This window comes from Brachybacterium sp. GPGPB12 (assembly GCF_038396325.1).
GTDB classification, from domain to species: Bacteria; Actinomycetota; Actinomycetes; order Actinomycetales; family Dermabacteraceae; genus Brachybacterium; species Brachybacterium conglomeratum.
In genome coordinates, this window is sequence record NZ_CP149573.1 from 3421508 (window position 1) to 3479178 (window position 57671).

At 73.3% G+C, this 57671-nt stretch carries 38 protein-coding genes, 1 tRNA gene and 22 pseudogenes (2 of these 61 running past the window's edge); 43 read left to right on the forward strand and 18 right to left on the reverse strand.

Translation table 11 applies throughout. The features are described 5' to 3' along the window. Positions 1 to 251: the 5' end (the start) of a selenide, water dikinase SelD gene (gene selD, locus WKH84_RS19975; RefSeq protein WP_341854871.1), read on the reverse strand. It extends 769 nt beyond the left edge of the window; only the first 251 of its 1020 coding nucleotides appear in the window; it begins with the start codon at positions 249 to 251; the stop codon falls past the left edge of the window. A gap of 73 nt (positions 252 to 324) precedes the next feature. Here selD and WKH84_RS19980 point away from each other — a divergent pair. From WKH84_RS19980 to WKH84_RS20000, 5 genes and pseudogenes are all read left to right on the forward strand, one after another. Further along, positions 325 to 419: transfer RNA gene (locus tag WKH84_RS19980), tRNA-Sec, on the forward strand. 209 nt (positions 420 to 628) lie between these two features. Further along, positions 629 to 2058 (forward strand): annotated as a pseudogene (locus WKH84_RS19985) (L-seryl-tRNA(Sec) selenium transferase). Next, positions 2055 to 3869, forward strand: a pseudogene (locus tag WKH84_RS19990) (SelB C-terminal domain-containing protein). The pseudogenes WKH84_RS19985 and WKH84_RS19990 overlap by 4 nt, the downstream one beginning before the upstream one ends. 344 nt (positions 3870 to 4213) lie before the next feature. Further along, positions 4214 to 4612, forward strand: a complete 399-nt coding sequence (locus WKH84_RS19995) for a hypothetical protein (protein ID WP_341857050.1) — start codon at positions 4214 to 4216, stop codon at positions 4610 to 4612. Positions 4613 to 4838: 226 nt separating this feature from the next. Next, on the forward strand, positions 4839 to 6020 hold the full coding sequence (locus WKH84_RS20000; RefSeq protein WP_341854872.1) for a hypothetical protein: 1182 nt from the start codon (positions 4839 to 4841) through the stop codon (positions 6018 to 6020). Between the two features lie 67 nt (positions 6021 to 6087). Here WKH84_RS20000 and WKH84_RS20005 read toward each other — a convergent pair whose 3' ends face one another. The 9 genes and pseudogenes from WKH84_RS20005 to WKH84_RS20045 form a co-directional block, all read right to left on the reverse strand. Continuing rightward, a complete protein-coding gene (locus WKH84_RS20005) occupies positions 6088 to 6600 on the reverse strand; it encodes a hypothetical protein (RefSeq protein ID WP_341854873.1) in 513 nt (170 codons plus the stop codon). A gap of 28 nt (positions 6601 to 6628) precedes the next feature. Continuing rightward, positions 6629 to 9300: pseudogene (valS, locus tag WKH84_RS20010) on the reverse strand (valine--tRNA ligase). Between the two features lie 186 nt (positions 9301 to 9486). Further along, positions 9487 to 10544, reverse strand: a pseudogene (locus tag WKH84_RS20015) (biotin/lipoate A/B protein ligase family protein). Between the two features lie 73 nt (positions 10545 to 10617). Next, a complete protein-coding gene (locus WKH84_RS20020; RefSeq protein WP_341854874.1) occupies positions 10618 to 11427 on the reverse strand; it encodes a hypothetical protein in 810 nt (269 codons plus the stop codon). Next, positions 11394 to 11990: a hypothetical protein gene (locus WKH84_RS20025; protein ID WP_341854875.1), complete on the reverse strand. Its 597-nt coding sequence runs from the start codon at positions 11988 to 11990 to the stop codon at positions 11394 to 11396. The genes WKH84_RS20020 and WKH84_RS20025 overlap by 34 nt, the downstream gene beginning before the upstream one ends. A 710-nt stretch (positions 11991 to 12700) precedes the next feature. Continuing rightward, positions 12701 to 13246 (reverse strand): annotated as a pseudogene (locus WKH84_RS20030) (ATP-binding cassette domain-containing protein); the annotation flags it as partial. After that, the gene (locus WKH84_RS20035) at positions 13243 to 13602 is read right to left on the reverse strand and encodes an ABC-2 family transporter protein (protein ID WP_341856983.1); all 360 of its coding nucleotides are present in this window, start codon (positions 13600 to 13602) and stop codon (positions 13243 to 13245) included. The gene WKH84_RS20035 and the pseudogene WKH84_RS20030, both read right to left, overlap by 4 nt. A gap of 67 nt (positions 13603 to 13669) precedes the next feature. Further along, positions 13670 to 14029 (reverse strand): annotated as a pseudogene (locus tag WKH84_RS20040) (ABC-2 family transporter protein); the annotation flags it as partial. Between the two features lie 73 nt (positions 14030 to 14102). Beyond that, positions 14103 to 14900 (reverse strand): ABC transporter permease, encoded by a 798-nt coding sequence (locus WKH84_RS20045; protein WP_341854876.1) that lies wholly within the window; start codon positions 14898 to 14900, stop codon positions 14103 to 14105. 356 nt (positions 14901 to 15256) lie between these two features. Between WKH84_RS20045 and WKH84_RS20050 the strand changes: the two are divergent. The 6 genes and pseudogenes from WKH84_RS20050 to WKH84_RS20075 form a co-directional block, all read left to right on the forward strand. Further along, a pseudogene (locus WKH84_RS20050) lies at positions 15257 to 15577 on the forward strand (cation:dicarboxylase symporter family transporter); the annotation flags it as partial. Between the two features lie 124 nt (positions 15578 to 15701). After that, positions 15702 to 15818 (forward strand): annotated as a pseudogene (locus WKH84_RS20055) (hypothetical protein); the annotation flags it as partial. Positions 15819 to 15894: 76 nt separating this feature from the next. Next, entirely contained in the window at positions 15895 to 16395 is a 501-nt protein-coding gene (locus tag WKH84_RS20060; RefSeq protein ID WP_341856984.1) for a cation:dicarboxylase symporter family transporter, read from the forward strand. A gap of 191 nt (positions 16396 to 16586) precedes the next feature. Beyond that, the gene (locus WKH84_RS20065) at positions 16587 to 17366 is read left to right on the forward strand and encodes an SDR family oxidoreductase (RefSeq protein WP_341856985.1); all 780 of its coding nucleotides are present in this window, start codon (positions 16587 to 16589) and stop codon (positions 17364 to 17366) included. A gap of 243 nt (positions 17367 to 17609) precedes the next feature. Beyond that, positions 17610 to 19286, forward strand: a complete 1677-nt coding sequence (locus WKH84_RS20070) for an ABC transporter ATP-binding protein (RefSeq protein WP_341854877.1) — start codon at positions 17610 to 17612, stop codon at positions 19284 to 19286. Between the two features lie 159 nt (positions 19287 to 19445). Then, complete coding sequence (locus WKH84_RS20075) at positions 19446 to 19721, forward strand: hypothetical protein (protein ID WP_341854878.1); 276 nt, start codon at positions 19446 to 19448, stop codon at positions 19719 to 19721. A 22-nt stretch (positions 19722 to 19743) separates the two neighbouring features. Here the strand turns inward: WKH84_RS20075 and WKH84_RS20080 are convergent, their stop codons facing one another. Continuing rightward, positions 19744 to 20016 (reverse strand): 2Fe-2S iron-sulfur cluster binding domain-containing protein, encoded by a 273-nt coding sequence (locus tag WKH84_RS20080; protein ID WP_308740275.1) that lies wholly within the window; start codon positions 20014 to 20016, stop codon positions 19744 to 19746. A gap of 90 nt (positions 20017 to 20106) precedes the next feature. Continuing rightward, positions 20107 to 20367 (reverse strand): hypothetical protein, encoded by a 261-nt coding sequence (locus WKH84_RS20085; RefSeq protein ID WP_341854879.1) that lies wholly within the window; start codon positions 20365 to 20367, stop codon positions 20107 to 20109. A 480-nt stretch (positions 20368 to 20847) separates the two neighbouring features. Here WKH84_RS20085 and ileS point away from each other — a divergent pair. From ileS to WKH84_RS20100, 3 genes and pseudogenes are all read left to right on the forward strand, one after another. Beyond that, positions 20848 to 24144 (forward strand): annotated as a pseudogene (gene ileS / locus WKH84_RS20090) (isoleucine--tRNA ligase). Positions 24145 to 24939: 795 nt separating this feature from the next. Further along, a complete protein-coding gene (locus WKH84_RS20095; RefSeq protein ID WP_341854880.1) occupies positions 24940 to 25929 on the forward strand; it encodes an S-layer homology domain-containing protein in 990 nt (329 codons plus the stop codon). A gap of 161 nt (positions 25930 to 26090) precedes the next feature. After that, complete coding sequence (locus tag WKH84_RS20100; RefSeq protein WP_341854881.1) at positions 26091 to 26531, forward strand: hypothetical protein; 441 nt, start codon at positions 26091 to 26093, stop codon at positions 26529 to 26531. A gap of 73 nt (positions 26532 to 26604) precedes the next feature. Here the strand turns inward: WKH84_RS20100 and WKH84_RS20105 are convergent, their stop codons facing one another. Beyond that, a complete protein-coding gene (locus tag WKH84_RS20105; protein ID WP_341854882.1) occupies positions 26605 to 26766 on the reverse strand; it encodes a hypothetical protein in 162 nt (53 codons plus the stop codon). Further along, a complete protein-coding gene (locus WKH84_RS20110) occupies positions 26757 to 27755 on the reverse strand; it encodes a hypothetical protein (protein ID WP_341854883.1) in 999 nt (332 codons plus the stop codon). Before WKH84_RS20110 ends, WKH84_RS20105 begins: the two co-directional genes overlap by 10 nt. A 756-nt stretch (positions 27756 to 28511) precedes the next feature. Between WKH84_RS20110 and WKH84_RS20115 the strand changes: the two genes are divergently transcribed. From WKH84_RS20115 to ftsY, 5 genes and pseudogenes are all read left to right on the forward strand, one after another. Continuing rightward, positions 28512 to 29900 (forward strand): folylpolyglutamate synthase/dihydrofolate synthase family protein, encoded by a 1389-nt coding sequence (locus WKH84_RS20115; protein WP_341854884.1) that lies wholly within the window; start codon positions 28512 to 28514, stop codon positions 29898 to 29900. A 5-nt stretch (positions 29901 to 29905) separates the two neighbouring features. Continuing rightward, positions 29906 to 30310, forward strand: a complete 405-nt coding sequence (locus WKH84_RS20120; protein ID WP_341854885.1) for a DUF4233 domain-containing protein — start codon at positions 29906 to 29908, stop codon at positions 30308 to 30310. Positions 30311 to 30345: 35 nt separating this feature from the next. Beyond that, positions 30346 to 30770, forward strand: a pseudogene (gene ndk, locus WKH84_RS20125) (nucleoside-diphosphate kinase). 108 nt (positions 30771 to 30878) lie between these two features. Further along, positions 30879 to 31043, forward strand: coding sequence for a hypothetical protein (locus WKH84_RS20130; protein ID WP_341854886.1), 165 nt, complete (start codon positions 30879 to 30881; stop codon positions 31041 to 31043). Between the two features lie 683 nt (positions 31044 to 31726). Beyond that, a pseudogene (gene ftsY / locus WKH84_RS20135) lies at positions 31727 to 32702 on the forward strand (signal recognition particle-docking protein FtsY); the annotation flags it as partial. A gap of 68 nt (positions 32703 to 32770) precedes the next feature. On the opposite strand, the gene WKH84_RS20140 reads toward ftsY, so the two are convergent. Continuing rightward, positions 32771 to 34102 (reverse strand): acetamidase/formamidase family protein, encoded by a 1332-nt coding sequence (locus WKH84_RS20140; protein ID WP_341854887.1) that lies wholly within the window; start codon positions 34100 to 34102, stop codon positions 32771 to 32773. A gap of 349 nt (positions 34103 to 34451) precedes the next feature. Here WKH84_RS20140 and WKH84_RS20145 point away from each other — a divergent pair. The 4 genes and pseudogenes from WKH84_RS20145 to WKH84_RS20160 form a co-directional block, all read left to right on the forward strand. After that, a pseudogene (locus tag WKH84_RS20145) lies at positions 34452 to 35868 on the forward strand (ammonium transporter). After that, the gene (locus tag WKH84_RS20150) at positions 35865 to 36203 is read left to right on the forward strand and encodes a P-II family nitrogen regulator (protein ID WP_341854888.1); all 339 of its coding nucleotides are present in this window, start codon (positions 35865 to 35867) and stop codon (positions 36201 to 36203) included. Before WKH84_RS20145 ends, WKH84_RS20150 begins: the two are co-directional and overlap by 4 nt. Beyond that, the gene (locus WKH84_RS20155) at positions 36193 to 36801 is read left to right on the forward strand and encodes a hypothetical protein (RefSeq protein ID WP_341854889.1); all 609 of its coding nucleotides are present in this window, start codon (positions 36193 to 36195) and stop codon (positions 36799 to 36801) included. Before WKH84_RS20150 ends, WKH84_RS20155 begins: the two co-directional genes overlap by 11 nt. After that, positions 36699 to 37742, forward strand: a pseudogene (locus WKH84_RS20160) (HD domain-containing protein); the annotation flags it as partial. The gene WKH84_RS20155 and the pseudogene WKH84_RS20160, both read left to right, overlap by 103 nt. 969 nt (positions 37743 to 38711) lie before the next feature. Here the strand turns inward: WKH84_RS20160 and WKH84_RS20165 are convergent. The 3 genes and pseudogenes from WKH84_RS20165 to WKH84_RS20175 all read right to left on the reverse strand — a co-directional run. Then, positions 38712 to 39715: pseudogene (locus WKH84_RS20165) on the reverse strand (methionine synthase); the annotation flags it as partial. Further along, positions 39712 to 40710, reverse strand: a complete 999-nt coding sequence (locus WKH84_RS20170) for a putative oxygenase MesX (RefSeq protein ID WP_341856986.1) — start codon at positions 40708 to 40710, stop codon at positions 39712 to 39714. The pseudogene WKH84_RS20165 and the gene WKH84_RS20170, both read right to left, overlap by 4 nt. 178 nt (positions 40711 to 40888) lie before the next feature. Then, a pseudogene (locus WKH84_RS20175) lies at positions 40889 to 41843 on the reverse strand (LysR family transcriptional regulator). Positions 41844 to 41941: 98 nt separating this feature from the next. On the opposite strand from WKH84_RS20175, the pseudogene ffh reads away from it, so the two are divergent. From ffh to WKH84_RS20275, 20 genes and pseudogenes are all read left to right on the forward strand, one after another. Further along, positions 41942 to 43542, forward strand: a pseudogene (ffh, locus tag WKH84_RS20180) (signal recognition particle protein). A gap of 666 nt (positions 43543 to 44208) precedes the next feature. Beyond that, positions 44209 to 45480: a DUF559 domain-containing protein gene (locus WKH84_RS20185; RefSeq protein WP_341854890.1), complete on the forward strand. Its 1272-nt coding sequence runs from the start codon at positions 44209 to 44211 to the stop codon at positions 45478 to 45480. A 298-nt stretch (positions 45481 to 45778) separates the two neighbouring features. Further along, on the forward strand, positions 45779 to 46396 hold the full coding sequence (locus tag WKH84_RS20190) for an amidohydrolase family protein (RefSeq protein ID WP_341856987.1): 618 nt from the start codon (positions 45779 to 45781) through the stop codon (positions 46394 to 46396). Between the two features lie 30 nt (positions 46397 to 46426). Beyond that, on the forward strand, positions 46427 to 47857 hold the full coding sequence (locus WKH84_RS20195; RefSeq protein ID WP_341854891.1) for an Nramp family divalent metal transporter: 1431 nt from the start codon (positions 46427 to 46429) through the stop codon (positions 47855 to 47857). Between the two features lie 242 nt (positions 47858 to 48099). Continuing rightward, positions 48100 to 48578, forward strand: a pseudogene (gene rpsP / locus WKH84_RS20200) (30S ribosomal protein S16). A 1-nt stretch (position 48579) separates the two neighbouring features. After that, positions 48580 to 48822, forward strand: a complete 243-nt coding sequence (locus tag WKH84_RS20205) for an RNA-binding protein (protein WP_308740293.1) — start codon at positions 48580 to 48582, stop codon at positions 48820 to 48822. Positions 48823 to 49172: 350 nt separating this feature from the next. After that, the gene (locus WKH84_RS20210; RefSeq protein ID WP_341854892.1) at positions 49173 to 49868 is read left to right on the forward strand and encodes a hypothetical protein; all 696 of its coding nucleotides are present in this window, start codon (positions 49173 to 49175) and stop codon (positions 49866 to 49868) included. After that, positions 49865 to 50071 (forward strand): annotated as a pseudogene (locus tag WKH84_RS20215) (ribosome maturation factor RimM); the annotation flags it as partial. The gene WKH84_RS20210 and the pseudogene WKH84_RS20215, both read left to right, overlap by 4 nt. 164 nt (positions 50072 to 50235) lie before the next feature. After that, the gene (locus WKH84_RS20220; protein ID WP_341856988.1) at positions 50236 to 50448 is read left to right on the forward strand and encodes a hypothetical protein; all 213 of its coding nucleotides are present in this window, start codon (positions 50236 to 50238) and stop codon (positions 50446 to 50448) included. 19 nt (positions 50449 to 50467) lie between these two features. After that, positions 50468 to 51184 (forward strand): annotated as a pseudogene (trmD, locus tag WKH84_RS20225) (tRNA (guanosine(37)-N1)-methyltransferase TrmD); the annotation flags it as partial. 343 nt (positions 51185 to 51527) lie between these two features. Continuing rightward, the gene (gene rplS / locus WKH84_RS20230) at positions 51528 to 51878 is read left to right on the forward strand and encodes a 50S ribosomal protein L19 (protein ID WP_010551346.1); all 351 of its coding nucleotides are present in this window, start codon (positions 51528 to 51530) and stop codon (positions 51876 to 51878) included. Between the two features lie 28 nt (positions 51879 to 51906). After that, on the forward strand, positions 51907 to 52476 hold the full coding sequence (lepB, locus tag WKH84_RS20235; protein WP_341854893.1) for a signal peptidase I: 570 nt from the start codon (positions 51907 to 51909) through the stop codon (positions 52474 to 52476). 236 nt (positions 52477 to 52712) lie between these two features. Further along, the gene (lepB, locus tag WKH84_RS20240) at positions 52713 to 52946 is read left to right on the forward strand and encodes a signal peptidase I (protein WP_341856989.1); all 234 of its coding nucleotides are present in this window, start codon (positions 52713 to 52715) and stop codon (positions 52944 to 52946) included. Continuing rightward, positions 52943 to 53341, forward strand: coding sequence for a signal peptidase I (gene lepB / locus WKH84_RS20245; protein WP_341854894.1), 399 nt, complete (start codon positions 52943 to 52945; stop codon positions 53339 to 53341). The genes lepB (WKH84_RS20240) and lepB (WKH84_RS20245) overlap by 4 nt, the downstream gene beginning before the upstream one ends. Before the next feature lie 86 nt (positions 53342 to 53427). Continuing rightward, positions 53428 to 54119, forward strand: a pseudogene (locus WKH84_RS20250) (ribonuclease HII). Beyond that, entirely contained in the window at positions 54116 to 54418 is a 303-nt protein-coding gene (locus tag WKH84_RS20255; protein WP_341854895.1) for a DUF2469 domain-containing protein, read from the forward strand. Before WKH84_RS20250 ends, WKH84_RS20255 begins: the two are co-directional and overlap by 4 nt. A gap of 112 nt (positions 54419 to 54530) precedes the next feature. Then, positions 54531 to 54977, forward strand: a complete 447-nt coding sequence (locus WKH84_RS20260) for a YraN family protein (RefSeq protein WP_341854896.1) — start codon at positions 54531 to 54533, stop codon at positions 54975 to 54977. A gap of 1 nt (position 54978) precedes the next feature. Then, positions 54979 to 56511: pseudogene (locus tag WKH84_RS20265) on the forward strand (YifB family Mg chelatase-like AAA ATPase). Next, a pseudogene (locus tag WKH84_RS20270) lies at positions 56508 to 57089 on the forward strand (DNA-processing protein DprA); the annotation flags it as partial. The pseudogenes WKH84_RS20265 and WKH84_RS20270, both read left to right, overlap by 4 nt. A 109-nt stretch (positions 57090 to 57198) precedes the next feature. After that, positions 57199 to 57671: the 5' portion of a DNA-processing protein DprA gene (locus WKH84_RS20275; RefSeq protein ID WP_341856990.1), read on the forward strand. 16 nt of this gene lie beyond the right edge of the window; only the first 473 of its 489 coding nucleotides appear in the window; the start codon lies at positions 57199 to 57201; its stop codon lies beyond the right edge, outside the window.

Genomic DNA, 57671 nt, shown 5'->3' on the forward strand with positions numbered 1-57671 from the left:
ACCACGGGGGTGAAGAAGTCCGCGGTGGAGAGCACGGCCGTGTCGCCGTCGGGCCCGCCGATCCGCACGGCGGCGGCGTCGTCCCCGTCGTCCAGGCCCACGATCACCTGGTCGTACTGCTGCCCGGCGAGCGAGGAGACGACCACCTCGAGCTCGCCCGGCGGGATCTTCGAGGCGCGACCGCCTCCGTGCGCCATCGTGGTCAGGCGGATCTCGGGGCGGGCCATGGGCTGGATGGGGGAGTCGCTCATGGCCCGACCCTAGCCCGGGCCGCCGGGGGAGGGCGAGCGTTGTCCCAGGTCCGGCGGTGATATCCTCGCCCGCGGAGGCGTACGTGTCCTGGTGGGCGCCCCAGTCTTCAAAACTGGTGAGACCGAGCATCTCGGTCTGGCGGGTTCGATTCCCGTCCGCCTCCGCCAATACTGCCGTCCGCCGCCGCGCGGACGCTCCGATCCCGTGCGCAGGAGGTCCCGTGCCCCAGTCCCCGAGCGACGCCGAGGGCACGACGACCCCGGGCCGGGGAGGCCACGGCGCCATCGGCCACGACGCGAAGGGCCCCGGCACGGCAGTCCCCGGCGCCAAGGGCCTCGGCACGGCAGGCCCCGGCGCGGAGGACCCGCGTCGGCGGATCCCGCGCACGGATCGCCTGCTCGCCCTGCCCGAGGTCGCCGCGGCGAGCGGCGCGATGGGGGAGCGTGTGGTGCACGGCCTGGTCCGCGCCGCCCAGGACCGGGCCCGCCGCGGCGAGATCGCCCCGGAGGATGTGACCGCCGCAGTGCTCGCCTCCCTCGGCGAGCACAGCGCCTCCTCGCTGCGCCCGGTGCTGAACGCGACCGGCGTCATCGTCCACACGAATCTCGGCCGGGCTCCGCTCTCGGCCGCGGCCCGGCAGGCGGTCCAGGACGCCGCCGGGTACACCGACGTCGAGTTCGACCTCGCCACCGGTGCTCGCTCCCGCCGCGGCGCCGGCGCGCGGGCGGGCCGCGGCGCTGGCCGCCTGTCCCGCGGCGGAGGACGCGCTCGTGGTGAACAACGGTGCGGCCGCCCTGTCGCTGGCCACGACCGCGCTCGCCGCGGGCCGCGAGGTGCTGTGGAGCCGCGGGGAGCTCGTCGAGATCGGGGCCGGTTTCCGGCTCGCGGAGCTCGTCGCCTCCGCCGGGGCACGGGTGCGGGAGGTCGGCACCACCAACCGCACCCATGCGAGCGACTACCGCGACGCGCTCACCTCCGGCACCGGCGGGGACCTGGGCGCCGCCGCCGCGGGGCCGAGCGCCGACGCACGGACCGCAGGCCCAGCGTCCGTCGGCGCGATCCTCAAGGTCCACACCAGCAACTACCGCATCGAGGGCTTCACCAGCGAGGTCGGGATCGCCGAGCTCACCGCGCTCGCGCACGAGCACGGACTGCCGCTGATCGCCGATCTCGGCTCGGGACTGCCGCGCCCCGAGCCCGCACTGCCCGACGAGCCCGACGTCGCCACCGCCCTCGCCGCCGGCGCCGACCTCGTCATCACCAGCGGCGACAAGCTCCTCGGCGGTCCGCAGGCCGGGATCCTGCTGGGCCGACGCGAGGTGATCGCGCGCCTCGCCCGCCACCCGCTGGCCCGTGCGGTCCGCGCCGACAAGCTCGCGCTCGCCGCGATCGAGGCGACCCTCGCCGGACCCGTCCCGCCCGTCCTCGCGGCGCGCGCACCGACCCGGACACGCCGCGGGAGCGGACCGACGCGCTCGCCGCCCGGCTCGCCGGCACGACGGTCGCCCATGACGGCCGCGTCGGCGGCGGGGAGGGGCCGAGGTGCCGCTGCCCGGCTGGGCGATCGCGCTCGAGGAGGAGCTCGCCGCGGAGCTCCGCACCGGGGACCCGGCCGTCGTCAGCACCGTCCAGGGCGGCGCGTGCCTGCTGGACCTGCGGCGCGTGCCCGCCGAGGACGAGGACACGCTGGTCGGCGCCGTCGCCGCGGCGCGGGAACGGTCGCGCGTCCGCGACGACCGCCGTCGCCCCGAGGACGCCTCCGCTCGCGCCTCCGCGCAGGATCCTGCGAAGGATCCTGAGCGATGATGCAGGTCATCGCCACCGCCGGGCACGTCGACCACGGCAAGTCCACCCTGATCCGCGCGCTGACCGGCATCGAGCCGGACCGCCTCGCCGAGGAGAAGCGGCGCGGCCTCACGATCGACCTCGGCTTCGCCTGGACCGTCCTGCCCTCCGGCCGGGAGGTCTCCTTCGTCGACGTGCCCGGCCACGAGCGATTCCTCGGAAACATGCTCGCAGGCATCGGCCCCGCCCCGATCGTCTGCTTCGTCGTCGCGGCCGACGAGGGCTGGCAGGCCCAGTCCAGCGACCATCGCGACGCCGTCGCCGCCCTCGGCATCGACCAGGGCCTGCTCGTGATCACCCGCGCCGACCTCGCCCCCGACAGGGTCCCGGAGGTCATCGCCCAGGCCCGCACGGAGCTCGCCGGCACCGGACTCGCCGCCGCGCCCGCCCTCGCGATCTCTGCCGTGACCGGGGAGGGGATGGACGTCTTCGCGCGCGCGGCTCGACGAGCTCGTCGCCGCCGCACGCCGGCCCGACCCCGGGCAGCGGGTGCGGCTGTGGGTGGACCGCGCCTTCACCGTCTCGGGCGCCGGCACCGTGATCACCGGGACCCTCGCCGCGGGCACCCTGCACCGCGAGGACCGGCTGGTGCTGATCGGCACGCACGGCGGTGCGGAGGCCGGGGACGAGGGGACCGAGGTGCAGGTCCGCGGTCTGCAGTCCCGCGGCGGACAGCTCGCCGAGCTCGGCCCAGTCAGCCGCGCCGCGGTGAACCTCCGCGGCGTCGACGCGGAGCACGTCGGTCGCGGCGACGCGCTGATCACCCCCGGAGCGTGGCACCTCAGCACCCAGGTCGACGTGCGCCGCACCACCGGCGAGGACCTCGCGGCCGCCCCGGGCGAGCTGATCGCGCACGTGGGTACAGCCCAGGTCACCGCGCGGGTGCGCCCCTTCGGCGAAGAGCATGCCCGGCTCACCCTCGAGCGCCCCTTGCCGCTGGCCGTCGGCGATGCGCTCGTCGCGCGCGGCGACGGCGGCCACGCCGTGCGCACCGGGGTGCGCGTCCTCGACGTCGACCCGCCCGCCCTGGCGCGGCGCGGCGACGGCCGTCGGCGCCAGGCCGTGCTCGAGGCGATGCCCGGGGGCGGGGACCTCGCCGGGGAGGTCGCACGCCGCGGCGCCGTGAGCGAGCAGGTCTTCGCGCCGCTACGGCCTCGCCGTCCCCGAGGAGTCGCCCGACGGGGTGGAGCGGCGCGGCGTGCGGCTCGTCGACGCTCGGGCGCTCGCCGACTGGCGGGAGAGGCTGACCGTCCTCGTCGCCGAGGCCGTCCGCGCCGATCCGCTCTCCGCAGGCCTGCCCCGCAAGGCCGCCGCCGATGCGCTGGCGCCGCCCACCCCGGAGCCGCTCGACGCGGTCGTGGCGGCCACCGGCCTCACGCTCGAGGTCGGCCGGGTGAAGGACCCCTTCGCCGCCGCAGGCCTCGGCGCCGCCGAGGCAGGGGTCGCGCGGCTCGAACGGCGGCTCGCAGAGGTCCCCTTCCGCGCCCCGGAGGCCGAGGACCTCGCCGCTCTCCGCCTCGGTGCCCGCGAGCTCGCCGCCGCCGCGGCGCAGGGACGGCCGCTGCGACTGCCCGACGAGGTCGTGCTCGCTGCCCGCCGCGCCCGCGCTCGCGATGCGGGAGCTGGCCCGGCTCGAGCGACCCTTCACCACCAGCGAGGCCCGCCAGGCGCTGGGGACGACGCGCCGCGTCGCGATCCCGCTGCTCGAGCATCTCGACGGCCGCGGCTGGACCCGTCGCGTGGACGCCGGGCACCGGGAGATCGTGCGCTGAGCACGGGCCGCGGATCGTCCTGACACACCGCTGTCCCCGGCATCGTCCCGGGGCGTGCGCCGACTGCTCGGGGCGGGCGCCGACGTGCCGAGGGCCTCAGCGGTGGCCGGCGAGCCAGGCGCGGTGCGCGCCGAGCAGGGCGTTCTGGGCGCGGCTGTGGTCCGGGCGACCGAGCGAAGACGGCCGGCGAGGTCGGCGACTCCCACAGGGCCCGCACCTCGACCTGGCGGCCGTCGCGCAGCTGCGCGATCGCGACCACCCGTCGACTCGTGGGCGGGGGCGGCGGCAGCTGGTGGATCTCGTGCCAGCGCAGCGACTGCTCCGCGCCGACGAACCCGCACCAGGTGAAGCCCTCCGGGTCGATCTGCAGGCGTGACCTGCGGGCGCCGCGGAGGAGGAACAGTCCGGCGCCGATCCCCATCGCCGCCGGGAGCAGGAACATCATGAACCAGGCCGTCTCCATCACGACCGACAGGACGACCCCGGCGAGCAGAGCGGCCACGCCGATCAGAACCACCATGGGGCCGACGACGAAGTTCACCCGAGCACCGGCGGCGCGGATCACGGTCTGCACGCGGAGCTCCCTGCTGGTCGAGGACGGCGGCCCGCTCACCCTAGCGCGGTGTCTCGAGATCAGCGCGGTCATCGTCCTCGCTCGTCGTCGCGGCGGCTCGGCGGAGCCCGCGGATCCGTCGATGGGGAGTACTCCCCATGGCCAGCGCCGAGCGGCATACCTAGGCTGAGCAGGCGTCGCCGTGCCCGGCTCGGCCGACAGAAGCAGAGTGGCAGGGGCAGGAGCGGACACGGTCCCGTCGCACGACGGGGACTTCAGGGGAGAGATGATGGCGGGCTTCCAGGGCGGCGACACGGAGCAGATGCGGCGACGAGGGGACCGCCTTCGACCAGGGATCGCGGACGGTCGACGAGATCACCGACGCCGCGACGAGGCTCATCGACTCCGTGCCGTGGATGGGACCGGACGCGATGGCGTTCCGCGCCCTCTGGCACGGAGTGATCGCGCCCGGCCTGCGCGCGAAGGCCGAGGACCTGCAGGGCCGCGGCGAGGAGATCCGCCGCCACGCCGAGGAGCAGGACGAGGCCTCCGCCGGGGACGGGGACGGACTGCCGGACGTCCTGCGTGACCTGTTCCTGATGCCCTTCCCGGGCCCGCTGATGCCAGCTGCCCGCGCCGATCCCCGGACTGCCCCTCACCCCGGGCGTCATCGACCACCTCCGCAAGGACCTCGAGGACTGGTTCACCGGCGGCGACGGCGACGGGCCTCAGGAGTTCTTCGGCGATCCCGGCTTCACCTCGCGCGGCGCGAAGTACGGGGACGACCGACCGATCGGCGAGCAGATCACCGGCGGCGACTCGCTGTGGGACGGGCGCGAGATCGACGAGAGCTACGGATTCCTCGACGTGTACGCGGGATACGACTACAGCCTCGGCACCAACGTCACCACCGATCCGTACGGCAACGTGACCGGGACCCTCGGCGGGCGGGGAGCGCGGAGATCGGCATCGACGACCGACTCGAAGGACCTCTCGGGACCGGGATCCAGGCCGGCGCCCGGGTGGGCGCGGAGGGCTACGCGGAGGCCGGAGGCACCGTCGGACCGGACGGCCTCGCCGCCGGAGCCCGCGCCGGGCTCGGCGCCTATTCCGCGCAGTACGCCACCGTCGACGGGCCGCTCGGCAATTCGGGGACCACCAGGCAGGACCTGTACGCCGGAGCGAACGCCAGCGCGAACGCGTACTCGCACGTCACGCGCAACGAGGACGGTCAGGTCAACGGCTTCAGCCAGGGCTTCGACGCCCGGGCCTTCGCCGGGGCGCAGGCGACCCAGACCTTCGAGGCGACCGCGCCCGGCGGTTGGTTCTCGGGCTCGACCTCGATCAGCGAGAAGGTCGGCTACGGGGTCGGGGCGGGCGCGGGGCAGACGATCTCCACCGACGAGATCTCCGTCAGCGTCGCCGGATCGATCGCGAAGGATCTCGGGCTCGGCGGCTCCACCACCGTGGCGGTCCATCCCAACCAGATCGTGAACACCTTCACCCCCGGCGACTACGACATCGACGACGCGATCGGCGACGCCTCCGGAGCGTTCCAGGGGGCCACTGACTACGTCTCCGACAAGTGGCCGTTCTGAGCGGCGTCGCCGTCGGTCGGATCGCCGTCGCACCCAGCACCGAGCGCCGGCGGTCAGCCGCGGCGGGTCAGCGTCGTCCCGGCGTCCAGCCCTGCTGAGGGCCCCGGGCCTGCGTCCACCACCGGGCATGCGAGGCGACGAGGTCGCTCGCCGCCTCCCGGTAGGCTCCGTCCGCGCTGTTTCCGCCCTCTCCCGAGGACATGGCCAACGCGCCGATCACCTGCACCCTGCCGTCGCGGCGATGCGGCGCGACGGCGCGGGGTCCCCGGCGCCCCGAGGGCACCTCGACGTGGGCAACCTCCGAGAACAGGACGACTCTCGGGGCCCCGAGCACCCCGTACCAGGTCACCCGGTCCGGGCCGACGAGCACGCGGCGCCGCGCCCCGACCAGTGCCATCACCGCTCCGGCGAGGCCGAAGACCGGGAGGCCGAGCGAGCATCCCGAGCAGGGCCGGGCGCGCGTGAGGGACCAGCCGAGCACCGGCACCACGCCGAAGAGCAGGACCGCGACCACGACGAGGGCCACGCCCATCCACAGGAACATCCGGTTGACCCCGGAACGGTACGTGCGGATCTGCATGGCCCGCGCTCCTCCCGCGTCCGGTCGCTCAGGCCTTGCTGCGCGGTCGCTTGACCGGCGGCTCGCCCAGCTCGACGTCGCGGGCGGTGATCTCCTCGCCCGCCCCGGCGACCAGCTCGAGCTTCTCGATCCGGCCGAGCGCCGTGAGGTCCGCCGCGGCGGCCTCGAGGTGCGCGAGCGCCGCCTCGGGAGCCTCGACGGTCACGGCGAGGATTGGGGTCTTCTGGGAGACCTTCGCGTCGGACTTGATGCGCCGCACCACGATCGCGGCCTGGGCCACGGAGTCCACGAGCGCGGAGTCCTGGCCCTGGGCGGCCTCGCGCGGCGGCGCGGACTCCGGCCAGGGCTGGGTGTGCACGGAGCCGCCGCGCCACCACGACCAGACCTCCTCGGTCGCGAACACGATCACCGGCGCGAACAGGCGCAGCAGCACCTCGAGCGCGATCGCGAGCGCCGCCCGCGCGGAAGCGGCACCGGCCTCGCCGGCCGGGGAGTTGCCGTGGGCGCGCTCCTTGACCAGCTCGATGTAGTCGTCGCAGAACGCCCAGAAGAACGGCTCGACGGCCTCGAGGGCACGGGCGTAGTCCATGTCCTCGTTCGCGGTGGTGGCCTGGTCGACCACGTCCGCGAGCGCGCGAGCGGCGCCCGGTCCAGCGGATCAGTGACCGCCGACGGATCCGCGGCGAGACGGCCCGACGGGTCCGCCGGAGCCTCGCCGAAGCCGAGCGCGAACTTCGAGGCGTTGAGGATCTTGATCGCGAGGCGTCGGCCGATCTTCATCTGCCCCTCGTCGAAGGCGGTGTCCACGCCCTGACGCGCCCGGCCCGCCCAGTAGCGCACGCCGTCCGAGCCGTGCCGCTGCAGCAGGCCGATCGGGGTGACCACGTTGCCCTTGGACTTCGACATCTTCTTGCGGTCGGGGTCCAGGATCCAGCCGTTGATCGAGGCGTGCTTCCACGGCGGCGCGTCCTGCTGCAGGTGGGAGCGCACGACCGTGGAGAACAGCCAGGTGCGGATGATGTCGTGGCCCTGCGGGCGCAGGTCCATGGGGAAGATCTTGGAGAACAGCGCCGGATCCGAGTTCCAGCCGCCCGCGAGTCGCGGGGACAGGGACGAGGTCGCCCAGGTGTCGAGGATGTCGGGGTCGGCGACGAAGCCGCCGGTCTGGCCCCGCCGCTCCTCGGTGAAGCCGGCCGGCACGTCGGTCGTCGGATCGATCGGGAGCTCGTCGACGGACGGAGTGAGCACCGTGTCGTAGTCGGTCTCGCCGTCGGTGCCCACGGCGTACCAGACCGGGAAGGGCACGCCGTAGAAGCGCTGGCGGGAGATCAGCCAGTCGCCGGCCAGGCCCTCGACCCAGTTGCGGTAACGGGACTCCATGTACGCGGGATGCCAGGTCAGCTCCTCGCCGCGGGCGATGAGCTCGTCGCGCGACCCGCCCTCGGAGGAGTCACGGCCGCCGTTGGTGAGGTACCACTGGCGGGAGGTGACGAACTCGAGCGGCTTGTCGCCGTTCTCGTAGAACTTCACCGGGTGGGAGATCTTCTTCGGCTCGCCGACGAGATCGCCGGACTCGGTGACCATCTCGACCACGCGCTTCTGCGCGCTGAACACGGTCAGGCTCGCGAGCTCGGCGTAGGCGGCCTGGCCCTCGTCGGTGGTGATCCACGGCGCCTCGGGCAGGAAGCGGCCGTCGCGGCCGACGACGGAGCGGGTGGGCGACTCCAGCTCGCGCCACCAGATCACGTCGGTGGAGTCGCCGAAGGTGCAGATCATCGCGATGCCGGCGCCCTTGTCCGCCTGGGCCAGCGGGTGCGCCTTCACGGGCACCTCCACGCCGAACAGGGGAGAGGTGACGGTGGTGCCGAACAGGTCCTGGTAGCGATCGTCGTCGGGGTGGGCGACCAGGGCCACGCAGGCGGGGAGCGGCTCGGGGCGGGTGGTCTCGATGTAGACCTTGTCGCCGGTGCCGTCGGTCTTCGTGAAGCCGATGCGGTGGTAGGCGCCCTCGCGGTCGCGGTCCTCCTGCTCGGCCTGCGCGACGGCGGTGCGGTAGGTGACGTCCCACATGGTGGGGGCCTCGGACTGGTACGCCTGCCCGGCCTCGAGGTTCTCGAGGAAGGCGCGCTGAGAGGTGGCGCGGGAGTGGGCGTCGATCGTCTGGTAGCTGTGGTTCCAGTCCACCGACAGGCCCAGGGTGCGGAAGACCTCCTCGAAGGACTTCTCGTCCATCGTGGTCAGCTTCTCGCACAGCTCGATGAAGTTGCGACGGGAGATCGGGACCTGGTTCGCGGCCTTGGAGGACTTGTTCGAGCCGCCCTCCATCGGGGGCGTGAAGTCCGGGTCGTAGGGCAGCGAGGGATCGCAGCGCACCCCGTAGTAGTTCTGGGCGCGGCGCTCGGTGGGCAGGCCGTTGTCGTCCCAGCCCAGCGGGTAGAAGCAGTTCTTGCCGCGCATGCGCTGGTAGCGCACGATCATGTCGGCCTGCGAGTAGCCGAAGACGTGGCCGATGTGCAGCGAGCCCGAGGCCGTGGGCGGCGGGGTGTCGACGCTGAACACCTGGTCACGGGTGGTGTCCTCGTCGAAGGCGTAGAGTCGCTGCTCGCTCCATACGCCGTCCCACTTCTCCTCGAGGCCCTCGAGGGAGGGGCGATCGGGGATCGAGGTCTGGGCGTCAGGGCGCGATGCGGTGTCGGTCATGGGGGTCATTGTTCCAGGTCTGCGTCCCCGTGCAACGCAGGCGTCAGCACTGTGAGCGCTCTCGCGCCACGGCCTTCCCCGCTTCCCGAGCCGAGCGGCCGATGGCCTGAGCGGGTCCGTGGCGGCACGGTCGGGCACATGCACCATCTGATGCCGCCATGAGCCCGTCGGCGACGCGGCCGACGCTCACGGCACCCGCGCGGTCCACTCCTCGGTGCCGAACTTCGTCTCCACCAGCTCGCGGGCCTTCGCGAGCTCGTCCTCGGTGTACATCGAGTCGACGGTGTCGTAGCGGGCGCGGAAGTACTCGAGGAACCCGTCGATGATCTGCTCGCGGGCGAGGCCGGTCTGGGAGCGCATCGGGTCCACGCGCTTGTTCGCGCCGCGGGTGCCCTTGTCGGAGAGCTTCTCGCGGCCGATCCGCAACACCTCGCCCATCTTGTCCGCGTCGATGTCGTAGCTCATCGTCACGTGGTGCAGCGACACGCCGCCGGCGAAGCGGCGCTGGGCGGCGCCGCCGATCTTGCCCTGCTCGGAGGCGATGTCGTTCAGCGGCACGTAGTGGGCCTTCACCCCGATCTCCGCGAGCGCGCCCATCACCCAGTCGTCCAGATACGCGTAGGCCTGCTCGAAGCTCAGCCCCTCCACCAGCGAGGTGGGCACCACCAGGGAGTAGGTGATGCAGTTGCCCTGCTCCATGAACATCGCGCCGCCGCCGGTGATGCGGCGCACCACCCCGATGTCGTGCTTCGCGGCGCCCTCGGCGTCGATCTCGTTGCGCAGCGACTGGTAGGAGCCGATCACCACCAGCGAGGAGTCCCAGTCCCAGATCCGGAAGTGGGGGCGGCGCCGCCCGGCGATGACCTCCTTCGGCGCGACCTCGTCGAGCGCCACGTGCATCACCGGGGGAGGACGACGGGAGGGATCACATCGAAGGTGAGGTCGTCCCAGCTCGAGGCGTGCCCGAGGGCGCGCCGCACGGCGATCGCGACCGCCTCGGCGTCGAAGCCGATCATCTGCACCGGCTCGGGGAGGGCGGCGAGACGGTCGGTGATCGCGGCGCCGAGCTCGGCGGCCGTCGCGTCGGTCGCCATGCCCTCGAGCGCGGCGTTCAGGTCCTCGAGCGCCTCGTCCGGCTCGAGGAAGAAGTCGCCGAACACGTGCGCCGTGGCGATCCGGCCGTCCTGGGCGGTGACGTCGACGGCGACGAGCTTGCCGCCGCGGACCTTGTACTCGCCGTGCATCACCGGTGTCTCGCTCGAAGCATCCATGACCCCATCCTCGCGCATCGCCGTGGGCCGCGGCGGGGCCGACGGGTCATGCCGCGCCGACCGGCCATGCGGAGTCGCCGTGCCGACGGGGCACGGGGCCGACGAGCACGGGCCGCGAGATCACGGGATCGTCAGCGAGCGCGGCGCCCGGTGGACCTCCCACACGAAGTCCGCTGTGGACTGGCTCTTGCGGGGCGCCACCGCATAGGTCTCCTCCGGCCGATCCGCCGTCGCCTCGCGCGTCACCTTCGGGATCAGATGGGTCCAGTCCCGCTCGCCGCCCACCCAGATCCGGTAGGTGGTCCCGGTCTCGTCGCCGCGATGGAGCAGGCGCGGCCCCATCGTGGTCGCGGTCAGCGCCGGCTGTCGCCGTGCAGGGGCGGCGTCGAAGCCGCGGTCCCGCAGCGAGCATCGGGTTCAGCACCGCCCACAGCAGCAGGCGCGCCCCCTCCACCTCCGGGGAGGCGGGGGCGCCGATCAGCTCCTGCGGCGCGGGCATCGCGCCCTCGTCGGTGCGCCAGGCCGTGCGGCGGGCGAGGGTCTCCAGGCGGTCCGTCGCCTCGGCCCTCTCCTCGTCGGTGCGGGGCAGGCCGATGCCCAGCGGTACCGGCTCGTGGCCGGCGCGCTGGAGGTGCACGGGCGTGCCCTGCTCGACCTCGCCGAACTCGAGGCCGGTGCGGTGCAGGCGCACCCCCGCCTGGAGGTGCGCGTCGGTCTGGCCGCGCCGGGTCGAGAAGTGGGGGCTGGTGCCCAGCAGGTCACGGGAGGCGCGGTGCATGACGTCGAGGTGGCCGCGGAACTCCTGGGCGACCGACTTCTTGGTCAGCGACCGCTTCGCCTCCACCGGGTACTGCACGATGGGCCGGCCCGAGTTCTCGCCGATCTCCCCGATCGTCTCCCATAGCGGTTGATGGCCGGGATCGGCCTTCGACATCCGCCGGGCGAGGGAGCGCCAGCTCGTGGCCTGCACCCGCTCGGGCAGGCTGCTCCTCGCCGCTGACGAGGTCGCTGCGGCGTGAGACCGCCAGCAGCAGATGGTGCTCCGAGGTGCCGAGCGCGGCCAGGTGCTTCTCGAGCTGGGTGGTGCGCAGCGAGCCCGTCCGTGCTCACCACGATGCCGAGGCGGGCGCCGTCGTCGGACTCGGGGGAGGTCGGGAGGATCTCGGCGACCAGGTCGGGGGAATGGCGGTGCAGGCGCGGCGCGGCGACGATGTCGCCGGTGGTGCGCTCGGTCCGGAGCACCGTGCGCAGGAACGCACGGCGGTCGCGCGGGGCCATCAGCACGAACTCGAGCATGTGGCGGAGGATCGCGTCGGCCCGCACGGGCCGCTCGGTGCGCTCGGCGCTCTCCGGGGCGTTGACCGTGCGCTCGACAGCGTAGGTGAGCATCTGTCCGACGGTGGCGTAGGAGCGCGCCATGGTCCTCCTTCTCTCGCGCCGTGCCCTGCCGCGGCGGGGACTGCCGGGCGGGAGACGGGATCTGTCAGTATCCCCCGTGGACCAGTGTGCATCAGGGCAGGTCGCGGAGCGCGGTGTGTCCCCGCATGAACGCAGGGGCGCGCCCGGTGCGGCATCGGCCGGTCCGGTCCGGGGAGGAGGGCGCCGGCGCGCCCGCCCGTCGTCAGCCCGGACGGTCCCCGGCGTTGATGCGCCGCACGAGGTCCTCGACCGCCGGCTCGGTGAGGGAGAGGTCCTGCACCTCGGCCTGGGCGCCGATCCTGGTCAGCAGCGCCGGCACGGTCAGCTCCGCCCCGGAGAACGCGATCCGGTGACGGATCCCCTCCGCCTCGATCGCGAGGGTCCGCGCCCCCTCGGGCGCAGCGCGAGCGCCTCGAGACGCGGCGCGGCGAGGTCGAGCACGAGCTCGCGCGGCGAGCCGAGCCGCTCCCGGAAGCCGGCGAGCGCGCCGTCGTAGGCGACCTGCCCGGAGGCGACCACCACGATCCGGTCGCACAGCCGCTCGACGTCGCCCATGTCGTGGGTGGTGAGGAACAGGGTGGTGCCGCGCTCGGCCCGGTCCTCGCGCAGGAAGCGACGCGCCCCTCCTTGGAGACCATGTCCAGCCCGATCGTCGGCTCGTCGAGGACCACCAGCGCGGGGGAGTGCAGCGGCGCCGCGGCGACCTCCCCGCGCATCCGCTGCCCGAGCGACAGCTGACGCACCGGCCGGTCGAGGAACCCGGCGAGGTCCAGCCCCTCCACGAGCCGGTCCAGGCGCGCGGCGACGGCCCGATCGGTGAGGCGGTGCATCGCGCCGAGGATCCGGTAGCTGTCCCGCGGCGGCAGGTCCCACCACAGCTGCGAGCGCTGACCGAACACCACCCCGATCTCGCGGGCGAGGCGCCGACGCTCCGGCACCGGGTCGCGCCCCAGCACCCGCACGGAGCCCGCGGTGGGTCGCAGGATGCCGGTGATCATCTTGATGGTGGTGGACTTCCCGGCGCCGTTCGCGCCGACGAAGCCGACGGCCTCTCCGCGCTCGATGCGCAGCGAGATCTCGTCGACCGCGCGGACGACCTGCCGCCGGCGACGTCGGGAGCCGGGGGCGGCGGCGCGCACGACATAGTCCCGGCGCAGCTGCGCGAGCTCGAGCGCGGGGGAGGGCGCGACGTCGGGGCCGCGGGCGGCGGACGGGTCCGACGGGGTCGGGAGGGACGGGAGGGGCTGAGAGGTCATCCACCTGCTCCTGTGTAGCGACGGACCCCCGCGCGCCAGAGCACCAGGGCGATGGTCCAGGTGAGGAGCGCCACCGGCAAGCCGATCCAGCCCGACCAGGAAGGGACCAGGGCGGGGCCGGGCAGACCCAGCGGCGCGAGGGCGGGGGCGTAGGCGATCAGGGTCGCCGGGATCACGAAGGTGAAGAAGGCCCGCATCGGCAGGGCGAACACGGCGCCGGGGGTGGTGGCGACGTAGTTGCCGCCGTAGGTGAAGGCATTGGCGAACTCGCGCCCGTCCACCAGCCAGAACTGCAGCGCCCCGGCCATCGTGAACAGCGCTCCGAAGATCAACGCCCCGGCCAACGGGGCCAGCACCGCGAGCAAGCAGCGGCGCCGGGGTCGGGGAGAAGCCCGCGATGGCCAACGCGGTCACGTACATCCCGAGCCCCACCGCGATCCTCCCGATGCGTCGCAGCGAGAGGTCCAGGCTCGAGATCTGCAACAGCAGTGGCACCGGGCGGATCAGCGGCGTCTCCAGACGCCCCGAGCGGATCTGCGCCGAGAGCCCGTCGATCTCCCCGAAGAACATGTCGCCGATCCCGAAGGCGAGCGCACCGAGCCCGTAGACCACCGCGACCTGCGAGAGCGTCATCCCGCCGAGGACGCCGACCTGGGAGAGGATCACCCACAGCTCGAGGAACTCGGTGCCGACGATCAGCACCTGGCCGAGCACGTCGGCGAGGAAGCTGGTGCGGAAGGTCGCCTGCGAGCGCAGGCGCGAGCCGTAGAGGGTCGCGACCATGCGCGCGGTCGAGACGGGACGGTCCTGCGCCCCCGTTCGGCTCCCTGCGCTCGCAGCGCCCGGCCACTCCTGCTCAGCCACCCTGCACCTCCAGGCTCCGCGTGCCCGCGCGCAAGATCGCCCACGCCGCGAGCGCCAGCACCGCCGTCCAGCCGATCTGAACGCCGATCAGCCCGAGCGCCTCGGCCGGCGGGACGCGGCCCGAGAGGGTGTCGATCGGGGTCTGGATCATCGAGGGGAACGGGGTCGCCCGAGCGATCGCCAGCGACCAGTCCGGGAACCACACGATCGGGATGAGGAAGCCCGAGAGCAGGTTCATCGTCGCGTTGTAGACGACGGTCAGCCCGCGGGTCTCCACCAGCCAGAAGGCGGCGAGGTTCACCATCATGTCGGCGAGGAAGGCGACCGTGATCGCGAGCGAGCAGCGAGAGGGCGCCGAGCAGGTAGGAGACCGGATCCTCGGGCAGGGCGAGCCCGGTGACGAGGCCACCCACCACCAGCGGCGGGATGCCGCGGGCCAGCAAGCAGGAACGCCGAGCGGCCGAGCTTCTGGGCGTAGTGGAGGCTCAGCAGGTCCACCGGGCGCAGCAGGTCCACGGCGATGTCGCCCTGGTGCACCCGCTGGGACACCTCCCGGGTGCCGAAGGCCTCGATCGGGGCGAGCAGGCGCCTGGCCCAGCCACACATAGGTCGCCGCCTGCAGCAACGTGTACCCGCCGAGCTCGCCGCCCGCCGTGCCGATCGCGGCGAACATGATCGAGGCGCGGATGAACCCGAACACCGTGTTGGTGAAGATGCCCGCGGCGGTCGCCATCCGGTAGGTGGAGTACTGGCGGAAGGCGGCGGCGGCGATCCGTCCGTGAGCAGACACTCGATCAACCCTAGTGCGCTGTGGGACGTGCCACAAGACAGAGGCGGCCGCCGCGCGGGCCTGCACCTCGGGCGCGTCGGCGCCTCCGTCGCTCGGACGGTCCTCCCCGCAGGGGAGCGCCTTCGGGCACCGGCCGTCTACGCTGTCCCGGTCCCCGTCCCTCCTCAGCGAACCGGACCCCCATGAACTCGAACCGCGACAGCGCCGTCGACCCCGCCGCGGAGGACCCCGCGGCGGCGCGCGGCGCCGCTGACTCCGCCGCGGCCACCCCCTCCGCGGCTCCTCGTCGTCCCCGCTTCGGCCTCCTTCCCCGCATCCTCGTCGCGATCGTGCTCGCGATCGGGCTGGGCCTGGTGATGCCCGAGTCGATCGCCCGCGTCTTCACCACCTTCAACGGGATCTTCTCCGGCTTCCTCGGCTTCCTCATCCCGCTGATCATCGTGGGCCTGGTGACCCCGGCGATCGCGGAGCTCGGCCGCGGCGCCGGGAAGATGCTCGCCGCCACCACCGGCATCGCCTATCTCTCCACCGTGCTGTGCGGGCTGTTCGCTCTGGGGATCTCCCTGGTGCTGCCGCCGCGGATGCTGGACGGCGCGAGCATCGGCACCCTCGAGAACCCCGAGGACTCGGCGATCGCGGCCTACTTCGACATCGAGATCCCGCCGGTGTTCGACGTGATGACGGCGCTGGTGCTCTCCTTCTGCCTCGGCATCGGACTGACCCTCGTGAAGAAGGGCGCCCTGCAGGAGTCCTTCGAGCAGCCTGCGCACCATCATCGTGCGGATCATCGAGGCGATCATCGTGCCGCTGCCGCCGCTGTACATCTTCGGCATGTTCCTGGGCCTGACCATGAACGGCCAGATCTGGACCGTCATCGGCACCTTCCTCGCCGTGATCCTGCTGGTCTTCGCGATGACCGTGGTGGTCTTGCTGGCCCAGTACGGCGTCGCAGGCCTCGCGATGGGGAGGAACCCGCTCGCGGATGCTGGGCCGGATGTCGCCGGCCTACATGACGGCGCTGGGCACCAGCTCCTCGGCCGCGACCATCCCCGTCACCGTCGAGTGCACCAAGCGCAACGGCGTCCCCGACGCGATCGCCGACTTCGTGATCCCGCTGGGCGCCACGATCCACCTCGCCGGCTCCACCCTGAAGATCACCACCTTCGCCGTCGCGATCATGATCGTCACCGGCATGGAGCTGAACGTCCCGGCGCCGCTGGGCTTCGTGTTCATGCTCGGCATCGTGATGATCGCCGCGCCCGGCGTGCCCGGCGGCGCGATCATGGCCGCCGCCGGCGTGCTCTCCTCGATCCTCGGCTTCGACGAGGCGGCCGTGGGCCTGATGATCGCCGCCTACATCGCGATCGACTCCTTCGGCACCGCCACCAACGTCACCGGCGACGGCGCGATCGCCGCGGTCATGACCCGGCTCTCGAAGGGCCGGGTCGAGGGCGACCTCACCGCGGGCCGGCACGAGCAGGTCCACGGGGTCTGAGGCCCCGCATCCCGCAGGAGCGGCCGACGGCATCGCCGTCGGCCGCTCCAGTCATCTCGGCCGTTCCTGTCGTCCGGCCGCGTCCTCCTTCCCTGCCACCATGGCCGCGCCGGCGGCCCTGCCGACGGCGGTCCCCGCGGCCGACGGGATGGCCGTGCTCGCGCCGCCCGCGCCGACGTAGGCTCGGCACCATGACTGCTCACAGCCCTGCCGACGCCCCTCTGACCGCTGTCGTCACCGGTGCCTCCTCCGGCATCGGCCGTGCCACCGCCGCCCGCCTGGTCGCCGACGGCTGGCGGGTCCTGGCCATCGCACGGCGCGAGGAGCGCCTGGCCGAGCTCGCCGCCGAGACCGGCCGCGAGATCCTCGCCGTGGACGTCACCTCCGACGAGTCGGTCGCCGCGCTCGTCGCCCGCGTCGAGGAGCTCTTCGACGGGAGCCTGAACGCCGTCGTCCATGTCGCCGGCGGCGCCCTCGGCGTCGAGACCGCCGCCGAGGCCGACCTCGAGAAGTGGCGACGGATGTACGACATCAACGTGCTCGGCGCCGTCCGCGTCACCCGCGCGCGCGCGCCCGCCGTGCGGGCGAGCGGCCGCGGCGACCTCCTCTTCGTCACCTCCGTGGCCGGGCACGAGGCCTACCCCGGCGGCTCCGGCTACAACGCCGCCAAGGCCGGCGAGCACATGCTCGCCCATGCCCTGCGGCTCGAGCTGAACGGCGAGAAGGTGCGCGTCATCGAGGTCGCCCCCGGCATGGTCCGCACCGAGGAGTTCTCCCTGGTCCGCCTCGGCGACCAGGACGCGGCCGACGCTGTCTACGACGGGGTGGAGCGACCGCTGACCGCGGAGGACTGCGCCGACGTCATCTCCTACGCCCTGAACGCCCCGCACCACGTGAATCTCGACCTGGTCACCGTGCGCCCCCTCGCCCAGGCCGTGACCCACCGGGTGGCACGCCACCAGGGACTCTGATGGCCCACGGCGGCATACCCGGCTACGGCATGGGCGGCGGCGGGGGCCGAGGGGGCGGCGACCTGAAGCTCGCCCCTGGACAGAAGCCCGACGTGCGCCGGGTGCTGGGTCTGTTCCGCCCCTACCGCGGCACGATCGCCGCCGTGCTCTTCCTGATCGTGCTCGGAGCGGCCGCCGGGGTGGTCTCCCCGTTCCTGATCCGCGAGATCGTCGACGTGGCCCTGCCCGAGCGGCCGCGCCGACGTGCTCGCCTGGTCCGTCGGCGGACTCATCGCCGTCACCGTGGTCGCGAACGCCCTCGGCGTCACCCAGTCGATGCTCGCGGCCCGCGTGGGCCAGTCGGTGATGCACGACCTGCGCGTGGCGGTCTACTCCCACCTGCAGCGGATGGGGCTGGGCTTCTTCACCCGCACCCGCACCGGCGAGATCCAGTCGCGGATCTTCTCCGACATCGGCTCGATGCAGTCCGTGGTCACCTCCGTGATGACCCAGATCGTCTCCTCCGGCGCCGGAGTCGCGATGGCGCTGGTGGCCATGGTCGCGATGGACTGGCGCCTCACCCTCTTCTCCCTGATCGCCCTGCCCTTCGCGGTGTGGATGAACCGGCGCGTCGGACGGCGCCGCCGCACCATCGTCCGCACCCGGCAGGAGAAGGCCGCGGACCTCTCCGCCGGGATCCAGGAGTCGCTGTCCGTCTCCGGGATCCTGCTCGGCGTGACGATGGGCCGCACCGAGACGCTCAGCAGCGCCTTCGCCGACGACTCCCGCGAGCTCGCCGACCTCGAGGTCCGCTCCCAGATGGCCGGCCGCTGGCAGATGGCCGTGTTCACCACGATCATGGCGCTGTTCCCGGCGCTGACCTACTTCCTCGGCGGCCACCTGCTGTTCGCCGACCCCGACGGCGACGGCATCACCATCGGCACCCTCGTCGCCTTCATCGCCCTGCAGTCCTCCCTGTTCCCGCAGATCAACGGCCTGCTGCGGGTCGCGACCCAGGTCAACAGCTCCCTCGCCCTGTTCACGCGGGTCTTCGAGTACCTCGACACCCCGATCCTCATCGCCGACGCCGACGACGCGATCGCCCTGGACCCCGGGACGGTGCGCGGCGAGATCCGCTTCGAGGACGTCACCTTCGCCTATCCCGGCGCCGAGGAGCCGGCGCTGGCGCACCTGGACCTCGAGGTCCCGGCCGGGACGCACACGGCCCTCGTCGGCGCGACCGGTTCGGGCAAGACCACCACCGGCTATCTCATGGCGAGGCTCTACGAGCCGACCGACGGCCGGATCACCCTGGACGGCCACGACCTGCGGGAGATCACGCTGTCCTCGCTCGCCGCGAGCATCGGCGTGGTCACCCAGGAGACCTACCTCCTGCACGCCACCATCGCCGAGAACCTGCGCTTCGCCCGCCCGGACGCCACCGACGAGGAGCTCGTCGCCGCCTGCCGCATCGCCCAGATCCACGACCACATCGCCGCCCTCCCGGACGGCTACGCGACGGTCGTGGGGGAGCGGGGCTACCGCTTCTCCGGCGGCGAGAAGCGGCGCCTCGCGCTCGCCCGCACGATCCTCCGCGACCCGCCGGTGCTCGCTGCTGGACGAGGCGACGTCGGCCCTCGACGTCGCCACGGAACGGGCGATGTCCGGAGCGCTCGACGCGGTCGCGCGCGGACGCACCACCGTCTCGATCGCCCACCGCCTCTCCACCGTCCGCGACGCCGACCAGATCGTCGTGATGGAGCGGGGGAGGATCGTCGAGCGCGGCACCTACGAGGAGCCGCTCGCGCTCGGCGGCGTGTTCGCGGACCTCGCCCGGCAGGATCAGCAGGACGCCCGACGCGACGACGAACCGAACCCGGAACCCGTCGCTCCCGCCCCAGGCACCCGCTGAGCGCGGACGCCCGAGAGAAGACGCCATGACCGTCGCGGGCGCGCCTACGACCAAAGGCGGAGGCGGGAGTCCTCCCTGCGCGGGATGTGCGCGCCGTGCGGACCGGGGGAGGATCGTGCCCTCAGGCGGCGCATCCCGCGCCGCGCCCGCACCAGGGCACGGCACGACCAGGGGAAGAGGGCCATCGCATGACCACGATGCTCCCGGAGGACGCGATGGGGCGGCGGCGCGCTGTGACGGGTCGGAAGGCGATGTCGGGCCAGGACCGCGCGAGCGGCCAGGGCGGCAAGCCCGTCTCGGGACGGCCCGCGCTGTTCGTGACGATGCTGGCGCTCGCCGCCCTCGGCGTGCTCGTGCCGCTCGTGGTCGGGCCCGTGCCGCCGATGCCGGTGGCGGTGCTCGGCGCCGCGGCGCTCATGGGCGTCGTCGGCCTCGCCTGGTGGGTGGCCGGCCCGCGCCTGTGAGGCGGCGGGCGGTCGCGACGTCTCAGACGTCGATCTCGATCTCACCCTCGCCGCGCGAGACGCAGGTGATCATCTGGCTGTCCTGCTCGTCGTCCATGAGGAACTCGTCCATGTGCTCGACCTCGCCGGAGACCAGCGGCACCACGCAGGTGCCGCACACCCCGCCCTCGCAGGAGTAGTCCATCGGGACGCCCGCGTCGAGCAGAGCCTGGAGGAGGGACTGGCCCTCCTCGACCTCTACCGTGATCCCCGACTTCAGGCACTTGGCGGTGAAGGGCTCTCCGAACAGCGACATCCTCGCTCCTTCTGCGTCGACCGCGCCGAGCGGCGCGCGGTTCCATGGAAGGACCAGTGTTCCACGACTGTCACCGTCGAAGGAGGTGACTCACGCCTCCTCGGCGGTGGTGGATGCGGCGGCGTCGGTGCCGTCGGCGTCCTCCTCGTCCTGCGAGCGCGTCGTCTGTATCGCGGCCGCGGCCGCGACCGGGGCGGAGACCACCACGCGCGGCGGCACGACGGCCGCGGAGGCGGCGGTCGACGGGCTCAGCGCGAGCGCGGACGGGCCGAAGGTCAGCACCAGCGCCGCCGCCGCCGAGAGGGTCGATGCGCCCAGGCGCGATCGTCGATGAGGGATGTCGTCGTCCATGTCGTCTCCTTCCTCCACGGCGCCCCCGGTGGGGCCGCCGTGATCATGAGACCCCGCCCACCTGGCAGGCGGCTGAGGATCCCGACCGCATGTGCTGGGACCCGGGAGTGACGGAGCCCCGCGAGCCGCGGGGCCCCGCGGCCCCAGCGCGGTTGTTCCTCGCGTCTCTTCCCCCGGGGCGGTCGTGACCGCGTGGGCGAGCCCGCGTACACTGCACGCCATCGGCATCGACCCGGCCATCACCGGAGAGCCGCGGGAAGAACAGCACGAGCACGGTCCGCGAGGACAGGCGCCGCGCCCAGTAGAACCCGCCGGGACCAGCCCGTCACAGCTGAGGAACGAGGGGAGGCCCCCGCGTCGGCGGCGCCGGCGCGAGCGGCATCAACCGAGGTGGTACCGCGCCGCCGGCCCGTGCCGGGAGCGTCCTCGGGCGAGCAGTCCGCCCGCCCGCCGCCCCTGTTCCGCCTCGGAGGTTGTCCCATGGTCTACCCGGTCTCCGGAGACCCGCTCGTCCCCTCGCCGCACCTGCCCGCGCTCGAGAACGCGATCCAGGAGTTCTGGCGCACCGACGACACCTTCCGCGCCTCGATCGCCCAGCGCGAGGGCGCCGAGGAGTTCGTCTTCTACGACGGCCCGCCCTTCGCCAACGGCTTGCCCCACTACGGCCACCTGCTCACCGGCTTCGTCAAGGACGTCGTGCCGCGCTTCCGCACCATGGACGGGCTGAAGGTCGACCGCCGCTTCGGCTGGGACACCCACGGCCTGCCCGCCGAGCTCGAGGCGATGCGGGAGCTCGGGATGACCGAGAAGTCCGAGATCGAGGACATGGGCCTGCAGGCCTTCAACAACGCCGCCCGCGCCTCCGTGCTGAAGTACACGAAGGAGTGGGAGGAGTACGTCACCCGCCAGGCCCGCTGGGTGGACTTCGAGAACGACTACAAGACCCTCGACGTCACCTTCATGGAGTCGGTGCTGTGGGCGTTCAAGACCCTGCACGACAAGGGCCGCGCCTACGAGGGCTACTACGTCCTCCCGTACTGCTGGAAGGACCAGACGCCGCTGTCCGCCCACGAGTCGCGGATGGACGACGACGTCTACCAGGAGCGCCAGGACCAGACCGTCACCGTCACCTTCCCCTTCACCGGCGAGAAGGCCGAGCGGCTGGGACTGGCGGGCGTGAAGGCGCTCGCCTGGACGACCACGCCCTGGACCCTGCCCACCAACTTCTCCCTCGCCGTCGGCCCCGAGCTCGAGTACGCGGTGCTACCGGCCGGCCCGCTCGGCGCAGCGGATGGCGCCGCCGCGGGCGAGGGCCGCTACCTGCTGGCCGCCGCGCTGGTCGGCGCGCACGCCAAGGAGCTCGGCTACGAGAGCGCCGAGGACGCCGTCGCCGCGATCGAGGAGCGCCGCTTCGCGGGCGCCGAGCTCGAGCACATGACCTACCAGCCGCTGTGGACGGTCTACTCCGAGGACCGCGCCAAGTGGGGCACCGAGAACGCCTGGATCGTCACCGTCGCCGACTACGTCTCCACCGACGACGGCACCGGCGTGGTCCATCAGGCCACTGCCTACGGTGAGGTCGATCAGCAGGTCAACGCCGCCTACGGCATCCCCGTCATCGTCTCCGTCGACGAGGGCGCGCAGTTCCACGACTACTTCCGCGGCACCGAGCTCGACGAGATCGCCGGTCTGCAGGTGTTCGAGGCGAACCGCCCGATCATCCGCAACCTCCAGCGCGAGGGTCGCCTGCTGCGCGAGACCAGCTACGTGCACTCCTACCCGCACTGCTGGCGCCGCCGGAACCCGCTGATCTACAAGGCCGTCTCCTCCTGGTACGTGAAGGTCGCCGACCAGCGCGAGCGGATGCTCGAGCTCAACGAGCAGATCGATTGGGTGCCCGGCAACGTCAAGTACGGCCAGTTCGGCAAGTGGCTCGAGGGCGCCCGCGATTGGGCCGTCTCCCGCAACCGCTACTGGGGCACCCCGATCCCGGTGTGGAAGAGCGACGACCCCGACCACCCGCGCGTCGAGGTCTACGGCTCCCTCGCCGAGATCGAGGAGGCCTTCGGCACTCTCCCGCGCGACGAGCACGGCGAGGTCAACCTCCACCGCCCCTACATCGACGAGCTCACCCGCCCGAACCCCGACGACCCCACGGGCCGCTCCACGATGCGCCGCGTCACCGACGTGTTCGACGTCTGGTTCGACTCCGGCTCCATGCCCTTCGCGCAGGTGCACTACCCCTTCGAGAACCACGACTGGTTCGAGGGCCACAACCCCGCCGACTTCATCGTGGAGTACATCGGGCAGACCCGCGGCTGGTTCTACGTCATGCACGTGCTGGCCACCGCGCTGTTCGACCGCCCCGCCTTCACCTCCGTCATCTGCCACGGCATCGTCCTCGGCGAGGACGGGCAGAAGATGTCCAAGTCGCTGCGCAACTACCCCGACGTGCGCGAGATGTTCGACAAGTACGGCGCCGACGCGATGCGCTGGTTCCTCATGTCCTCGCCGATCCTGCGCGGCGGCAACCTGGTCGTGGACGAGCCGAAGATCCGCGACGCCACGCGCCACGTCGTCGTCGCCGCTGTGGAACGTCTGGTACTTCCTGGCGCTGTACGCCAACGCGGCGGGGGATAAGGACGCCTCGGGCCGGCCGACGGGGCACCGCGGCGAAGCCCGCCACGAGTCCACCGACGTGATGGACCGCTACCTCCTCTCCCGCACCGGCGACCTGGTGCGCGGGGTGCGCGCCTCCCTGCGCGAGCTCGCGATCGCCGACGCCGCCGAGCAGATCCAGGACCACCTGGACATGCTCACCAACTGGTACGTGCGCCGCTCCCGCGACCGCTTCTGGGAGGGCGATGCGCAGGCCATCGACGTGCTGGCCACCTGCCTGGAGACCCTGCTGCAGGTCGCCGCGCCGCTGCCGCCGATGGTCACCGAGGAGATCTGGAAGGAGCTCACCGGCGGCCGCTCCGTGCACCTGACCGACTGGCCCGACGACTCCCTCTTCCCCCGCGACGAGCGGCTCGTCGCCCAGATGGACGACGTGCGCGCGATCGCCAGCGCCGGCAACGCGCGCGCAAGAAGGAGGGCCTGCGCGCCCGCCTGCCGCTCGCCGAGCTGACCGTCGTCCACCACGATCCCGCCTCGCTCGAGCCGTTCACGGCGATCATCGCCGACGAGCTGAACGTGAAGCACGTGCGCCTGCTGGATGTCACCAGCGAGGAGGCGCAGGGCATGGGCGTGGAGCAGAAGCTCACCGTGAACGCCCGCGCCGCCGGGCCGAGGCTGGGCAAGCAGATGCAGGGCGCGATCAAGGGCTCCAAGAGCGGGGACTGGTCCGTGGCCGAGGACGGCACCGTCACCTCCGGCGGGATCGCGCTCGAGGAGGGCGAGTACTCCCTCGACCTCGTCGCCGGTGAGAGCGCCGCCCTCGAGGGCCGGACCGTCGGCGTCGCGCGCGGCGGCGACTTCCTCGCCCTCGACATCCGGGTCACCCCCGAGCTCGAGGCGGAGGGCACCGCCCGTGACGTGGTCCGCGCGATCCAGTCCGCGCGCCGCGAGGCGGGGCTGGACATCTCCGACCGGATCCGCCTGACCGTGGACGGCGACGAGCCCGTCGTCGCCGCGGTCGCCGCCCACCGCGAGCTGGTCGCGGGGGAGGTCCTCGCGCTCGAGCTCGCGGTCCCCGCGCGGCCCGCCGAGGGCGCGCACGAGGCTAGCGAGAAGGTCACCGGCGGCACCGTCACCGTCTCGGTTCAGCGGGCCTGAGGCGGAACGGGGCGGCGTGAGGAGCGCCGCCCCGTCGGCCCGCCCACGCCGTCCCGGCGACCCGCCCGCGCTGTCCCGGCGACCCGCCCGCGCCGTCCCGGCGGCTCGCCCGCGCCGTCGCGGCGGCCCGCCCGCGCTGTCCCGTCGGCCCTCCCGCGCGTCCCGATCACAGCGGTGGACGTCGGTCCGCCCGCTTCGTGAGGATTTACGGCCCGGTTCGGGTCACGACTGCGTATCGGCTGGTCAGAGCGGGTTTCTGGTCATCTGTCGTACGTATCATGGTGAGGGATCCAGCTGGGGATCCCCCATCCCCAGGAGAGCGCATGTCCACGCCCGCCCCCGCCCAGTCCTCCTCGACGACCGCTCCGCCGCGAGCTCGTCGGCGTCTCGCGCTCCTCGTGCTCGCCGTGCTGATCGCCTCAGCCGGCGTCCTCGGCGCGGCACCCGGCTCCGAGGCCCGCACCCCGCCCGCCGGCCTCGGCGGCTTCGTCCCCGGCACCCTCATCAGCGATGCGCAGATGTTCGCGGGCACCTCTATGACCGCCGCCCAGGTCGACGCCTTCCTCGACCAGAAGGGCGCGAGCCGCACCCGCGGAACCGACGGCGCCGACTGCCTCAAGGACCTCCGGATGGACACCCCGCAGCGGGCGAAGGACGCCTACTGCGCCGCGATCCCCGCGAAGAAGGCGGCGAGCGCCGGGACGATCATCGCGGACGTCTCCCGCGCCTGCGGCATCAGCCCCAAGGTGCTCCTGACCATGCTCCAGAAGGAGCAGGGCCTCGTCACCACGCGCAATGCGACCCCGAAGATGCTCGCGGGAGGCGCTCGGCTTCGGCCGCTCCGACTTCCAGACCTGCGACCCGAGGTACGCCGGCTTCGCCCAGCAGATCTACAACGCCGGGGTGCGCCTGCAGGCGTACGGAGATGCGAAGCGCGGCTACCGCTACCGGGCCGGCCGCACCTACGACATCCAGTACAGCCCTTTCGCCTTCTGCGGCTACGGGAAGGTGACCATCTCGAACCGGGCCACCGCCGCGCTGTACAACTACACCCCCTTCACCCCCACCCAGGCGACCCTCGACGCGGGCTCCGGGGCCGTGGCCGACGACGTCTGCGCCACCTACGGCAACCGCAACTTCTCCCGCCTGTACTCGCAGTGGTTCGGCTCCCCGACGGGCGCGAGCGCCTCGCGGTACCCGGTCGCCGCGCCGCTCGGGAAGAAGCCCGCGGACCCCTTCGCGGACGTCCCCTACGACACCACGATCTTCTTCACCGAGATCGCCTGGATGAAGCACATGGGCTACTCCACGGGGTGGGGGAGCGGCGCGAGCGCCGTCTACCGCCCCTACGACCGGATCAAGCGCGACGCCGTGATCGCGTTCCTGTACCGGGCGGCGGGCTCGCCCGCGTTCACCCCGCCGAAGGTCTCGCCCTTCAAGGACGTGAACTCGAAGGACACGATCTTCTACAAGGAGATCACCTGGGCGCATTCGGTGGGGCTGGCGCGGGGCTGGTCCGATGGCACCTTCCGTCCGTACGAGCCGATCAAGCGCGACGCGATGGCCGCCTTCCTGTATCGCGCCGCCGGCGAGCCCTCGTACACCGCGCCGGCCCGGTCCCCGTTCAAGGACGTGAACCGGGGTTCGGAGGACTTCTACAAGGAGATCAGCTGGATGGCCTCCCAGGGGTACGCCAACGGCTGGTCCGACGGCACCTTCCGCCCCTACGAGCCGATCAAGCGCGACGCCGTCGCCGCCTTCGTCTACCGCTGGAAGGTCGCCTGAGCGGGATGGAGCGCGGCGCTCGCGTGCGGTGACGGCGTCCGCGATCGGTCCGGTCGCAGTGCCGTTCACGCGGCCGCCGGCGTGCGCGTGCGCGAACTCGCCCGGGGGCGACTCGACCGTCAGGTGAGATCCTGAGGGCCGACGGCGCGAAGGGGGAGGCCATGGACGGCAGGATCGGGCGGCGAGCAGCGCTCCTCGGGGCGGGGATCGCGGTCGCATCGCTGCTGGCCGGTCGCTCCGGGAGCCGGCGGACCCGTCGGGTCACCGAGGCGGTGCTCGAGGTCCAGGGCGTGGACGGGTGCGAGCTCGACAGCTCCATCAGCGGGACCTTCCAGCGTCTGTCGCACGGCAGGATCGACCTCGGCAGCGACGATCGTGACGTCGCGTTCGAGATCTACGACGAGGCCATGCGCGCCGTCGTGACGACGCCGCACGACGGTGATGGGGACGACGGGAACATCACCGTCGGCGGGATCATGGGCTTCATCGGCGGAGCCGAGGAGTTCACGGTCCGGGGCCTCGACCCGGACATGCCCGTCGAGGACTACCGCCTGGACCGGGTGACCGCGAGCACTCTCTACGCGAGATACGGGCTGACCTGATCCGGGGTCCGCGGCATCGGCGTGCGGCGCCCGCCCGAGTCCTCCGCCGGCGGAGGCCGGTCCTGCTCCGCGCTCACCGGAGGTCCTCCCTGCCCACGTCGACCACGACGTCCTCGACCAGCGTGACCCCGTCGCCCAGGTAGACGCCCTCCAGGTCCTCCTGCGGCGCGGCGAGCACAGGGTCGGTCCCCGAACCAGCCTGCAGGTCGCCGTGATAGCCGCCGGTCACGTCCACGCCCTGCTCCGTGCGCGGACCGACTCATGGGCGTTCTCCAGCGGGGAGGCCCCGCCGAGAGCGGGAGCCGGCGCCTCGAGCACCACTTCGCGGACGGCGGGGGAGGAGACGCGGGCGCCGTCGATCCGATACCCGTCCAGGTCCAGCGGCGGCACCGGATCAGCGATCCGCGGCGGCGCCGGCCAGGTCGCGGGATGCCGCAGCAGCAGGGACGGCTCGAGCGCCGAGCTGTGCGAGACGTTGACCGTGCAGGTCGAGGCCTGCGCCGGCACCACCGTCTCCACCGGGGACCCGACCGAGAAGCTGTGGGTGATGTCGTAGCTGCCCGGTGCTCCGTCGGCCCGGTTGAAGCCGGGGTCCGCCGCCAGATGCGCGGCTGTCAGCCCGCCCTGCGAATGGCCCACGACCATCACCCGCGCCCCGTCGGGGATCCCTGCCGCGGCCATCGCCGTGCGGAGGTCGGCCATCGCCGCGGACTCCTGCCCGGCCATGGTCCGCAGGTTCGAGTCCCAGCCGGCGGAGTTCCCCTGCGGCCCCCAGGAGTCGGGATCCCAGATCGGCGCGCCCCCGGTCGGCGGGGCGTGGACGATGAACGCCTCGCCCCCGTCCCGGCCGCGCACGGTCTGGATCCGCACCCGCCCCGCCGCGGCACCGTCCCGGTCGGCGTCAGCGGGGACGCCTGCGAGCGGTCGGCGGGCCTCGTCGTTCGCCGCGACGAGGTCGGCGAGGCTGCGAGGTGTCGTGCTCGAGGGGACCTCCACGACGGCGTGCACGCTGACGTCGGTGCGCGGGTCGAGGAGACCGGTGTCGGTCACGGTCTCCACCGGCGCGAGCGCGATCGCGCCGCTGAGGAGGAGGGTGCTCGCGCCGAGCTGGGCGAGGGGGGGGGCGTCCCCGCCTGACCCCCAGACCTCGAAGATCCCGCCGAGGTGCCCGAGCTCGTTCCGGACCTGGTCGATCCCGTCCGAGTCGCCGCCGAGCCCGACCACGACGCCCGTGAGCTCCGCGGTGCCGAGCGCGACCCCGGCGCCGAGGGCGTCGGAGACAGGGGCGGCGGGCGCGGGAGCACGGCGGAGGGGAGGGACGCCGCGGCGGAGGGACCCGCGCGGAGACGTCCTCCTGCTCCGGTGGGAGCGAATGCACGGTGCGGGGAGGCCACGCCGTGCTCCTCGGCCGCCGACGCGCGCTCCTGCGCCTCGGCCTCGACGCGGATCCGGCCGGCGAGGAGGTCCAGGCGATCGCCGGCCTCGCGCAGACGGCCCCGGGACAGCAGGGTCCAGCGGAGCCGGAAGGCGTCGGCGTCCGGGCCGTGCCAGGTAGCGGCGCCGACGGCGTCGTCGGCTTTCGCTCGCAGCCCCGTGAGCCGGTCGGCGGCCGCCTCCAGGCGGTCGGCCTGCAGGCGGCATCGGTCCGTGTCCATGCCGAGCATCGAGTCGGCCCCGTCCCCCATGCCGTCCCTCCCGTCTCCTCGCCCTGCCGAGCCCGTGGCTCGGCGTCCTCTGCCCCGACGGCGCCGGCGCTCGCGGTCAGGCTAGGGAGGCCGCGGCGGCGACCGAGCGGGGGAGGGGCGGGCTGTGGACGATCGCGACGTGGGGAGGAGCGGTCGCGCGGGGCCCCGGCCGTCCGGCCCCCGGTCGCCCGCGCCCCGGGGCCGCTCGGTGCCCGACGGGGCCGTTCGGTCCCCGGGTCCCAGGCGCCCCTCGTACACTGATCCGGCCCGTCCCGCCCCGCACCCAGGAGCCGCAGTGCCCAGTTCTCCCCGTCCGGGTTCCTCCCGTCCGGCGATGTCCCCCGAGCCGCGGGAGGTCTATGCCGCGCTCCTCGAGCGCGCCCCGGAGAACCGCATCGAGCCGGACCTCAGCCGGATCCGCCGGGTGATGGAGCTGATGGGCGACCCCCAGAACTCCTACCGCTCGATCCGCATCGCCGGCACCAACGGCAAGACCACCACCGCCCGGATCCTCGAGCGGATCCTGCGCGAGGCCGGGTCGCGCACGGGCCGCACCACGAGCCCCCACCTCCACTCGCCCACGGAGCGGATCGCGATCGACGGCGCGCCCATCGACGAGGAGGGCTTCCTCCAGGCCTATCGCGACGTCGAGCCCTTCGCGCAGATCGTCGACGCCGAGTCGCGGGCCGCCGGCGGCCCGCCGCTGACCTACTTCGAGTACCTCACCGCGATGGCCTTCCAGGCCTTCGCCTCCGCTCCCGTGGACGTCGCCGTGGTCGAGACCGGCCTCGGCGGCACCTGGGACGCGACCGGCGCGGTCGACCCCGACGTCGCCGTGATCACCCCGATCTCCCTGGACCACCAGGAGTACCTCGGCGACACGATCGCCGAGATCGCGGGGGAGAAGGCCGGGATCCTCACCTCCGAGGCGATCGCGGTCCTCGCCGAGCGACCCTACCAGGACGCCGCCGACGTGCGCGCGAGAGGGTGGCGGAGCTCGGCGCGGAGGCCTCCGTCGAGGGGCGACAGATCGGCGTGCTCGCCCGCACCCCGGGCGTCGGCGGGCAGATGCTCTCGCTCCAGGGGATCGCCGGCCGCTACGAGGAGGTGTTCCTCTCCCTCCTCGGCGAGCACCAGGCCCGCAACGCCCTGCTCGCCGTCGCCGCCGCGGAGGCGTCTGCTGGGCGGCGGCACCTCCCCGCTGGACGGCGAGCCGCTGCAGGCGGCGCTGTCGAGCGTCACCTCCCCGGGGCGCGCCGAGGTGGTGCGCCAGGCGCCGACGGTGCCGCTGGACGCCGCGCACAACCCCGCCGGCGCCCTGACCCTCGTCGCGACCGTGCGCGAGAACTTCCGCTTCACCCGCACCATCGGCGTGGTCGGCGTCCTCCAGGAGAAGGAGGCCGACGACATCCTCGAGGTGCTCGAGCCGCCGCTGGACGCCGTGGTCATCACCCGCTCCAGCTCCCCCCGCGCGATCCCCGCGGACCGCCTGGCCGACATCGCCCGCGAGATCTTCGAGGACGCGGACCGGGTGCTCGAGCAGGAGAGCCTGCCCGACGCGATCCAGATCGCGGTCGACCTCGCCGAGGCCGACGGCGACCAGTTCGGCGGCGTGGTCGTCGCCGGGTCCGTCACCCTCGCCGCCGAGGTCCGCGACCTGCTCGGCGTCCCCGAGGAGATGTGAGAGAGATGGACCTCGACCTCACCCCCTCCACCCGCTCCCACGGCGCACAGCGGATGATCACCGCGACGGTGCTCGTGTGCGAGGCGCTCGTCGTCTTCTTCGCGGTGCTCGTCGCCCATCAGCTCGCCCCCGACGACCGGGCCCTGACCTGGACCTGGGGACTCGTCACCGCGATCGCCCTCTTTGCTGAACGGGGGTCGCTCAGCCGCGGTGCCTGGGCGTACTGGCTCGCCCTCGCCCTCCAGGTCCCGGCGATCCTGCTAGGCCTCCAGGTCTCTGCGATGTGGGTGATCGGCCTCGGCTTCGCCGCCATGCTCGCCTACGGCATGGTCAAGGGACACCAGCTGGACCGCGAGAAGGACGCCGTGGACGCGAGGTCGCTGGCCTCCGACGGGACGGACGAGCGCTGACATGACCACGGCTGACCTGTGGGTACCCTGATCCCATGACCGCACAGCGCACACTCGTCCTGCTCAAGCCCGACGCCGTCCAGCGCGACCTGCGCGGCGAGATCCTCCGCCGTATCGAGGCGAAGGGCTACGACATCGTCGCCCTCGCCCAGCGCACCGCCACCGCCGAGGAGCTCGCCGCCCACTACGCCGAGCACGAGGGCAAGCCCTTCTACCCCGGCCTCGTGGAGTACATGGGCGCCGCCCCCTCGTGGCGCTCGTCGTCGAGGGCGTGAACGTCATCAAGGGCTTCCGCTCCCTGGCCGGCGCCACCAACCCCACCGAGGCCGCGCCCGGCACCATTCGCGGCGACCTCGCCTGCGAGCAGGACCTCCCCGTCATCCAGAACCTCGTCCACGGCTCCGACTCCGAGGAGTCCGCCGAGCGCGAGATCGGGATCTGGTTCCCGGGCCTCGGCTGAGCCCTGCGATCGGCGGGCCGTGCAGGCCCGCCGGTCCCCGCGGTTCCCGGTGACGCGCCGTCCAGGACGCTCCCGGGGACCGCGCCGTCGTCGGTGCACAATATGGGCATGCAGGCGCCCTTCGTCGTCGTGCTCTTCCTGATCCTCGCCGTGGTGCTGGCCGTCGTGATCCTGGCGACCGTCGCGATGCCCCATCTGCGCCTCCCGCGCGAGGACGAGGACGGCCCGGCCGCGGAGCATCCGCGCCACACCTCCCGCACCGGCCGCGGCTGACCCGCCCCGTCCATCGGGCCCCGGCGATGCAGGTCGCGCCCGGATCCGGGACTCACGCAGGGACGGCCCGGCGACGGCCCTAGACTGGCGGCTGTCCTCGCCGCATCGCCGGCTTCCCCGACCTCGGAGGTGACCCGTGGATCCCGATGCCCTACTCGCCCTGATCGCCGGAGGCGGCGGTGGTGTCGTCGTGCTCGGCGTCGGCGCCTGGGCCTACATCCGCGGCCGCGGCCGCTCGTCCTCCTCGTCGGACCGCGACGAGCGGCCGCGGCGGCGAGGACTCCTCGAGGAGCGAGTCCGGCTCCACCACCGGCACCGCGACCGCGGTCAAGGAGCGACCCGCCGCCCCGACCTGGGCCGACACCCTCTCCGCCCCGGCCCCGAAGACCGCCGAGCGGCCTGCCGCGGGCGAGCAGGCGCCGGACGGCGCCGCACCCGCGGAGAAGACCGCCCCCGCCGAGGACGTCCCCTTCGACCAGGAGGCGCCCGAGGCCCCCGCCGCGTCCGCACCCGCCGACGCCCCCGCCGGGACGGCACCGGCCGACACAGCCGGTCCCGGCACTGCGGAGCCCGGCACCGCCGGGACCGATACCGCCGCTCCGACGGAGACCGCCCTGACGGAGACCGCACCGGTCGGGACCGCACAGCCCGAGGCTCCCGCCGAGGACGCCGCCACGACCGCCCCTGCCGGCCCCGTCATCGAGACCCCCGAGGCACCCGAGAGCCGCATGCCGCGCCTGCGCGAGCGGCTCTCCCGCTCCGGCGCCCTCGGCCGCGGCATCCTCACCCTCCTCACCCGCTCCACGGTCGACGAGGAGACCTGGGACGAGGTCGAGGAGACGCCGCTGATGGCCGACCTCGGCCCGGCCGCGACCGACGAGATGCTCGAGAACCTCAAGCGACGCATCCAGGTGCTCGGCACCGACGACGTCGCCGCCGTGCGCGAGGTGTTGCGCGAGGAGCTCGTCGCGCTCGTCGACCCGGACCTGGACCGCCGCCTCGCCGCGACCCGCCGCACCGCCGAGGACGGCACGGAGGTCCCCTCCGTGCCGCTGATGGTCGGCGTCAACGGCACCGGCAAGACCACCACCGTCGGCAAGCTCGCCCGCGTGCTCGTCGCCGCGGACCGCACCGTCGTGCTCGGCGCGGCCGATACCTTCCGCGCCGCCGCCGCCGACCAGCTCGAGACCTGGGGCTCCCGGGTCGGCGTGGACACCGTCCGCGCCGACCGCGACGGCGCCGACCCCGCCGCCGTCGCCTTCGACGCCGTGAAGAAGGGCATCGAGCAGGAAGTCGACGTGGTGATCATCGACACCGCCGGCCGCCTGCAGAACAAGAAGGGCCTGATGGACGAGCTCGGCAAGGTGCGCCGGGTCGCCGAGAAGGGCCTGCACGGCGACGAGGTCGCCGAGGGTCGCGCTCGTCATCGACGCCACCACCGGCCAGAACGGCATGCAAGAGGCGAGGGTGTTCTCCGAGGCCGTGAACATCACCGGCATCGTGCTCACCAAGCTCGACGGCACCGCCAAGGGCGGCATCGTCGTCAACGTCCAGCGCGAGCTCGGCGTGCCCGTGAAGATGGTCGGCCTCGGCGAGGGCATGGATGACCTCACGCCCTTCGACCCGCACGGCTTCGTCGACGCGCCGCTGGAGGGCTGAGCGACCAGGCCCTGCGGCACCCCGACGGCCCGGGCGATCCCCAGCGATCGCCCGGGCCGTCCCGCGTCTCAGGCGAAGTGGCTCTTGGCGATGATCCCGTGCACCCCGACGGTGCGGTCCACGACCTGGGAGATCGTGAAGTCCGCAGCGGCGGAGAGATAGGCGTAGGCGATCGCGCGGTCCATGCCGAGCTCCTGCTCCAGGAACTCCAGCGCGTTGACGACGGCCGTGCGCGGCGCGACGTCGAGGTCGCTGCCCTGGCCGTCGACCGACCCGTCGGGATCGGACAGCCCGATGGGGATCCACGCGTCGGCGGTCTCCGCGAAGGGATAGCGGTGCGCGATCCGCGGCGCGTCCCCCTCGCCCTCCTTGCACACCGTCAGACGGAAGGTGCCGCGCAGCGAGCCCTCCATAGCGGTCAGCGCCACCTCCCCGTCGCCCATCGCATGGTGCGGGTCGCCGACGTAGAACAGGGCGCCGGGGGCATGGACCGGCAGGTAGAACGTGGAGCCGGGGCCCAGCGGCCGGATGTCGATGTTGCCGCCCCCGAGGGTCGGCGGGATCGAGTTGGCGGAGGGATCCGTGGGGGAGGAGGCCTCCGCGCGGGCCACGCCCATCATCCCCATGAAGGGCCTCAGCGGGAACCGGGCCGCCCCGCCGTCGAAGGCCATCACGCCGAGGCCGTCCTCGATCGGGGTGAACACCGAGACGTTGCCCCAGGCCATCGGGTCGGCCGTGCCCCGGCCGTCCGTCGACGCCGCCGGCATCACCTGCTCGAGGGATACACCCTCCGGCGCGGCGCCGTCGGCGGTGAGCGCGAGCGCGCCCTTGCCGTGCCGACTGGAGACCACGCCGTAGGGGACGCGGGGGACCGCCTCGAGGGTCTCGATCTTCAGCACGTCGCCGACCTCGGCGCCCTCGACGGCGATGGGCCCGGTGACCACGTGAGGGCCGTCGGCGGCGAAGTCACGGGCGGTGCGGTCGTAGTCGGCGGCGATCGCGATCGCGTCCTCGAGCACCGAGCCGGCCTCCACGCCGTGCGCGCCGAAGAACTCCAGCGGGTCCCGGCCCTGATCCTCGAGTATCCCCTCGTGGGAGACCGCATCGATGGTCACGGTCTCGCCGGAGCCGACGGTCAGCACCGGATCGGAGTGGACGGTGGGCACATAGCCCCACATCACCTGGTCCGTCTCCGAGCCGAGGTAGTGGTCGCCGGGGATCTCCCCTCGTCCCGGCCGCAGGATCTGCCCGGCCCCGGAGGGCGCCGTCGGATCCCCGGTCGCGGGCTCCCCGGACGACGGGGCGCAGGCCGACATCAGCGCGCCGCCCGCCCCCAGGGCCGCGGCGATCTGCGCGCATCTGCCGCCGGCCCACCCCGCGTCGGAGCGTGGCGGCGGCATGCCGCGCGAAGCGGTCCGAGGACAGGTCGTCGGTCGGCGGCGGGGTCGTCGATGGGGTCACGGGCGGGATCGTCTCCTCGAGGTCGTCCGCCGAGGGGCGGAGCGGAGTGCTCCCGCGACGCTGCGGAGGGCTCGGCGGGTGCCGTCGGGACGACGCTAGGCGGCGGGTCAGCACCTCCGCCCGGTCCGTCCCGCGTCCCGGACCCCTCGGTCACGGAACGATCACGGCGGCCCTTCCGCCTAGGTGATTCCCGGTCGCTACCGCACTCTGTGAGCACGGCCCTCCCGGCCGTACGGCAGGTCGGCACCTCGATCCCGGCCGCCGGCCCCTCCTCTGACTGGAGCCGCCATGGACTTCACCCTCGACACGGGGGCGACCGCCTGGATCCTCACCAGCGCGGCGCTCGTGCCGCTGATGACCCCCGGCCTGTCCCTCTTCTACGGAGGCATGGTGCGTGCCCGCACCGTGCTGAACATGATGCTGATGTCCTTCAGCGCCATCGCCGTGGTCGCGATCGCCTGGACCGTCGCCGGATACTCGATCGCCTTCGGCACCGACGTCGGCGGCCTGTTCGGGAGTCCGCTGGAGTTCCTGGGCCTGGCCGGCACCGACGACCAGTCCATCCTCGCCGAGAGCGGCGTGCCCTTCCTCGTCGCCGCAGGCTTCCAGATGACCTTCGCGATCATCTCCACCGCCCTGATCTCCGGCGCGATCGCCGACCGCGTCAAGCTCGGCACCTGGCTGGTCTTCGCCGCGCTGTGGGTGCTGATCGTGTACGCACCCCTGGCCCACATGGTCTGGGGCGGCGGCCTGCTCAGCGGCGACGGCCCCTTCGCCGCGATCGCCGAGCCGGTCGACTTCGCCGGCGGCACCGTGGTCCACATCAACGCCGGCGTCGCCGGTCTCGTGCTCGCCCTGGTGGTCGGAGCGCGCAAGGGCTTCGGCAAGGAGCCGATGAAGCCCCACAACCTGCCGCTGGTCATGCTCGGCGCCGCGCCGCTGTGGTTCGGCTGGTTCGGCTTCAACGGCGGCTCCGCCGGCACGGCCGACGGGACCGCGGGCCTGGCCTGGGTCAACACCACGGTGGCCACGGCGGGTGCCATGCTCGGCTGGGCACTCGTGGAGCGGATCCGCGACAAGCACGTCACCTCGCTCGGCATGGCCTCGGGCGTCGTCGCCGGCCTGGTCGCCATCACCCCGGCGGCCGCCGCGCTCACGCCGCTCACCTCGATCGTGCTCGGACTCGCGGCAGGTCTCGCCTGCGCCCTCGCCGTCGGCCTGAAGTACCGCTTCGGCATCGACGACTCCCTGGACGTGGTCGGCGTGCACCTGGTCGGCGGCCTCGTCGGCACCATCGGGATCGGCTTCCTCGCGGTGGACGGCGGCCTCCTCCTCGGCGGCGGCGCGAGCCTGCTCGCTGGTCCAGACCCTCGTCGCGATCGTGGCCATGCTGATCTCCGCGGTGCTGACCCTCGCCATCGCCCTGGTGCTCAAGTACACGATGGGATGGAGGATCCCCGAGGCCGACGAGCGCGCCGGGATCGACATCACCCATCACGCCGAGGCCGGATACGATCTGGTCGGCGCCCTGGCCTCCCGCCGGGACCGCCCCTCGACCCCCGCCTTCTCGCCCCGGGACCCCGGTCCCGAGCCCCGCAACCCGGCCCCCGTCGAAGGGCCCGGCCCGGTCCGCGAGGCCGCCGGACCCGGCGCGGACGCCGCCGAGGAGACCACCCGTCCCGCCGTCGCAGGAGAGCCCCGATGAAGCTGATCACCGCCATCATCCAGCCGCACGCCCTGCAGGATGTCACCGACTCCCTGCGCGAGTACGGGGTGACGGGCCTGACCGTCACCGAGGTCGCCGGCTACGGCCGCCAGGGCGGCCACACCGAGGTCTACCGCGGCGCCGAGTACACCATCGACACCATCCCCAAGATCAAGGTCGAGGTGCTCGCGCTGGAGAGCGACGAGCCCGCGATCATCGACCTGATCCTCGCCGCCTCCCGCGGCGGGAGGATCGGCGACGGGAAGATCTGGACCACCGACGTCGGCACCGCGGTGCGCGTGCGCACCGGGGAACGGGGGGCGGATGCCCTCTGAGGAGCTCTCCTCCCGCCGGATCACCCAGGTGCTCCACGAGGGCTTCGCGGATCCCTCCGCCGGTCCCTCCCGCAGGCTCGCCCAGTCCGACCTCGTCGACGACTGGTCGCGCACCCTGTGGGAGCGGGCCGGCGAGGCCGTGCCCGGGGACGGCGGCGCGGCGCTCGCCGCGATCGGCTCGCTCGGCCGGCGCTCCCTCGGCCCTGCGAGCGACCTCGACCTGGTGTCGCTCGTGGACCCCGCCCGGGTGGGCCCCGAGCAGGCCGCCGCGCTCGCCGGGGCGCTGTGGTATCCGATCTGGGACTCCGGCACCTCCCTGGACCATTCGGTGCGCGCCCCGAGGAGTGCGAGGAGGTCGCCGGCACCGACCTCCGCACGGCCATCGCGCCGCTGGACCTGCGGTGCGTCGCCGGGGACGAGCGACTCGCCCTCGACACCGCCGCCCGGGTCCGTGCCCGGTGGCGGCGAGAGGCGCGCCGGCGGGTCGGGGAGGTCGTGGACCTCGCCGCGGACCGTGATCGACGCTACGGCTCCCTCGCCCACTCCACCGAGCCGAACCTCAAGTCCGACCGCGGCGGGGCGCGCGACATCACCGTGATCCGCGCGCTCGCCGAGAGCTGGCTGGCCGATCACGACCACGAAGTCGTCGACGCCGCCTCCCGCACCCTCCGCGACGCGCGCGACGCGCTCCAGGCCGTCACCGGCACCTCGGGCACGCGCCTGGGCCGCGCCGACCAGGACGCGGTCTCGGCGCTGACCGGCCACGCCACCGCCGACGACCACCACGCCGTCCTCGCCGAGGCCGCCCGGGCCGTGACCTGGGAGCCGCACCGCGCGGTGCGTGCCGCGGAGGCCGCGATCGCCCCCGGCGGGAGCGCCACCCGCGGCGTCGGCACGGCGCGCCGTCCCGCCCTCGAACGCCCCGGGCACGGCGTGATCGTGCAGGCCGGAGAGGTGTCCGTCGACCCCTCGTCCCGCGATCTGCCGCGGGACGTGGCCGCGGTGCGCCACGCCGCGACCACGGGGCTCCCGCTCGCCGAGGCGACCCTCGCCCGCATGGCGCAGGAGCCCGTGGCGCCGCTGCTGCCCGCCCAGCGCGACGTGCTGGTGGACGCGCTCGCCGGCGAGCACCTCGCCGACGCCTACGAGGCCCTCGACGTCAAGGGAGTCTTCTCCCGCTGGGTGCCCGGCTGGGCCGAGATCCGCAACCGGCCCCAGCGCTCGGCCGTGCACCGCTTCACCGTGGACCGCCACCAGATCGAGACCGTGCTCGAGGCGCGGCGCTTCCTGCCCCGCGTCAACCGACCCGACCTGCTGCTGGTCACGGCGGCGCTGCACGACCTCGGCAAGCGGCCCGGGATGCGCGACCACGCCGCCGAAGGCGCGCCGCTCGCCGAGACCGCGGCCCGGCACCTCGGCTTCGACCGGGCTGATGCCCGCACGATCGCGATCCTCGTGCGCGAGCACCTGACCCTGGTGGGCCTCGCCACCGGCCGCGACCTCGCCGACCCCGCGACCCTGCGCGAGCCGCTGCGCGCGGTGGACGAGGACCCCGACACCCTCGAGCCGCTGCGAGCCCTGACCGAGGCCGACGCGATCGCCGCCGGCCCGTCGGCCTGGTCCACCTGGCGCGCCGACCTCGTCGACCACCTCACCGACCTCGGACGCGACGCCCTGCGCGGCACCGCGACCGCGCCCCGCACGCGCCTCGCCCCGCGGCGCTCCGCCCAGGACGCCGTGCTCGCCGCGGTGCGCCGCAGCGACAGCGCCCAGGTCATCTACCCCGCCCCGCTGGACGACGAGCCGATCTCCCAGCTGTGCCTCGGCGCGCTCGACGGCCCCGGCGTGTTCGCGGCCATGGCGCGGGTGCTGGTGCGACTGCGGCTGGACGTGCACAGCGCCGTGGTCAGCACCCAGGACGGCGTGGCCGTGAACACCTGGTGGGTCACCGGCACCCAGTCCGACCTCCCGCACCCCTCCGTGGTGCGCACGGCACTGGACCGCGAGCTCGCGCACCGGGACCGGGCCGACGCGAGGGTGCTCGAGCCGCCGCCGGCCCCGCCGCCGCTGCGCACCACCGAGGACGCCCCCGTGGTGACCGTCCTGCCCGGAGCCTCCCGCGAGGCGACCGTCGTGCAGGTCAACGCCCGCAACCGCCCGAGCCTGCTGGCCGACGTCGCCGAGACGATCACCGTCCACGGGCGCGCAGGTGCGCGGCGCCCACGTCATGACCCTGGGACGGCGCGCGGTCGACGTGCTCTACCTGACCGACCAGCACGGTCGCGCCCTGGACCCGCCGACCGTCGGCCGGATCGTCGCCGCGCTGATGGACTCCGCCTCGACCTGAGCCGGCCGGCTCGGCGTCGCCGTGCCGGCTGGGCCGCGGCGCAGGCTCCGCTGCGGCGCAGGCTCCGTCGCGGCGCGGGGTCGGCGCCTTTCGCCGGGCCCGGCTCCTCCGTCCGACCCTCGGCGGAGCGTTCTCAGCTCGCCGCGAGCTCGGCGCGCAGCGAGCGCCGTCCCCGCGGCGAGCGCCCGCATCTTGCCCTGCGCGACGGTGCGGGACAGCGGCGCCATGCCGCAGTTCGTGCTCGGGCAGAGCCTGTCCGCGTCCACGAAGGCGAGGGCACGGCGGAGGGTGTCGGCGACCTCCTCGGGGGTCTCGACCCGCGGATCGGCGACGTCGATCGCGCCGAGCATCACCTTCTTGCCGCGCAGCAGCTCGACGAGCTCCATCGGGACGTGCGAGCCGCGGCTCTCGAGGGAGACCGTGTCGATCACCGAGTCCCGCAGCAGCGGGAAAGTCTCCTCGTACTGGCGCCACTCCGTGCCCAGGCTCGCCTTCCAGTCGGTGTTGGCCTTGATGCCGTAGCCGTAGCAGATGTGCACGACGGTCTCGGCGCGCGCCCCTCGGCCGCCCGCTCGAGGACCTCCACGCCCCAGTCCCGCACGTCGTCGAAGAAGACGTTGAAGGCGGGCTCGTCGAACTGGACGATGTCCACGCCCGCCGCCTCCAGTTCCCGCGCCTCCTGGTTGAGGAGGGCAGCGAACTCGCGGGCGAGCTCCTCGCGGTCGCCGTAGTGCGCGTCGTACAGCGTGTCGATCATGGTCATCGGGCCGGGCGGCGCCCACTTGAGGGGCTTGTCCGTCCGCGTGCGGAGGGAGGCCGCGTCGTCGACGAAGACCGGCCGCTCACGACGCACCGGACCGACGACCGTCGGGACGCTCGCGTCGTAGCGATCGCGGATGCGCACCGTCTCGCGACGTGCGAAGTCGACGCCGCTGAGGTGCTCGATGAAGGTGGTGACGAAGTGCTGGCGGGTCTGCTCCCCGTCGCTGATCACGTCGAGGCCTGCCACGGCCTGCTCGGCCGCGGCGAGGTGCGGCGCATCGCGCCTTCCCTCGTCCAGCTCCGCGCCCTCGAGGCGCCAGGGGGACCAGAGCGTCTCGGGCTCGGAGAGCCACGAGGGCTTGGGGAGGCTTCCGACGATCGAGGTGGGAAGGAGGGTGCTCATCGGACGACCTCCTCGGCCAGCCACTGCTCGAGGCGCTCCTGGTGCGGCGCGATCAGCCGCTCCTGGATGAACCTGCCCTGGTTCACGCCGAGACGGTCGCGCTCCTCGCGGTCGTACACGATCCCCGTATCCGCGTGGTCGGTGCCGCCCAGGCTCGGCCGGTACACGTCCCCGGCGCTCTCGCGGGCGTTGTAGATCTCGGGGCGATAGATCCGCTGGAACGTCTCCATCGTGGCGATCGTGCCGATGAGCGCCAGGTCGGAGTGATCGGCGAGCAGATCGCCCGCGAAGTAGAACGCCAGCGGGGCGACGGCGCCGCGGGGCTTGAAGCAACGCACCTGCGGCCCCATCCGGGCGAAGTAGAGATCGGTGAGGGAGGAGCCGTCGGCCACGTACTCGTCGCCGAGCACCGGATGCGGCGCACCGATGCGGCGATAGGTCCGGCTGGTCGAGACGCTGATGCAGACCACGGGCGGGCCGGCGAAGCGCTCGCGATAGGCGTCCGAGGACAGGAAGCGGCGGAAGAGCCTGCCGTGCGCGACGCCGAAGTCCTCCGGCACGCCGCCGCCTGATCCTGCGTCGCCCGCGGCCTGCTGATGGGCGGGCAGGCGCACGCTGAAGTCGTGGTCCCGCACGTAGGAGGAGAAGTTGTTCCCGGTGATCCCCGGCAGGCGCTCGCCGGTCGCGCGGTCCAGGATCCGCACGTCGAGCATCTCGATCAGCGGGAGCCCCTCACCGCCGTCGGCGGCTTCCGCCCCTGCGCCCAGGTGCAGATCCGCCGAGACGATGTCGAGCTCCACGGCGTAGCGGTCCCCGCCGCCCGCGAGCTCGTTCGCGCGCTCGTCGATCATGCGCAGGGCGCGGCGGAGGTTCTCGCGGCGATGCTCCCCGCGGGCGAGGTTGGCGAAGTTCGTGGTGATCCGCGAGCCGCTCGAGGGGACGTAGTCCTCGTCGAAGCGGGTCGTGCGGATGCTGAAGGAGAAGTCGGTCGTCATCATGCCCCCGGTCGTCGTGGTGGGGGCGAGCGTACGCAGGACCACCCGCCATAGTGTCATCACGACACTTGGGGGCTCTTCATAGATGCCGCCTATGGTGGCGGATCGGTCCCGGCGTCGGGGCGGTCGCCACGTCGGGGACGGCCCCGGTCTGGGCGCTCCGGCGGCGGAGCGACCGCTACGACAGCGGCTCGACCCCGAAGCTCGAGACCACCTCGCGCATCTCGGCGACGAACCGCTCCGCCTGACCGGTCAGCGGCGCGGAGGCATGCCCGATCCAGCCGATCTCGATGCGCTCGTCCACCTCGAGCGGCACGGCCACGATGGACGGGTCCAGGTCGTCGGAGACGATCCCGGTGGAGATCGTGTAGCCGTCCAGCCCGATCATCAGATTGAAGATCGTGGCCCGATCGCTGACCCGGATGTCCTGCGCGGCCGAGCGCGTGGAGAGGATCTCCTCGGCGAAGTAGAAGGAGTTGTCGGTCCCCTGGTCGAAGGTGAGCCGGGGCAGGCCCTCGAGGTCCTCGAGGGTGACCCGTCGGCGCGAGGCCAGCGGGTTCGTGCGGGCGACGAAGATGTGCGGGCTCGCCAGGAACAGCGGCGTGAAGACGAGTTCGGAGTCGCGCAGCGGCTTGTCGATGACCTTGCGGTTGAAGTCGCTGCGGTAGAGGACGCCGAGCTCGCTGCGCAGTGTCCGCACGTCCTCGATGATGTCCGCGGTGCGGGTCTCGCGCGGCGTGAACGCGTACTCCGCCGCCTCCGAGGCCTTCACCATCCGCACGAACGCCTCGACCACGAAGGAATAGTGTCGCGCGGAGACCGCCAGCAGGCGGCGGGCCGGCGGGCGTCCCAGATAGCGGTGCTCGAGCGGCTCGGCCTGCTCGACCACCTGCCGGGCGTAGCCGAGGAACTCGATGCCGTCCTCGGTGAGGGCCGCGCCGCGCACGGAGCGGCGCAGCGAGGACGCGTCCCACCCGGCGCTCGAGGTCCTTCATCGCGGCGGACATCGTCGGCTGAGACACCTGGAGCAGGTCCGCCGCAGCGGTGATCGAGCCCTCCGCGGCGACCTCGACGAAGTAGCGCAGCCGCTGCAGTGTGATCCCGTGCGCCGTCCCGACGCCCCCGCGTGCCATCGGTGCAGGTTAGCTCACCGTGCGCCGGGGGAGGGCTCGGGAGTGCGCGGCCCAGCCTCTACACTGGTGCGGTCCGACCGACCTAGGGGAAGCGCTTCGTGTTCAACAACCTCTCCGACCGCATCACAGAGTCGCTCAAGGGCCTGCGTGGCCACGGCCGCCTCAGCGAGGCGGACGTCGACAAGACGATCCGCGAGATCCGTCGAGCCCTGCTCGACGCCGACGTCGCGGTGTCCGTGGTGCGCACCTTCACCGCCGCGGTGCGCGAGCGCGCCCTCGGCGAGGAGGTCTCCAAGGCGCTCAACCCCGCCCAGCAGGTCGTCAAGATCGTCAACGACGAGCTGGTGCAGGTCCTCGGCGGTGAGGCCCGCGACCTGAACTGGTCGAAGAACCCGCCCACGGTCATCATGCTCGCCGGCCTCCAGGGCGCCGGCAAGACGACCCTCGCCGGCAAGCTCGCGCAGTGGATGAAGTCCGAGGGTCACACGCCGCCGCTGGTCGCCGCGGACCTCCAGCGCCCCAACGCCGTGAACCAGCCGCAGATCGTCGGCGAGCGCGCGGGCGTGCCCGTCTTCGCCCCCGAGCCGGGCAACGGCGTGGGCGATCCGGTCCTGGTCGCGATGAACGGCGTCTCCACCGCGCAGTTCCAGCAAAGATGACGTGGTCATCGTCGACACGGCCGGCCGTCTCGGCATCGACGAGGAGATGATGCAGCGAGGCGCGGGACATCCGCGATGCCGTGGGTCCTCACGAGACCCTCTTCGTCGTCGACGCGATGATCGGCCAGGACGCCGCCCGGGTCGCCGAGGCGTTCCGCGACGGCGTCGGCTTCACCGGCGTGGTCCTCTCGAAGCTCGACGGCGACGCGCGCGGCGGCGCGGCGCTGTCCATCACCGGCGTCACCGAACGCCCGATCCTCTTCGCCTCCACCGGCGAGAGCCTCGACGACTTCGAGCGCTTCCACCCGGACCGCATGGCCGGGCGCATCCTCGACATGGGCGACGTGATGACCCTGATCGAGCAGGCGGAGAAGGCCTTCGACCAGAAGGAGGCCGAGAAGACCGCGGCGAAGCTCGCCTCGGGGGAGGACTTCACCCTCGACGACTTCCTGAACCAGATGCAGCAGCTCAAGAACATGGGCAAGATCAAGAAGATGCTCGGCATGTCGCCGAACATGGGGCAGTACCGTGAGGCGCTGGACAACTTCGACGAGTCCGAGATCGGGAGGATCGAGGCGATCATCCGCTCGATGACGCCCGAGGAGCGCAACGACCCCAAGATCATCAACGGCTCGCGCCGCAACCGCATCGCCCGGGGTTCCGGCACCACCGTCCAGCAGATCAACCAGTCGCTCGAGCGGTTCAAGCAGGCCCAGCAGATGATGCGCACCATGGGCCGCGGCATGTCCGGCGGCGGCGGAGGCATGCCGGGGATGCCCGGCGGTCCCGGCATGGGCATGGGCAAGAAGTCCCGCGGCCGGCAGGCCCCGCGGCGCCCCCAGGGCAAGAAGTCGAAGTCGAAGAACCCCGCCAAGGCCGCGCGCGAGCAGGCCGAGGCCGCCAAGCGCGCCGCGGAGGGCGGCGGGAAGGGCGGCTCCGCCTTCGGCGGCGGCGCCAAGCAGGGCGGTCAGCCGGACCTGTCCGACTTCGACCCCAGCCAGCTCCCGCCGGAGATGCAGAAGCTCCTCGGCGGCAAGTGACCCCGCGGCGCTGAGCGCCGCGCCCGCGCCGCCTCACGCCGCACTGCACCCGCCTCACGCCGCGCACGTAGCCGCCTCACGCCGCGCCTCACGCCGCGCACGTAGCCGACCCGCACCCGTTTCGCGCCGCGCCAGTCCCGCGCGCGTCGCCGCCCCGTGGGAGTTCTTCGACGTCCGGTACCGGTCCCGCCAGGTTGTTCGACGTCCGGTACCACTTCTCTGGTACTTCCCGTCGATCAGCGAGCCAGGGCAGGCGTTCCGGTGTCGTGTCGCGTGCCGGGGTGTGCGCGAGGCCGACTTGATCGAAGTCAGGTACCACTTTCCTGGTGCTTCCCGTCGATCTGCTGGTCGGGACAGCCGCTTGTGGGCCGTGTGGGTGGATTGCTCTGCTCCGCGTGGGGTTGTTCGACGTCCGGTACCGGTCGAGCCGGGTTGTTCGACGTCCGGTACCACTTATCTGGTACCTCGTGTCGATCAACTGTGCGGAGAGCGCCGACTGTCGCGAGGAGATTCAGCGTTGCCGCCTCACGCTCCGGACGCCGCCGGCGAGTTCTCCGACGAGCGAGCTCGCAGTCAGCCGACCGACCGTTCCTCCCCACGGCACCGTCGTCCCCAGGCCCGGAGCCGATCTGGAGCGGTCATCCGGTGACGACTACGGTCCGGGGCATGGGACTGAGACCGGAGGATCTCGAGCGAGGTGAGGTGTACCGACGCGAGTGGCTTCTCGAGCGCGGGATGCACCGGCGTCATCTCTCGTCGCCCGCGATGACCAGGGTGCTCCCCACCTGTTACACACGCACCGATCACCCGGCCGACCTACGTCGTGTAGCCCTCGAGGCGCAGGACCTGCTCGACTGCCCGTCGGTCGTCGCGGGGGTGACAGCGGCCGAGCTGTTCGGGGTCCGGCCGCCGCGGCGAGCGAGGCGTGAGGGCGGAGCACGCGTGCACCTGGACACCAGCGGGGGCGACTCTCCACGCCGCACCGAGACGCTCGTCGTCCACCGTTGCGCCCCGCCTCCGACCATCCGTCTCCACGGGGTGACCATGGTCGAACCGCTGACGGCGCTCCAGGAGATCGCCGGACGCCTCACGCTCGACGAGCTCGTCATCGCCATCGACTCCCTGGTCGCGGACCGCTTCGGCACTGCGTGGCGCATCCCGCTCTCGGAAGTGAGGGAGCAGGCCGAGGCGGCACGCGGTCGCGGGGCGAGGCGACTCAGGGAGGTCGCCGCACTGTCTCGGGAGCGCGTATGGTCGCCGCGGGAGACGCAGATGCACCTTCTGCTGAGGCGGTACGGGCGGCCCGCCACCGTGATGAACCACGAGGTCGTCGACCCCGCGACCGGCATCATCTACTACATCGACCTCGCCTATCCGGAACGACGCATCGCGATCGAATACGACGGTGCCGAGCACCTGACGGCGCCCGACCGAGTAAGGCACGACCACCGCAAGAGCGCCGTCCTGACTGCCCAGGGATGGGCGGTCCTCAGGGTGTACTCGGAAGACCTCCGCGAACCGACCGATCTCTTCGCCCGCCTCGAGCACGCCTGGGCCACCGAGACGACGACGAGCCCGCCCGACTCGTACGGTCCGGGCAAAGACCTTCGCTGCCCCGGCCGCGGCCGGATCGATAGGCTCGCGGGCATGAGCTCCACCGATGTCGCCGAGACCACCGCACCGATCCTCCACCTGCGCGGACCGATCCTGCTCGGTGCCGAGGAGGAGCTCGACGGGGCCTGGGTCGTCGGCGGCCGGATCCACCACGAGAAGCCCGACCTGCCCGCCGGCGCGGAGGTCCGCGAGATCGACGGCTTCGTGCTCCCCGGACTCGCCGACCTGCACTGCCACCTCGGCATCGCCGACGGGGAGGGGGCACCACCCTGGCCGAGGCGCGCGAGCAGGCCCTCGTCGACCGCGACTCCGGGGTGCCGCTGATCCGCGACGCCGGCTCGATCATCGACAACTCCCCGCCGCAGCAAAGCAGGACGACCTGCCGCGGCTGATCCGCCGCGGCCGCCATCTCGCCCGCACCCGCCGCTACCTGATCGGCTACGCCGACGAGCTCGAGCCCGAGGACCTGCCCGCCGCCGTCACCCGAGAGGCCGGCCGCGCCGACGGCTGGGTCAAGCTCGTCGGCGACTGGATCGACCGCGGCGTCGGCGATCTGACCCCGTGCTGGGAGGCGCAGGACTTCGTCGCCGCGGCCGACGCCGCCCACGCCGCGGGCGCCCGGATCACCACCCACACCTTCGACGAGGAGACCCTCCCGCTCGTCCTCGACGCGGGCTTCGACTGCCTCGAGCACGCCACGGGCCTGACCGACGAGACGATCCGCCGTGTCGCCGAGGCGGGCATCCCGGTGGTGACCACGCTGGTGAACGTCGACGAGTTCGAGACCTACGCCTCCCAGGGCGAGAAGAAGTTCCCCGCCTATGCCGCGCACATGCGCCGCCTGCGCGCCGGCCGCTACGACCGCACCCGCGACGCCCACGACGCCGGGGTGCGGCTGCTGGTCGGCACCGATTCCGGGGGAGTGCTCGGCCACGGCATCATCCACGACGAGCTCGACGAGCTCGACGGGGCCGGGCTCTCCGCGACCGAGATCCTCGAGGCCGCGGCCTGGGCGCCGCGCCGCTTCCTCGGCGCCCCCGGGCTCGAGGACGGCGCCCCGGCGGACCTGCTCGTCGTCCCCGCCGACCCGCGCGAGGACCATCGGATCCTGCGCGAGCGCGCCACGTGGTGCTCGGCGGTCGCCAGGTCGCGTGAGCTGATCGTCCGAGCGGCACCGGCCGCGGAACCCGAACCGGGCAGAGCGGACGACCTCGCGCCGCCCCACCGCGTCGCGCGGTGATCCAGGACACACGACCGTTATCGTGCGGGAATGCACTCCGACGACGCAGAGAAGCCCACCGGATCGCAGCCCGCCGGCCGACGACGCCGCGCGCGCGGCTCCGCCTCCGCTCCCGTCCCCGGCCTCGCCGCGGACGGACCGTCCGACGTCCCGCAGGATCCCGCCGGGGCCGGCACCGCCGCCGAGGACGCCGAGGGCACCCCGCCGCGCTGGAAGGTCGTCGGCCCGGGCCTTCTCGTCGCCGCGACCGGCATCGGCGCCGGCGACCTCGTCGCGACCCTGGTCGCCGGCTCCCGCTACGGCTACGCGCTCCTGTGGGCCGCGGTCGCCGGCGTGATCATCAAGATCGTGCTGGTCGAGGGTGCGGGGCGCTGGACCCTCGCCACCGGCCACTCGATCTTCGAGGGCTGGCGCCGCGTGGGCCGATGGACCTCCTGGTACTTCGGTCCGTACATCATGGTCTGGGGCTTCGTGTACGGCGCGACGGCGATGAGCGCCTCCGCCCTCCCGCTCGCGGCCCTCGTCCCGCAGCTGCCCGTGCTCGGGGACGTCGGCTGGATCGCGGATGTGCCGTTCATCGTCTACGCGATCCTCTCGGGCCTGATCGGCGCGGGGCTCGTCTGGGTGGGGCGCTACCACGCGCTCGAGAAGATCGTCGCGGTGCTCGTCGGTCTGATGTTCCTGACCGTCGTGGGCGCCGCCGTGGTCACCCTCCCGAACCTCGGCGAGGTGCTCGGCGGGCTCGTGCCCCGCATCCCCGAGGGAGGGCTCGTCTACACGCTGTCCATCGCCGGAGGCGTCGGCGGCACGATCACGCTGGCCGCCTACGGCTACTGGCTGAAGGAGAAGGGCTGGTCCACGCCGCGCTGGATGCGGGTGATGCGGATCGACAACGCGATGGCGTACGTCATCTCCGGCATCTTCGTCATCGCCATGCTGGTCGTCGGCGCGGAGTCGCTGTACTCCTCCTCGATCGCGATCGACGAGGGGGATCGGGGCCTGCTCGATCTCGCCGAGGTGCTCGCCTCCCGCTACGGCACCGCCGTCAGCTGGATGTTCCTGATCGGCTTCTGGGCCTCGTCCTTCTCCTCCGTGCTCGGGGTGTGTAACGGCGTCTCGGTGATGTTCGCGGACTTCTGGGGGCATCTGCGGGGCAAGGTCGAGGAGCATCCCGACCGCAGGATCGGCGGGAAGTACTACCGCTTCTACGTGCTGTGGCTGACCTTCCCGCCGATGCTGCTGCTCCTGCTCGGCCGGCCGGTGCAGGTGATCATCGCCTACGGTGTCCTCGGCGCGTTCTTCATGCCCTTCCTCGCGATCACGCCGCTGGTGCTGATGAACTCCCGGTACATGCCGGAGAAGTGGCGCAACGGACCGATCCTGAACATCGCCCTCGGCGTGGTGACGCCGCTGTTCGTGGTGCTCGGCGCGAACCAGCTGATCGAGGCGTTCTCCGGCTGAGGCCGACGGACCCGTCTGACCGGCGCGCCGAGGTCGTCGCTGCCCCTCGGGCCGTTGTGCCCCGCCGCACAGGATGCGGGGTGGAACGGGGAAGGGGATCCCTGGCATAATCGTGTGCTGTATGCGTCCGGGCCGGCCCTCTACCCGCCCGGGAGCGACACCCCGAGAACCGTCAGCGCCCGCATCACCCCACAGGTCGCGGCGGGACTCACCCGAACATCCCTGAAGGAGAGTCCACCCACGTGGCTGTCAAGATCCGTCTGAAGCGCATGGGCAAGATCCGTGCACCGTTCTACCGCGTCGTGGTCGCCGATTCGCGCAAGAAGCGCGACGGCGCCGTGATCGAGGAGATCGGCAAGTACCACCCCACCGAGAACCCCTCGGTCATCGAGATCGACTCCGAGCGCGCCCAGTACTGGCTGGGCGTCGGCGCGCGCCGTCCGAGCAGGTCGCCGCGCCGCTGAAGGTCACCGGCGACTGGGCGAAGTTCAAGGGCGAGGGCGACGCCGCCGGCTCCCTGAAGACCGCCGAGGCCAAGCAGACCGCCGAGGAGCGGATCGCGGAGGCCGACAAGGCCGCCACCGAGTCCCGTGAGGGCGCGAAGAAGGCCAAGGCTGACGAGCAGGCCGAGGCCGCGGACGTCGCCCCCGGCTCCGAGGAGGCTCCGGCCGAGGGCGAGACCACCGAGGACGCCGAGGCCGCGGCGACCGACGAGGCCTGAGATGAGCGCCCGCGCCGAAGCGCTCGATCATCTGGTCCGCGGCATCGTCGACGACCCCGACGCCGTGCGCGTCACGGAGAAGTCCACCCGTCGCGGCCCGCTGGTCGAGGTCCGGGTCGGCGCCGCCGACCTGGGACGCGTCATCGGCCGGTCCGGTCGCACCGCCCGTGCCCTGCGCACGGTCACCGCGGCCCTCTCCGAGGACGACGTGCGGGTCGACATCGTCGACGTCGACCGTCGCTGAGGTGCCCCGCAGGATCCTGAGGAGCGGCGCCGCCGAGCGGACCGAGAGGTCCCGGCGGCCGCCGCTCCTCGCCGTCCGGGGGTCGTCGCCGCGCTCACCGCGCCGCCCTCCCCGGCGCCGCGCTCGCCGCCCTCGCCCTCACGCTCGGCGGTCGCACGGACGAGGGGCCCGGTGAGGAGCCGGAGGCGCCGTCGGCCGCGTCCGAGGAGGCGAGCGCTGATCCCGCCCTCGTCGCGGCCTGCACCGGGTTCTGGGGAGACCCCGACTATGCGGGCCCGCTCTCCCGCGAGGTCCTGGACCGTGCCGGGAGCGCACCGGAGGTCGGCCCCTCCGACCCCGGCTTCTACGCCATGACCGGCGACGACGTCGAGGACCTCTTCGCCGACGCGCCCGAGGGCGCACGGGCGGCCGCCACGGAGCTGGCCGACTGGTTCCGCACCCAGCCCGAGCGCGGCGCCGAGTCCGACCGTGAGGCCTTCGCCGACGCGTTCGAAGGCGTCGCCGCCGGTCGCCAGGACGTCTCCGTCGCGGCGCTCTGGGCCGCCGGGGGAGGGGAGGCCGGCGCCAAGCCCGCCGCCCTCGTCTGCGCCGACGTCTTCGACACCCCCGGCACACTCACCCACTTCGCGAACTCGAACGTCCTGACCTCGAACATGTTCAAGCTCGTCGGCCTCTCCCCGCGCGAGGTCCCCTCCGGGCGCACCGACGACCTCCGCGCGACCGCCGAGCCGCTGGACGCGCAGATCGCCGCCGTGGACGACGACGCCGTGCGCACCGCCCTCGAGCAGGTCCGCGCCCCCTTCGTCGACGCCCTGGACGGGGACACCTGGTCCGACGGACTCCAGGACCCGCTCGACCAGCTCGCGACCGCCTGCGCCGAGCAGGGCTACCACGCCCAGGCGCCCGCGGAGGAGGGAGGCGATGCCGTCGTCGGCGCCCCCGCCCCGGAGGACGCGCCCGCCCGGGCAGATGCCTCCGACCCGGCCGACGGCTCTCCTGCCCACCTCGCAGCCCTTCCCGCCCCCTCGAACGGAGCCACCGCATGAGCACCCTCGACGTGATCGTCGCGACGATCGGCCGCGCCCACGGCCTGCGCGGCGAGGTCGCCCTCGTCCTGCGCACCGACCAGCCCGAGGAGCGGCTGAGCCCCGGCACCGCATTCCAGGTCGAGGTCGCCGGCCTCTCCCGCACCCTCACCGTGGCCCGCACCCGACTCCAGCAGGAGCGCTGGTACGCGAGCTTCGAGGAGGTCGCGGACCGCACCGACGCCGAGTCCCTGCGCGGGGTGGACCTCCAGATCGCAGTCGACGCCGAGGAGGAGGCCTCAGAGGATCCCGATGCCTGGTATCCCGCGCGCTCAAGGGCCTCGCCGTCCGCCACGTCGACGGGCGCGAGCTCGGCGTCGTCGCGGGCGTGGACCACTACCCGGCGCAGGACCTCCTCGTCGTGCGCACCCCCGACCGGCGACGCGTGCGGCTTCCGCTGGTCGAGCGGCTCGTGCCCGAGGTCGACCTCGAGGCCGGCGTCGTCATCGCCGATCCGCCCGGCGGGCTGTTCGACGCGCCGCCCGAGGACGAGCAGGGCCCCGAGCCGGAGACCTCCGGCCCCGCCCGGACGGAGCGCTGAGCCCGCCGTGCGCATCGACGTCCTCACCATCTTCCCCGAGTACCTCGCCCCGCTCGACCTCTCCCTGATCGGCAAGGCGCGCCGCGACGGGCTCGTGGACCTGCACGTCCACGACCTGCGCAGCTGGACCCACGACCGCCACCGCACCGTGGACGACGCCCCGCTCGGCGGCGGTGCCGGCATGGTGATGAAGCCCGAGCCGTGGGCGGAGGCCTTCGCCGCCGTGCGCGCCGAGGGGCAGGCGGCGCTCGGCGCCGACACCGAGCCGGTGATCATCTTCCCCAACCCCGCCGGCACCCCCTTCGCCCAGGACACCGCCCAGGAATGGTCCGAGTGCGAATGGCTGGTCCTCGCCTGCGGTCGCTACGAGGGGATCGACGAGCGGGTCTACGAGCACCTCGCCGACATCGGTCGCGAGGTCCACCTCGCCTCCCTCGGCGACTACGTGCTCAACGGCGGCGAGGTCGCGGTCCTCGCGATCACCGAGGCCGTGGTGCGGCTCGTCCCGGGCGTGGTCGGCAACGCCGAGTCCCTCGTCGAGGAGTCCCACTCCGACGGGCCGCTGGAGTACCCGCTCTACACCCGCCCCGCCCGATGGGAGGACCCGGTCGGGGTGGTGCGGGAGGCTCCCGCGATCCTGCTCTCCGGCGACCACGGGAAGATCGCCGCTTGGCGGCGCGAGCAGTCGCTCGAGCGCACGCGGCGCCGCCGCCCCGATCTGCTCGACGAGGCCTGAGGGCGCCGTCCGGCGCGCGGAGGTCTCCGCACCGCCGACCCGGACGTGAGCGATCCGACAGCCCTCCACGGTGATCACCGGCACGAACGCCCCGGTGCGGGCTTGCCGCCCCTTCTCGTGCGCTGGCAGAATAACCCCTCGTGCGCACCGCGCGCCTCTCTGCCTCAGGGGAGGGCGCATCACGCGGTCGGGCAGGTCCGTGGCGATGGGAGTCGCCGCCAGAGGCCCAGCACACCGGCACGGGGAGCCAGCTCCCCGCCGGATCGACGGTTCATGACGGGTCGCCCGAGAGGCGGCCCGACGAACGAGGCCGACGACCTGAGGCGGAGGCCAGGAGAGAGACATGCAGAAGCTCGACGAGCTCGACAAGGCGTCCCTGCGCGAGGACGTCCCCGCCTTCCGCGCCGGCGACAACGTCAAGGTGCACGTGAAGGTCATCGAGGGCAACCGCTCCCGAATCCAGGTCTTCCAGGGCTACGTCATCGGCCGCCAGGGCCACGGCGTGGGCGAGACCTTCCGCGTCCGCAAGATCTCCTTCGGCGTCGGCGTGGAGCGCGTGTTCCCCGTGCACGCCCCGACGGTCGACAAGATCGAGGTCGTCACCCGCGGTGACGTCCGCCGCGCGAAGCTGTACTACCTGCGCAACCTCACGGGCAAGAAGGCCCGCATCAAGGAGAAGCGCGACCACTCCTGATCCGCTCCCGGATCCCGGGATCACCCGCGTGAGCGCGGCGAGACGGCGACGGCCCCACCCGGTGGTGGCCGTCGCCGTCTGCGTCGTGCTGGCGTCGCTCGCGGTGCTCGCCGTGCGGCACTTCGTGGTCCAGCCCTTCCGCGTTCCGTCGGCCTCCATGGCTCCGACCCTCGAGGCCGGGGACGTGCTCCTGGCCGACCGCACGAGCGCCGGCGAGGCCGAGCGCGGGGACGTGGTCGTCTTCGACGGGAGGGGATACTTCGCCCCCTCGGCGGAGGACGGCGACCGCTACTGGGTCAAGCGGGTGATCGCCGTCGGCGGCGACTCCATCGCCTGCTGCGGCGACGACGGCGCGCCGCTGCTGAACGGCGAGGAGCTGGAGGAGCCCTACCTGCCGGGCGGCATGGCGCCCAGCACCACCGAGTTCGACCTCGTCGTCCCCGAGGGGCGCATGTTCGTGCTCGGCGACAACCGTCCCGACTCCACCGACTCCCGGCACCTGCTCGGCGCCCCCGGCGGCGGGATGATCCCCGTGGATCGGGTGGTCGGCAGGGTCGAGCGGATCGTGTGGCCACCGCCTCGCGGCGGCTCCCTCTGACTCCCAGCCCCCAGCGGCTATCCTTGCCGCGATGAATGCGTCCGACGAGAACCGCCGAGCTGGCTCCCCGACCGGGGACGCCGCTCCCGCCGAGGACGCCTCGACCGCGACGACCGCGTCCGAGGGCGCGTCCCGCAGGGGGACGAGCGCCCCGCGGCGCAGGACCGCCCCGAGGGCGAGGGCCGCACCCACCGCCGCAGGCGCGGATGCCGCTGTGGCTGGACACGCTCGTGACCATGGTGGTCGCGCTGGTCATCGCGGTGCTCGTGAAGACCTTCCTGATCCAGCCGTTCTACATCCCCTCCGCCTCGATGAACCCCACTCTGCTGGAGGACGACAAGATCATCGTCTCCAAGCTCAGCCCCGGGGTGTTCGACCTCGAACGCGGCGACGTCATCGTCTTCGAGGACCCGGCGGACTGGATCCCCGGCGACGCGACCGAGAACCCCACCCCCGGGTGCGGGTCATGATGGCCCTCTCGCTCATCGGGCTCGCCCCGGACCCCTCCCAGGACCACCTGGTCAAGCGGCTGATCGGCCTGCCCGGCGATCACGTGGTGTGCGAGGAGGAGGGCGCCGCCCTGCAGGTCAACGGCACCACCCTCGACGAGCCGTACATCAACCCGGAGACCCCCGCCTGCCAGGCGGCCTTCGACGTCACCGTCCCCGACGACAAGGTCTGGGTGATGGGCGACAACCGCTACGCCTCCGCGGACTCCGCCTGGCACGAGGTGCAGGGCGACGGCGGCTTCGTCGACGAGTCGGACATCACCGGCCGCGCCGAGGTCGTGTTCTGGCCCGCGAGCCGCTGGACCGGTCTCGGAGACGGGTCGGACGCGTTCGCCGACGTGCCCGACCAGCCGTGACCGCCCCCGCACCGACCCTCGACCTCGAACGCGAGCTCGCCCGCCGCGCGGGCCCCGGGCGCCGGGTCGTGGTGGGGCTGGACGAGGTGGGCCGCGGCGCCCTCGCCGGCCCCGTCGCCGTCGGCGCGGTCGCCCTCGAGATCACCGACGGCGAGGTCGCACCCCTGCCCGACGGCGTGAGGGACTCCAAGAAGCTCACCGCCCGCCGCCGCGAGGCGCTCGTCGACCCGATCCGCGAGTCGGCGCTGGCCGGCGCCGTCGGCTGGGCGGAGGCGTCCGAGATCGACGAGATCGGGATCATGGCCGCCCTGACCCGCGCCGCGCGCGCGCGCTCGAGGGGCTCGGGGTCGAGGCCGACGCGCTCCTGCTCGACGGGGATGCGGACGTGCTCACCCCGGCGCTGACGGCCGCGGAGCGCCCCGCGCCGCTGGTCCAGCCGCGGGTCGCCGCCGACCGGGACTGCGCGAGCGTGTCCGCGGCGAGCGTCCTCGCGAAGGTCGCGCGGGACGCGCGGATGGTCGAGCTGGACGCGGAGGCCCCCGAGTACGGCTGGGGCTCGAACAAGGGATACGGCGCCGCGGTGCACCGCGCGGCGATCGACAGGATCGGCGTGCACGAGCACCATCGCCGCGCCTGGCGACTCGGCTCCGCGCCCGCCGCCGGTCGTGGCGCCCGCCCCGCCGCGGCACCCGTCGCGGGCACCGTCCCGACGCCCGGCTCCGCTGGCGTACTGTGGGAGGGCCCGTGGAGCCTGCAGGACGAGGAGGAGCGCCGATGAGCGACCAGGATCTCGAGAACTACGAGTCCGACCTCGAGCTCCAGCTCTTCCGCGAGTACCGCGACGTGGTCAGCCTGTTCACGTACGTCGTGGAGACGGAGCGCCGCTTCTACCTCGCCAACCAGGTGGACCTGCAGGTCCGCTCGGGCGGCGGCGAGGTGTTCTACGAGCCGCGCCTGGCGGACGTGTGGGTGTGGGACATCTACCGCTCCAACCGCTTCGTGCGCTCGGTGCGGGTGGTGACGTTCAAGGACGTCAACATCGAGGAGCTCAACAAGCAGGACATCTCGCTGCCCTGAGCCCGAGGCGCGGACCTCCGGCGCCGCGCGACCTCTCCTCCACAGCGCCCCGTCGTCCCCAGGATCCCGGGGCCGCTTCCCCGTCCGGGACGCTCCGGCGATGCTGACGGGCATGAACAGCCTCGCTCCCGTCCCCGGCACCCCGCCCGCCTCCCTCCGCGCCGACAGGCCGCGCCCGGCCCCGGCACCGCCCCGCGTGCGGGAGATGACCACCCTCGAGCTCGGTCGTGCGGGGGAGGATCTCGCCGCCGACCACCTGGTGGCCTGCGGCTGGCAGATCGTGGAGCGCAACCTGCGGCTCGAGCACGGCGAGCTGGACATCGTCGCCCTCGCGCACACGACCCTCGTCTTCGTCGAGGTCAAGACCCGCCGCTCCTTCGTCACCGGGGTGCCGCAGGCCGCCGTCACCCCCGCGAAGTCGCGCAGGCCGCGCCGCCTGGCGGGGGAGTACCTGATGGAGCGCTCGACCCCGCACCGCGACGTGCGGATCGACGTGATCGCCGTGCACGCCCACCTCGACGGAGTCTTCTCCCTCGAGCACCTCGAAGGGGTGCACTGAGATGGGCCAGGCGCGCACCCTCTCGATCAGCCTCACCGGCCTCGAGGGCACCCTGGTCGAGGTCGAGGCCGACGTCTCCCCGGGCCTGCCCGCGTTCTCGCTCGTGGGCCTGCCGGACTCCTCCACCCTCCAGGCCAAGGACAGGGTCCGCGCCGCCGCGGCCCGTAGCGGCCTCCGCCTCGCCCAGCGCCGGATCACCGTGAACATGACCCCGGCCTGGCGGCCCAAGCACGGCTCCGGCTTCGACCTCGCGATCGCGCTCGCGGTCCTCGACGCGCAGGGCGACCTGCTCACCCACGTCCCCTCCGACACCGTGCCGCTGGGCGAGCTCGGGCTGGATGGGAGGTCGCGTCCCGTCCCCGGGGTGCCGCCCGCCCTGCTCGCCGCCCGCGGTCTGGGGCTCTCCCGCGCCGTGGTCCCCGAGGCGAACCTCGCCGAGGCCCGACTCGTCGGCGGCATCGAGGTGGATGCGGCGCCCGACCTCACCACCCTCCTGCACCGCTTCGGCGCGGACGTCCCGCCGTCCCCCGCCCGCGAGCCGGCGCCCGCGGGCGCCGCAGTGGAACGAGACGCGGGCGACGACAGTCGACTTCGCCGACGTGATCGGCCAGGAGCAGGCCCGCCATGCCGCGGAGGTCGCCGCGGCAGGCGCCCACCATCTGCGCTGCAGGGACCGCCCGGCGCCGGCAAGACGATGATCGCCGCGCGCCTGCCCGGCATCCTGCCCGAGCTCAGCACCGAAGACGCCCTGGACGTCTGCGCCGTCCATTCGCTCGATGGCCGCTTCGACGCCCGCGACGGCCTCCTGCGCACCCCGCCGCTGGAGAGCCCCCACCACACCGCCACCGCCGCCGCGATCGTCGGCGGGGAGGAGGTCTCGCCCGGCCCGGCGCGATCTCCCGCGCCCACTGCGGGGTGCTCTTCCTCGACGAGGCACCGGAGTTCTCCGCCCGCGTGCTCGAGGCGGCGCGCGAACCCCTGGAGACCGGGGACATCACCCTGCACCGGGCGCGCGGGGTCACCCGATACCCGGCCCGCTTCCAGCTGGTCCTGGCCGCGAACCCCTGCCCCTGCGGGAACGCCTGGGGCAAGGGCGAGAAGTGCACCTGCACCCCGCTGCAGCGTCGCCGCTACCTCTCCCGGCTCTCCGGCCCCGTGATGGACCGGATCGACATGCGCGTCGACGTCGGCCCGGTGGACCTCCACCGCAGCGGCACCGAGCCCGCCGAGCCCAGCGCCGCGATCGCCGCCCGCGTCGGCCGGGCCCGCACACGCCAGGCGCGCCGCTACGAGGGACGCGGCTGGAGCACCAACGCCCACCTGCCCGGCCCGCTGCTGCGGACCGAGTTCGCCCCCGCCCCGGCGGACCTCGCGGCCGCTGCGCCACTCCCTCAGCCAGGGCCGGCTGACCCTGCGCGGCTACGACCGCGTGTCGCGCCTGGCCTGGACCCTCGCCGACCTCGACGGCGCCGACCGGCCCGACGCCCTGCACATCGGCGAGGCCCTCACCCTGCGACAGGCGGACGCCCGATGACCGAGAACCCCGAGAACCCCGAGAGCCCCGACTCCACCCGCGAGGCCGAGCGCCGGGCCCGGCTCACCTGGTCCCTGCTCGCCGAGCCGTCCGACTCCGTCGCGCTCCTGGCCCGGGAAAGGCTCGGACCCCGCGCCGCGCTCGAGCTCGCGCGCGAGGCGACGCCGACCGAGCCGCTCGCCGCGCTGGACGGACAGGCGCCGGCCGAGGCCGCCGACCCCGGCGCCGGCACGCCCGACGCCCGCGCCTCCCGCGCCCTCCAGCGCTGGCGCGGCCGGCTCGCCGCCGTCGACGTCGAGGCCGTGCTGGAGGACGCCGACCGGCGGCGGATCCGGGTCCTGATCCCCGGAGACGAGGAGTGGCCGAGCACCCTCGACGACCTCCAGGAGACCGCCCCCCACTGCCTGTGGGTGCAGGGCCCCGCCCGGCTCGACCGCCTGGCCGGGGAGCGCGCCGCGGCGCTCGTCGGCTCCCGCGCCTCGACCCCCTACGGGGAGGACGTCGCCTCCTCCCTCGGCGCCGCCTTCGCAGGCGCCGGCGGGACCGTCGTCTCCGGCGGCGCGTACGGCATCGACGCCGCGGCGCACCGCGGGGCGCTCGCCGCCCAGGACGGCGCGACCCTCGCCGTCCTCGCCGGCGGGCTCGACCGCCTCTACCCCCGCGGGAACACTCAGGCTGCTCGAGCGGATCCGCGAGCAAGACCTCCTGCTCAGCGAGGCCCCGATGGGCACCGCCCCCACACGGTGGAGGTTCCTGGCCCGCAACCGGCTGATCGCCGCCCTGTCCCGCGCGGTGGTGGTCGTCGAGGCGGCCTGGCGCTCCGGGGCCCTGTCCACGGCGCGGCTCGCCGATCAGCTCTCCCGACCGGTCGGAGCGGTGCCCGGGCCGGTCACCTCCGCCGCCAGCGCCGGTCGCCACCGCCTGATCCGCGAACGCGGCGCGGTGCTCGTCACCGAACCCGCCGAGTCGCTGGACCTGCCGCCCGGAGGGCCCGCCGCAGGGAGGGGAGCTTCGCCCGCCAGGACGAGCTCGATCTGCTCTCACCAGCGGATCGGCGTGTGCTCGATGCCGTGCCGCCCCGCTCGGGCATCTCCCCGGACCGCCTCGCGGACGAGATCGGCTTCGCGCCGCGCGAGGTCGGCGCAGCGCTGGCCCGGCTC

Bases quoted from the DNA above. Each gene is read 5' to 3' on its own strand.
- WKH84_RS20025 (WP_341854875.1), bottom strand. From the start codon at position 11,990: ATGGCGCGCTCCTACGCCACCGTCGGACAGATGCTCACCTACGCTGTC.
- lepB (WP_341854894.1), top strand. From the start codon at position 52,943: ATGATGGCCCTCTCGCTCATCGGGCTCGCCCCGGACCCCTCCCAGGAC.
- WKH84_RS20140 (WP_341854887.1), bottom strand. From the start codon at position 34,102: ATGCCGCCGCCACGCTCCGACGCGGGGTGGGCCGGCGGCAGATGCGCG.
- WKH84_RS20005 (WP_341854873.1), bottom strand. From the start codon at position 6,600: ATGCAGATCCGCACGTACCGTTCCGGGGTCAACCGGATGTTCCTGTGG.
- rplS (WP_010551346.1), top strand. From the start codon at position 51,528: ATGCAGAAGCTCGACGAGCTCGACAAGGCGTCCCTGCGCGAGGACGTC.
- WKH84_RS20195 (WP_341854891.1), top strand. From the start codon at position 46,427: ATGCACTCCGACGACGCAGAGAAGCCCACCGGATCGCAGCCCGCCGGC.
- WKH84_RS20255 (WP_341854895.1), top strand. From the start codon at position 54,116: ATGAGCGACCAGGATCTCGAGAACTACGAGTCCGACCTCGAGCTCCAG.
- WKH84_RS20210 (WP_341854892.1), top strand. From the start codon at position 49,173: ATGACCGGCGACGACGTCGAGGACCTCTTCGCCGACGCGCCCGAGGGC.
- WKH84_RS20260 (WP_341854896.1), top strand. From the start codon at position 54,531: ATGAACAGCCTCGCTCCCGTCCCCGGCACCCCGCCCGCCTCCCTCCGC.
- WKH84_RS20185 (WP_341854890.1), top strand. From the start codon at position 44,209: ATGGGACTGAGACCGGAGGATCTCGAGCGAGGTGAGGTGTACCGACGC.
- WKH84_RS20130 (WP_341854886.1), top strand. From the start codon at position 30,879: ATGCAGGCGCCCTTCGTCGTCGTGCTCTTCCTGATCCTCGCCGTGGTG.
- WKH84_RS20095 (WP_341854880.1), top strand. From the start codon at position 24,940: ATGCGACCCCGAAGATGCTCGCGGGAGGCGCTCGGCTTCGGCCGCTCC.
- WKH84_RS20080 (WP_308740275.1), bottom strand. From the start codon at position 20,016: ATGTCGCTGTTCGGAGAGCCCTTCACCGCCAAGTGCCTGAAGTCGGGG.
- WKH84_RS20000 (WP_341854872.1), top strand. From the start codon at position 4,839: ATGGGACCGGACGCGATGGCGTTCCGCGCCCTCTGGCACGGAGTGATC.
- WKH84_RS20170 (WP_341856986.1), bottom strand. From the start codon at position 40,710: ATGACGACCGACTTCTCCTTCAGCATCCGCACGACCCGCTTCGACGAG.
- WKH84_RS20085 (WP_341854879.1), bottom strand. From the start codon at position 20,367: ATGGACGACGACATCCCTCATCGACGATCGCGCCTGGGCGCATCGACC.
- WKH84_RS20075 (WP_341854878.1), top strand. From the start codon at position 19,446: ATGACCACGATGCTCCCGGAGGACGCGATGGGGCGGCGGCGCGCTGTG.
- WKH84_RS20065 (WP_341856985.1), top strand. From the start codon at position 16,587: ATGACTGCTCACAGCCCTGCCGACGCCCCTCTGACCGCTGTCGTCACC.
- lepB (WP_341856989.1), top strand. From the start codon at position 52,713: ATGGTGGTCGCGCTGGTCATCGCGGTGCTCGTGAAGACCTTCCTGATC.
- WKH84_RS20205 (WP_308740293.1), top strand. From the start codon at position 48,580: ATGAGCGCCCGCGCCGAAGCGCTCGATCATCTGGTCCGCGGCATCGTC.
- WKH84_RS20155 (WP_341854889.1), top strand. From the start codon at position 36,193: ATGCCCTCTGAGGAGCTCTCCTCCCGCCGGATCACCCAGGTGCTCCAC.
- WKH84_RS20100 (WP_341854881.1), top strand. From the start codon at position 26,091: ATGGACGGCAGGATCGGGCGGCGAGCAGCGCTCCTCGGGGCGGGGATC.
- WKH84_RS20150 (WP_341854888.1), top strand. From the start codon at position 35,865: ATGAAGCTGATCACCGCCATCATCCAGCCGCACGCCCTGCAGGATGTC.
- WKH84_RS20120 (WP_341854885.1), top strand. From the start codon at position 29,906: ATGGACCTCGACCTCACCCCCTCCACCCGCTCCCACGGCGCACAGCGG.
- WKH84_RS20060 (WP_341856984.1), top strand. From the start codon at position 15,895: ATGTCGCCGGCCTACATGACGGCGCTGGGCACCAGCTCCTCGGCCGCG.